The organism is Flavobacterium foetidum (assembly GCF_004634245.1).
In the GTDB taxonomy this organism is placed as follows: Bacteria; Bacteroidota; Bacteroidia; order Flavobacteriales; family Flavobacteriaceae; genus Flavobacterium; species Flavobacterium foetidum.
On the sequence record NZ_SJTF01000016.1, the window covers coordinates 57,672 to 115,342 of the forward strand.

General features: G+C 34.8%; 49 protein-coding genes (2 of these 49 cut by a window edge). 36 read left to right on the forward strand and 13 right to left on the reverse strand.

Features of this window, described 5'->3' with window-relative positions:
* A protein-coding gene (locus E0W73_RS18370; RefSeq protein WP_135223499.1) for a GNAT family N-acetyltransferase crosses the window boundary here: on the reverse strand, window positions 1–228 show its start. Its footprint begins 246 nt before the window's first position; only the first 228 of its 474 coding nucleotides appear in the window; it begins with the start codon at window positions 226–228; its stop codon lies beyond the left edge, outside the window.
* A 169-nt stretch (window positions 229–397) separates the two neighbouring features.
* On the opposite strand from E0W73_RS18370, the gene fbp reads away from it, so the two are divergent.
* Window positions 398–1,402 carry a class 1 fructose-bisphosphatase gene (gene fbp / locus E0W73_RS18375; protein WP_135223500.1) on the forward strand — a complete coding sequence of 335 codons (1,005 nt, stop codon included), beginning with the start codon at window positions 398–400 and terminating at the stop codon, window positions 1,400–1,402.
* Between the two features lie 185 nt (window positions 1,403–1,587).
* Here fbp and E0W73_RS18380 read toward each other — a convergent pair whose 3' ends face one another.
* Complete coding sequence (locus tag E0W73_RS18380; RefSeq protein WP_135223501.1) at window positions 1,588–2,019, reverse strand: TerB family tellurite resistance protein; 432 nt, start codon at window positions 2,017–2,019, stop codon at window positions 1,588–1,590.
* Between the two features lie 169 nt (window positions 2,020–2,188).
* Here E0W73_RS18380 and E0W73_RS18385 point away from each other — a divergent pair, with 169 nt between their 5' ends.
* The 5 genes from E0W73_RS18385 to E0W73_RS18405 all read left to right on the forward strand — a co-directional run bounded on the left by E0W73_RS18385 (window position 2,189) and on the right by E0W73_RS18405 (window position 5,818).
* Entirely contained in the window at window positions 2,189–2,782 is a 594-nt protein-coding gene (locus E0W73_RS18385) for a HupE/UreJ family protein (protein ID WP_135223502.1), read from the forward strand.
* A 5-nt stretch (window positions 2,783–2,787) separates the two neighbouring features.
* A complete protein-coding gene (locus E0W73_RS18390) occupies window positions 2,788–3,219 on the forward strand; it encodes a deoxycytidylate deaminase (protein ID WP_135223503.1) in 432 nt (143 codons plus the stop codon).
* Window positions 3,219–4,796, forward strand: a complete 1,578-nt coding sequence (locus E0W73_RS18395; RefSeq protein WP_135223504.1) for a S41 family peptidase — start codon at window positions 3,219–3,221, stop codon at window positions 4,794–4,796. Before E0W73_RS18390 ends, E0W73_RS18395 begins: the two co-directional genes overlap by 1 nt.
* A 3-nt stretch (window positions 4,797–4,799) precedes the next feature.
* On the forward strand, window positions 4,800–5,165 hold the full coding sequence (locus tag E0W73_RS18400; RefSeq protein ID WP_135223505.1) for a nuclear transport factor 2 family protein: 366 nt from the start codon (window positions 4,800–4,802) through the stop codon (window positions 5,163–5,165).
* Window positions 5,166–5,506: 341 nt separating this feature from the next.
* Window positions 5,507–5,818, forward strand: coding sequence for a hypothetical protein (locus tag E0W73_RS18405; protein WP_135223506.1), 312 nt, complete (start codon window positions 5,507–5,509; stop codon window positions 5,816–5,818).
* 95 nt (window positions 5,819–5,913) lie between these two features.
* Here E0W73_RS18405 and E0W73_RS18410 read toward each other — a convergent pair whose 3' ends face one another.
* The 3 genes from E0W73_RS18410 to E0W73_RS18420 all read right to left on the reverse strand — a co-directional run bounded on the left by E0W73_RS18410 (window position 5,914) and on the right by E0W73_RS18420 (window position 7,406).
* Window positions 5,914–6,519, reverse strand: coding sequence for an FAD-dependent oxidoreductase (locus E0W73_RS18410; RefSeq protein ID WP_135223553.1), 606 nt, complete (start codon window positions 6,517–6,519; stop codon window positions 5,914–5,916).
* 1 nt (window position 6,520) lies between these two features.
* Window positions 6,521–6,724: a hypothetical protein gene (locus tag E0W73_RS18415; protein WP_135223507.1), complete on the reverse strand. Its 204-nt coding sequence runs from the start codon at window positions 6,722–6,724 to the stop codon at window positions 6,521–6,523.
* Between the two features lie 103 nt (window positions 6,725–6,827).
* A complete protein-coding gene (locus tag E0W73_RS18420) occupies window positions 6,828–7,406 on the reverse strand; it encodes a MarC family protein (protein WP_135223508.1) in 579 nt (192 codons plus the stop codon).
* A gap of 296 nt (window positions 7,407–7,702) precedes the next feature.
* Here E0W73_RS18420 and E0W73_RS18425 point away from each other — a divergent pair, with 296 nt between their 5' ends.
* From E0W73_RS18425 to E0W73_RS18535, 23 genes are all read left to right on the forward strand, one after another.
* A complete protein-coding gene (locus E0W73_RS18425) occupies window positions 7,703–8,272 on the forward strand; it encodes a DUF3109 family protein (protein ID WP_135223509.1) in 570 nt (189 codons plus the stop codon).
* A 336-nt stretch (window positions 8,273–8,608) separates the two neighbouring features.
* Window positions 8,609–9,586, forward strand: a complete 978-nt coding sequence (locus E0W73_RS18430) for a ribonucleotide-diphosphate reductase subunit beta (protein WP_135223510.1) — start codon at window positions 8,609–8,611, stop codon at window positions 9,584–9,586.
* A 264-nt stretch (window positions 9,587–9,850) separates the two neighbouring features.
* Window positions 9,851–12,244, forward strand: coding sequence for a ribonucleoside-diphosphate reductase subunit alpha (locus E0W73_RS18435; protein ID WP_135223511.1), 2,394 nt, complete (start codon window positions 9,851–9,853; stop codon window positions 12,242–12,244).
* Window positions 12,245–12,362: 118 nt separating this feature from the next.
* Entirely contained in the window at window positions 12,363–12,755 is a 393-nt protein-coding gene (locus tag E0W73_RS18440) for a type II toxin-antitoxin system RelE/ParE family toxin (protein WP_394345997.1), read from the forward strand.
* Complete coding sequence (locus tag E0W73_RS18445) at window positions 12,739–13,044, forward strand: helix-turn-helix domain-containing protein (protein WP_135223512.1); 306 nt, start codon at window positions 12,739–12,741, stop codon at window positions 13,042–13,044. The genes E0W73_RS18440 and E0W73_RS18445 overlap by 17 nt, the downstream gene beginning before the upstream one ends.
* Before the next feature lie 29 nt (window positions 13,045–13,073).
* Window positions 13,074–13,253 carry a hypothetical protein gene (locus tag E0W73_RS18450; protein WP_135223513.1) on the forward strand — a complete coding sequence of 60 codons (180 nt, stop codon included), beginning with the start codon at window positions 13,074–13,076 and terminating at the stop codon, window positions 13,251–13,253.
* A 389-nt stretch (window positions 13,254–13,642) separates the two neighbouring features.
* Entirely contained in the window at window positions 13,643–15,040 is a 1,398-nt protein-coding gene (locus E0W73_RS18455; protein ID WP_135223514.1) for a DUF1800 domain-containing protein, read from the forward strand.
* An 11-nt stretch (window positions 15,041–15,051) separates the two neighbouring features.
* The gene (locus E0W73_RS18460; protein ID WP_135223515.1) at window positions 15,052–16,218 is read left to right on the forward strand and encodes a DUF1501 domain-containing protein; all 1,167 of its coding nucleotides are present in this window, start codon (window positions 15,052–15,054) and stop codon (window positions 16,216–16,218) included.
* Window positions 16,219–16,815: 597 nt separating this feature from the next.
* Window positions 16,816–17,643, forward strand: a complete 828-nt coding sequence (locus E0W73_RS18465; RefSeq protein WP_135223516.1) for a prephenate dehydratase — start codon at window positions 16,816–16,818, stop codon at window positions 17,641–17,643.
* 86 nt (window positions 17,644–17,729) lie between these two features.
* Window positions 17,730–18,875: a pyridoxal phosphate-dependent aminotransferase gene (locus E0W73_RS18470; RefSeq protein WP_135223517.1), complete on the forward strand. Its 1,146-nt coding sequence runs from the start codon at window positions 17,730–17,732 to the stop codon at window positions 18,873–18,875.
* A 239-nt stretch (window positions 18,876–19,114) separates the two neighbouring features.
* On the forward strand, window positions 19,115–19,975 hold the full coding sequence (locus E0W73_RS18475; RefSeq protein WP_135223518.1) for a prephenate dehydrogenase: 861 nt from the start codon (window positions 19,115–19,117) through the stop codon (window positions 19,973–19,975).
* Window positions 19,976–19,987: 12 nt separating this feature from the next.
* Entirely contained in the window at window positions 19,988–21,070 is a 1,083-nt protein-coding gene (locus tag E0W73_RS18480; RefSeq protein ID WP_091494827.1) for a bifunctional 3-deoxy-7-phosphoheptulonate synthase/chorismate mutase type II, read from the forward strand.
* A gap of 358 nt (window positions 21,071–21,428) precedes the next feature.
* The gene (locus tag E0W73_RS18485) at window positions 21,429–24,833 is read left to right on the forward strand and encodes a VIT domain-containing protein (RefSeq protein WP_135223519.1); all 3,405 of its coding nucleotides are present in this window, start codon (window positions 21,429–21,431) and stop codon (window positions 24,831–24,833) included.
* 138 nt (window positions 24,834–24,971) lie between these two features.
* Window positions 24,972–25,949, forward strand: a complete 978-nt coding sequence (gene rsgA, locus E0W73_RS18490; RefSeq protein ID WP_135223520.1) for a ribosome small subunit-dependent GTPase A — start codon at window positions 24,972–24,974, stop codon at window positions 25,947–25,949.
* 155 nt (window positions 25,950–26,104) lie between these two features.
* On the forward strand, window positions 26,105–26,557 hold the full coding sequence (gene dtd / locus E0W73_RS18495; RefSeq protein WP_135223521.1) for a D-aminoacyl-tRNA deacylase: 453 nt from the start codon (window positions 26,105–26,107) through the stop codon (window positions 26,555–26,557).
* Between the two features lie 62 nt (window positions 26,558–26,619).
* The gene (locus E0W73_RS18500) at window positions 26,620–28,530 is read left to right on the forward strand and encodes a DUF3857 domain-containing protein (RefSeq protein ID WP_135223522.1); all 1,911 of its coding nucleotides are present in this window, start codon (window positions 26,620–26,622) and stop codon (window positions 28,528–28,530) included.
* A gap of 52 nt (window positions 28,531–28,582) precedes the next feature.
* Window positions 28,583–30,586, forward strand: a complete 2,004-nt coding sequence (locus E0W73_RS18505; protein ID WP_135223523.1) for a DUF3857 domain-containing protein — start codon at window positions 28,583–28,585, stop codon at window positions 30,584–30,586.
* A gap of 100 nt (window positions 30,587–30,686) precedes the next feature.
* Window positions 30,687–32,699, forward strand: a complete 2,013-nt coding sequence (locus E0W73_RS18510; RefSeq protein ID WP_135223524.1) for a DUF3857 domain-containing protein — start codon at window positions 30,687–30,689, stop codon at window positions 32,697–32,699.
* Between the two features lie 164 nt (window positions 32,700–32,863).
* Complete coding sequence (locus tag E0W73_RS18515) at window positions 32,864–33,190, forward strand: nucleotide pyrophosphohydrolase (protein WP_007811153.1); 327 nt, start codon at window positions 32,864–32,866, stop codon at window positions 33,188–33,190.
* A gap of 98 nt (window positions 33,191–33,288) precedes the next feature.
* Entirely contained in the window at window positions 33,289–34,518 is a 1,230-nt protein-coding gene (aroA, locus tag E0W73_RS18520; RefSeq protein ID WP_135223525.1) for a 3-phosphoshikimate 1-carboxyvinyltransferase, read from the forward strand.
* Between the two features lie 393 nt (window positions 34,519–34,911).
* Window positions 34,912–35,961 (forward strand): tRNA preQ1(34) S-adenosylmethionine ribosyltransferase-isomerase QueA, encoded by a 1,050-nt coding sequence (gene queA / locus E0W73_RS18525; protein ID WP_135223526.1) that lies wholly within the window; start codon window positions 34,912–34,914, stop codon window positions 35,959–35,961.
* A gap of 321 nt (window positions 35,962–36,282) precedes the next feature.
* Window positions 36,283–37,557, forward strand: a complete 1,275-nt coding sequence (gene kynU, locus E0W73_RS18530) for a kynureninase (protein ID WP_135223527.1) — start codon at window positions 36,283–36,285, stop codon at window positions 37,555–37,557.
* Window positions 37,558–37,987: 430 nt separating this feature from the next.
* Complete coding sequence (locus E0W73_RS18535) at window positions 37,988–38,422, forward strand: YMGG-like glycine zipper-containing protein (RefSeq protein WP_135223528.1); 435 nt, start codon at window positions 37,988–37,990, stop codon at window positions 38,420–38,422.
* A gap of 61 nt (window positions 38,423–38,483) precedes the next feature.
* Here E0W73_RS18535 and E0W73_RS18540 read toward each other — a convergent pair whose 3' ends face one another.
* Complete coding sequence (locus tag E0W73_RS18540) at window positions 38,484–40,292, reverse strand: hypothetical protein (RefSeq protein ID WP_135223529.1); 1,809 nt, start codon at window positions 40,290–40,292, stop codon at window positions 38,484–38,486.
* Between the two features lie 232 nt (window positions 40,293–40,524).
* Complete coding sequence (locus tag E0W73_RS18545; RefSeq protein ID WP_135223530.1) at window positions 40,525–42,081, reverse strand: hypothetical protein; 1,557 nt, start codon at window positions 42,079–42,081, stop codon at window positions 40,525–40,527.
* Between the two features lie 114 nt (window positions 42,082–42,195).
* Here E0W73_RS18545 and E0W73_RS18550 point away from each other — a divergent pair, with 114 nt between their 5' ends.
* Complete coding sequence (locus E0W73_RS18550; RefSeq protein WP_135223531.1) at window positions 42,196–44,583, forward strand: penicillin acylase family protein; 2,388 nt, start codon at window positions 42,196–42,198, stop codon at window positions 44,581–44,583.
* Window positions 44,584–44,636: 53 nt separating this feature from the next.
* Window positions 44,637–46,331, forward strand: a complete 1,695-nt coding sequence (locus E0W73_RS18555; protein WP_135223532.1) for an RDD family protein — start codon at window positions 44,637–44,639, stop codon at window positions 46,329–46,331.
* A 60-nt stretch (window positions 46,332–46,391) separates the two neighbouring features.
* On the opposite strand, the gene E0W73_RS18560 is transcribed toward E0W73_RS18555, so the two are convergent.
* The 5 genes from E0W73_RS18560 to E0W73_RS18580 all read right to left on the reverse strand — a co-directional run bounded on the left by E0W73_RS18560 (window position 46,392) and on the right by E0W73_RS18580 (window position 51,726).
* Window positions 46,392–46,745: a hypothetical protein gene (locus E0W73_RS18560; RefSeq protein WP_244248513.1), complete on the reverse strand. Its 354-nt coding sequence runs from the start codon at window positions 46,743–46,745 to the stop codon at window positions 46,392–46,394.
* Window positions 46,746–46,996: 251 nt separating this feature from the next.
* Window positions 46,997–48,448 (reverse strand): serine hydrolase domain-containing protein, encoded by a 1,452-nt coding sequence (locus E0W73_RS18565; RefSeq protein WP_135223534.1) that lies wholly within the window; start codon window positions 48,446–48,448, stop codon window positions 46,997–46,999.
* 157 nt (window positions 48,449–48,605) lie between these two features.
* The gene (locus tag E0W73_RS18570) at window positions 48,606–50,114 is read right to left on the reverse strand and encodes a serine hydrolase (RefSeq protein ID WP_135223535.1); all 1,509 of its coding nucleotides are present in this window, start codon (window positions 50,112–50,114) and stop codon (window positions 48,606–48,608) included.
* Window positions 50,115–50,341: 227 nt separating this feature from the next.
* Window positions 50,342–51,136, reverse strand: coding sequence for a helix-turn-helix domain-containing protein (locus E0W73_RS18575; protein WP_135223536.1), 795 nt, complete (start codon window positions 51,134–51,136; stop codon window positions 50,342–50,344).
* 8 nt (window positions 51,137–51,144) lie between these two features.
* Window positions 51,145–51,726 (reverse strand): hypothetical protein, encoded by a 582-nt coding sequence (locus tag E0W73_RS18580; RefSeq protein ID WP_135223537.1) that lies wholly within the window; start codon window positions 51,724–51,726, stop codon window positions 51,145–51,147.
* A gap of 319 nt (window positions 51,727–52,045) precedes the next feature.
* Between E0W73_RS18580 and E0W73_RS18585 the strand changes: the two genes are divergently transcribed.
* Window positions 52,046–53,389: an FAD-dependent oxidoreductase gene (locus tag E0W73_RS18585; RefSeq protein ID WP_135223538.1), complete on the forward strand. Its 1,344-nt coding sequence runs from the start codon at window positions 52,046–52,048 to the stop codon at window positions 53,387–53,389.
* Window positions 53,390–53,522: 133 nt separating this feature from the next.
* Here E0W73_RS18585 and E0W73_RS18590 read toward each other — a convergent pair whose 3' ends face one another.
* On the reverse strand, window positions 53,523–55,043 hold the full coding sequence (locus E0W73_RS18590; RefSeq protein ID WP_135223539.1) for a helicase HerA-like domain-containing protein: 1,521 nt from the start codon (window positions 55,041–55,043) through the stop codon (window positions 53,523–53,525).
* A 382-nt stretch (window positions 55,044–55,425) separates the two neighbouring features.
* On the opposite strand from E0W73_RS18590, the gene E0W73_RS18595 reads away from it, so the two are divergent.
* The 4 genes in view from E0W73_RS18595 to E0W73_RS18610 are tightly spaced (at most 42 nt apart) and all read left to right on the forward strand, a layout consistent with a single transcriptional unit that may run on beyond the window.
* Complete coding sequence (locus tag E0W73_RS18595; protein WP_135223540.1) at window positions 55,426–56,250, forward strand: MotA/TolQ/ExbB proton channel family protein; 825 nt, start codon at window positions 55,426–55,428, stop codon at window positions 56,248–56,250.
* 42 nt (window positions 56,251–56,292) lie between these two features.
* Window positions 56,293–56,910, forward strand: coding sequence for an ExbD/TolR family protein (locus tag E0W73_RS18600; RefSeq protein ID WP_135223541.1), 618 nt, complete (start codon window positions 56,293–56,295; stop codon window positions 56,908–56,910).
* Window positions 56,911–56,929: 19 nt separating this feature from the next.
* Window positions 56,930–57,490: an ExbD/TolR family protein gene (locus tag E0W73_RS18605; protein ID WP_135223542.1), complete on the forward strand. Its 561-nt coding sequence runs from the start codon at window positions 56,930–56,932 to the stop codon at window positions 57,488–57,490.
* 36 nt (window positions 57,491–57,526) lie between these two features.
* Window positions 57,527–57,671: the 5' end (the start) of an energy transducer TonB gene (locus E0W73_RS18610; protein ID WP_135223543.1), read on the forward strand. Its footprint extends 656 nt past the window's final position; the window shows 145 of its 801 coding nt (coding positions 1–145); the start codon lies at window positions 57,527–57,529; its stop codon lies beyond the right edge, outside the window.

The window sequence follows — 57,671 nt, forward strand, 5'->3', positions numbered from 1 at the left end:
TTTTCCTTTCCAGGTAGAATAGCGGTAATAGTACAACGCAATGCCAACAATTTCCTCTTCAACCTCTGCAACAAAAACATGAAACAGCGGTTTCTCGCCAAAACCGTCGCGTATTAAATCTTCCTCAGTGATTACTACTGCCTCTGGTTCTTTTTCGAATATGGCCAACTCCTGAATAAGTCCCAACACCGATTTCATGTCTTCAGGATTTCCTTTTCTAATTTTCATATTCTTATTATTAATCGATTCTAAGCTAAAAAAGTATTTTTTTTAGCGGTACTTTCTGCTGTTAATTAGCAAATATACAATAGCAGCAAACTAACAAAATAATTTTTAAATCATTCTCACAAAAAAAACGATATTTGTGACTTAAATTTAAAACTACAACGATTTAGCAATGGAAGAACGCAATAAAACACTGGGAGAGTTTATTATTGAGAACCAGAAAGCATTTCAGTATTCATCGGGAGAGCTCTCCCGAATCATCAACTCTATACGTTTGGCAGCAAAGGTTGTCAACTATAAAGTAAACAAAGCCGGACTGGTCGATATTATCGGCGCAGTCGGAGAACAAAACATTCAGGGCGAAGACCAGCAAAAGCTAGATGTCTATGCCAACGAGGTATTTATCCAGACGTTAATAAACCGTGAGATTGTCTGTGGTATTGCTTCTGAAGAAAACGACGATTTTATTACAGTTCAGGGGAGCGACAACTGTCATAATAACAAGTACGTAATCTTAATGGATCCGCTTGACGGATCTTCAAACATCGATGTAAATGTTTCGGTAGGAACTATTTTTTCTGTTTTCAGAAGAATTACGCCAATTGGCACGCCGGTCACAATTGAAGATTTTCTGCAGCCGGGAACTAGTCAGGTTGCCGCTGGTTATGTAATTTACGGTACGTCGACTATGCTGGTATACACTACCGGTCATGGCGTAAACGGATTTACACTTAATCCTGCGATTGGTACTTTTTATCTTTCACATCCAAATATGAAATTTCCGAAAGACGGTCATATCTATTCGGTAAACGAAGGGAATTATGTTCACTTTCCGCAGGGAGTTAAAAACTACATCAAATACTGTCAGCGAGAAGAAGAGGACAGGCCGTATACTTCAAGATATATCGGAAGTCTGGTGGCCGATTTTCATCGTAATATGATTAAAGGCGGTGTCTATATTTATCCGACAAGCTCAAAAGCGCCAAAAGGAAAACTACGCTTGTTATACGAATGCAACCCAATGGCTTTTATTGCAGAACAAGCAGGAGGAAAAGCAACAGACGGCTTCGGTAGAATTATGGAAATCCAGCCGACAGAACTGCATCAGAGAGTTCCGTTTTTCTGCGGCAGCTATAACATGGTAGAAAAAGCTGAGGAGTTTATGGCAGCTGATTAAAGTGATCAGTATTCAGATTTTTTAGTAAACAGCTTTTTTGTTTCAAGTTTCAGGTTCAAGTTATGTAGCACATTTAACTTGAACAAAAATAAAAACCCGACAAGCCATAAAATTTGTCGGGTTTAAAATGTCGTGTAAGTCTGATTTAGTGCTAACTGAACACTAAAAAAACTGACCACTGAATACTATTTATTCATGTTTTCCATTTCAAATGAAAATGTATCTGCGTCTACTTTTTTGTCTACCAAAGATAAAGCTTTAGAAACAATGTAATCAACGTTTCCAGGAGTAAATCCTAATGCCAATGCCATACGCTTTAGCATTATTTCCTGCTGATCTCCCAAATGATGGTCTATGTGTACCATTCTTGCCAAATCATACAAACGTTCTACACGTTGTGTATATAAATAAGGTGGGTTTATTGGGTGTTTCCATGGATCAGATAAAATTTCTTTATATTCTTCGTCCGAAATTTCTAATCTCGCAGCTAGTTTGTCTAAAAAGGCTTGTTCTTCTTCATTTATCTTTCCGTCAGCAAAAGCTACACGCACAATTGCAGAGAAATGACCCTTGTTTCTTTGTTTGAATTCGTTATCAAATAAATCTGAAAATGACATAATTAATTGGTTTTTATCGAGCAAAGATAAATCTTATTTTAATTTGACAAATTTAATTTTCTCATAAAATTTAACTTATTTTTATTGCACGATTTGACGGGGTTAAATGCCGAATTCTGAAAATTAATTGTAAGTTTACAACCCCTAATTATTTAATTTAAACATACCTATGTCACAATTTTGGATCTATTTTCAAATAGGATTAAAACACGTCTTAGATATTAATGCTTACGACCACGTTCTTTTTTTAATCGCATTAACTGTTCCGTATTTGTTTAAAGATTGGAAACGAATTTTGATATTGGTTTCTGTATTTACTGTCGGACACACCTTGGCTCTGCTTTTGTCTGTTTACGGAATTATTGCGATTAAGGTAAATCTGGTAGAATTCCTAATTCCGATAACCATTTTGATTACGGCAGTATATCATTTATTTACAGCAGGAAAGACTTCCAAAAATGATAGTATAAATCTGGTATTTTTTATAACTTTATTCTTTGGAATTATTCATGGTCTTGGTTTTTCGAACTATTTCAAAATAATTTTAGGAGGTTCGCCATCTTCAAAATTATTACCTTTGGGAGAGTTTGCTTTAGGAATCGAAGCTGCGCAGCTTATAGTAGTTTTTGTGGTTTTGGTAATATCAAGTATCGTTCAGACCGTGTTCCGTTTTTCTAAACGTGACTGGGCTTTGGTTATGTCGGCTTTTGTAATTGGAGTGGTGATTCCGATGATTATTGAAAGCCCAATTTGGAACAGATAATATAAATGGAAGTAAAAAAATTGAATAAATACGATAAGGCTTATCTGCGCATTGCAAAAGAATGGAGTCTGCTTTCTTACTGTCAGCGCAAAAAAGTGGGAGCGATTATCGTAAAAGACAGAATGATCATTTCTGACGGCTATAACGGAACTCCGTCTGGATTTGAAAACTGCTGTGAAGATGAAAACGGATTGACCCGTTGGGATGTACTGCATGCTGAGGCAAATGCAATTTTGAAAGTAGCACGCTCTACACAGTCTTGCGAAGGAGCGACTTTATACATTACGCTTTCGCCTTGTAAAGAATGCAGTAAGTTAATTCACCAGTCTGGAATAAAAAGAGTAGTATATCAAAACGGATATCGTGATGATTCCGGAATTCAGTTTTTAATAAAAGCGGGTGTTGAGGTTGAACATATTCCTGTTTTAGAAGAATAATGAAATTTAATTCGAAATATTTACCAATCGTAATCGGGGCAGCCTTTGGCCTCGGAACTGTACTCGGAAGCGTTATGAATGCTCCCGTAGACGATCAGCTTTTGGCCAAAAATTATTCGAAAACCAAACTCAATAAACTTATTGATTTTATCAATAACGAATATGTCGACGATATCAATACCGACTCTATCGTAAATCTTACAGTCGATAATATTCTGGCAAAACTAGATCCACATTCTGTTTATATTCCGCCGAGCGAACAAGCCGAAGTTGCCGAAAGCATGAAAGGCGATTTTGTTGGAATCGGAATCAATTTCTACATGTATAAAGATTCTGTTGCCATTATTAAACCTATTGAAAATGGTCCTTCAGCGAAAGCTGGATTAAAATCTGGCGACAGAATTTTATTTGCAGGAAAAACAAAATTATTTGGAAGAGGACTTCCGTCTGACAGTCTTTTTTCTAAACTGAAAGGGAAACAGGGCAGCGAAATAGAAGTAACTGTTTTTAGAAAATCGGAACAGAAGAAACTGAAATTTAAAATCAGAAGAGATGTTATTCCGATAAAAAGCGTAGACGCTTCAATCTTAATCGGGAATAAAATCGGTTATATAAAAATCAATCGTTTTGCGGAAACCACTTTTAATGAATTCAAAACTGGACTCGCACGATTGAAACAAAAAGGAATTGAGTCTCTTGTAATTGACCTGCGTGACAATGGCGGCGGTTATATGGAAGAAGCCATAGCGATCGCCGATGAATTCCTGAAAGATAAACAGCTGATTGTTTTTACTAAGAACAAAAATGGATCAACTGAAAAAACATTCGCAACCAAAGCCGGAAGTTTTGAAACTGGAAAAGTCTATGTTTTAATTAATGAAAACAGTGCTTCGGCGAGCGAGATTTTAGCTGGAGCATTGCAAGACAATGATCGGGGAACTATTGTAGGAAGACGTTCGTTTGGTAAAGGCTTGGTGCAGCGCGAAATGGATTTTAATGATGGATCTGCGGTAAGATTGACTGTAGCACGTTATTATACGCCAACCGGAAGATCGATTCAAAAACCGTATAAAAAAGGAAACGAAGAGTATTTTAAAGAATCTGAGGCACGTTTAAAATCGGGAGAACTTTATGCAAAAGACAGTATAAAAGTCGCAGATTCATTGAAGTTTAAAACGCCAAAAGGCAAAATTGTTTATGGTGGCGGCGGTATTGTTCCAGATGTTTTTGTTCCGATTGAAGCGGAGCACGGAAACGAAAATGTTGCTTACTTGCTTCAGACCGGTATTGTCGGACATTTTGTTTTTGAAGAACTGGATAAAAACAGACACGCTTTTGACGGCCTTCATTTTAAGGAGTTTTTGGCTAAAATGCAAAATTCGGATGTGTACTTTAAGAAATTCAAAACGTACATTCTTCAGACAGGCTTGGATTTAAAATTGGATAAAACCAAAGCATTGGTAAATCGTCATATTACAGCAGAATTTGCAAGACAATTATATGGCGAATTGTATTATTATGATGTTATTCTAAAAGAAGACACCATGATTAAAACGGTGCTAAATCAAAAAAAATAGTTTATGGATACAGGATTGGTAGTTAATGCAGAAATCGAACTTTTGACAGCTATTAGAAATGCCGATATTCAGGTTTTGGAAAGTGTTCTTCATGACGATCTTCTTTTTAATCTTCCCGACGGAAATACGATCACTAAGGCACTTGATTTGGAAAGTTACCGATCAGGAAAAATGAAAATAGATTTTCTAGAGGCCTCAGATCAAATTGTAAATATAATCGGCGATACAGCTGTTGTGGCCGTCACAATTTCTCTAAAAGGAAATTTTGACAACAATCCTCTTAACGCGATATTACGATATATTCGTGTCTGGAAACAATTTGGCGAACAACTAAAAGTTATTGCCGGAAGCTGTGTCCCACTGAATTAGACATATCAGCCATTGGGTGTAATTCATATGATTCTTGTGTTTAAAGTAATTTGACCCAACTGGTAAATAATAACTCGTTGGGTGAAATTATTTTAACACATAGAAACATAGTTTAACTAAACTTAAAAAAGGCGTTTCACTAGTGTAAATGCACATAGTTTAGCTATGTGTGGAAACTTGTTTGTTCCATTTTCTTTTTTCGGCACAAAAAACTATGCTTCTATGTGTTAAAATGCTTTTATTTTTTTAATTACACCCAACGAGTAAATAATACTAATTTTTTAAAAGAAAATATAACAAAGTCAGTGTAAATCTTGCGAGATTTGTATTAAAATATTTCTATGAAAAATCTAAAAAAAATAAGCTTTCTGGCAGTTGTAATGGCTTTTGTCTTTTCTTGTGCAAATATGAAAAGCAATAATGCCGTAACCGGAAAGGTTGATTCTATCGAGTCTGGAAAAGATGGGTATACTGCAAAAATTACAACAGATGCAAAAGAAGTCTATTTTGCGACAATCAGCATCGTAAATTTAGGCGGACCTCAGAATTACAAAAAGTTTAAGATTGGTGACGTGGTTTCGGTAAAAGGAGAAAAATGGAAAACCGATGACGAAAATCATATCAAAGTAACAGAAATCGTTTCGGTTAAATAATACTAGAAAAAGATAAACCATATAAGTGATGTAAGTTCATTTCATCTATGCGTAAGGCATATATGAACTTATACAACTTATATGGTTTAAAAATTTTATCGAATACTATCGTGTGCGTGAGTCTGTATGCCGTTATTCCACAAAGTAAGAATGTCGGTTGCAACAGCAGCGCCACTTCCTGCGGCAATAGCCAATTGACTTCGCCAGCCAGCCAAAGTTCCAATTACATAAATGCCGTCAGCAACTTTGTGGTCTTCGTTTTTAAGTTGAATACGCTGTTTTTCAGGTAATGCTTTTTTATGAGGCTCAACAAATTCCGTTAAACCTTCAATGTCGAAAGTATTAGCAGAACCAATTCCCACAACGATATTTTTTGTTTGGTAGGAGTTTTTATTGGTAGTAACAGTAAATTCAGGATAAATTCCTTCCACTTTAACTACTTTTTCATTTGGAATCTGAGCAATATGCGGGTAAGTCGCGGCCAAATCCTGAGTGCTTTCTGTAAGTAGTTCAGAGCCCAACTTTCCTGGACTTATACCATATGCGTTATAAAAAATGGCTTCTTGTAAGGAAGAGCTTTTTTGATGGGTAAAAATTCCGATTTTTTTGTCTGCAGCAAAAGCTTTGTTTTTTGCTGATCCTAAAACCAGTGCGCAAGAAATGCCTGAAACACCTCCGCCGATAATTAAAACGTCAAACATATTATCTGTTGTCATTCATTTTTTCTTCGATTCTTTTTGAAATTCTAAAAATCAAAAGAATCAAAACGGCACAGAAAGAAGCGGCAATTCCAATAAGAGCAACTCCGCTATCTCCTTGCAAAGGATTATTGAAATCGAGCTGCGTAATATTAAAAACAATTAAAGCCAATGCTATAAGCACCAAGATTGAAGTGAAAATTTTCATAAGATTTTATTGTTATCCAAAATAATAAGTATGACTCAGTGGGGGAAAATGCCGCAGAGCTGTATTTTAGAAATTTTATGCGGTAAAAGTATAAAAATTAATTCTAGACGAACAAACCTTTAACATTAGCGGCGAATAATTTAACAGCAATCGCTAAAAGTATCACCCCAAATGTCTTGCGGACAACGCCAAGTCCATTTTCACCAAGCAGATTTTCGATTTTTTTGGAAGACTTCAAAACAATATAAACCAATATTATATTGAGCAGAATTGCAATTATAATATTGATGGTATGAAACTGTGACCTAAGCGAAAGTAAAGTCGTCATGGTTCCTGCTCCGGCAATCAACGGAAACGCTAGAGGAACAATAGAAGCAGATCCGGGTTCTTCGTCTCTGTAAATTCTGATTCCTAAAATCATTTCCAAAGCTAGAAAAAACAAAACAAAGGATCCTGCTACGGCAAATGAATGCACGTCGATGCCGATTAGGTTCAATAAACCTTCTCCGACAAAAAGAAATACAATCATAATGGCGCCTGCCACTATAGAAGCTTTTTCAGATTCAATGTGTCCCACTTTGGCTCTGAGGTTCACAATAATCGGAATTGAGCCGACAATATCAATTACGGCAAAAAGCACCATACTTACAGTTACAATTTCCTTTAGGCTAATTTCTAACATATCGCTTTGGTTTTTAGGGTTTAAAAACGCTGCAAAAGTAAATAATAAAATTAGGTGTTTTTTCGATAGAATGTATTTTTGTTATAAAAATATGTTTTAATAGTTAAAAAAGTGATATTTGTAACAATGTCTGCTTTAACCGCAAAAATCCGCAAAGAATTACGCAAGGTTCGCAAGGATAAAAAAAAACTATAATACTTTGCGAACCCTGCGTAAACCCTTGCGAACTTTGCGGTTAAATTTTAAGAAAGAATATCTGCTTTCTTTGACTATCTTTGCACTCTAAAAATAATATCATGTTTCAGTTAGGTAAAACAATTATTTCAGAGGATATTCTGGAAAAAGAATTTGTATGCAATTTGTCTGCTTGTAAAGGGGCTTGTTGTGTTGATGGAGATGCGGGCGCGCCTTTGAACGAGGCTGAAACTAAAATCTTAGAAGAAATCTATCCAAAAGTAAAACCGTTTTTGCGCAAAGAAGGAATTGAAGCAATAGAAGCGCAAGGAACTTGGTTAAAAGGAACTGATGGTGATCTTGAAACACCGCTTATTGATAATAAAGACTGCGCATACGTAATTTTTGATGGGCAGACCGCTCTTTGCGGCATTGAACAAGCCTATAATCAGGGAATTGTTGACTGGAAAAAACCTGTTTCTTGTCATTTGTATCCAATCCGCGTAAAAGACTTTACAGAATTTGCCGCAGTAAATTATGACCGTTGGGATATTTGCGACGATGCTTGTTCTCTTGGAAAAGAATTGGAGGTTCCGGTTTATAAATTTGTGAAAGAAGCGCTCATTCGTCGGTTTGGAGAAGACTGGTACCTAGAACTCGAAAAGGTAGCTGAAGAACTTAAAAAATCATAAAAACAGAGGCGATTAATTAGTGTTTTTTCTACACCTTTTTTGACTCAAAAAAAATAAATTTTGACTCGAAAAAACTTTCTAAAAAGTATTTAAAATTTCTTGCATTTTATATTAAAAAGTCTATATTTTACAGTCCTCATAACCCTTTTTTTGGATTTTAAAATACTTGTTTTCAGGTATTTAATTGTTGTGTGAAAAATATAGCAATTTTTGAGCGTTGTTAAAAACTCCGATCAATTGTGAATAAGTTTGGCTTTTATTTTTGGCGTGAAATGACAATCTTTGTAATGCCTATTTTAACGGTAAAAAAACACTAAAAAATTAACAAAAACAGTCATGTCACAAATCGAACCGATATTACAAGAAAATAAAAACCGCTTTGTTATTTTTCCGATTAAACATCATGATATTTGGGAATGGTACAAGAAGATGGAAGCGAGTTTTTGGACTGCTGAAGAAATCGATTTGCACCAAGACTTGACGGACTGGAATAATAAATTGAATGACGATGAAAGATATTTCATCAAGCATATTTTAGCATTTTTTGCCGCTTCTGACGGAATCGTTAATGAAAACTTGGCTGAGAACTTTGTAAATGAAGTTCAATATCCAGAAGCGAAGTTTTTTTATGGATTTCAAATCATGATGGAGAATATTCATAGTGAGACTTATTCTTTATTAATTGATACTTATGTAAAAGATGATACTGAAAAAGCGGAATTGTTTAATGCTTTGGAAGTATTTCCTGCAATTGGAAAAAAAGCAGAATGGGCTTTAAAATGGATTGAATCGGATTCGTTTGCTGAGAGGCTTATTGCTTTTGCTGCTGTTGAAGGTATCTTTTTCTCAGGTGCTTTCTGTTCCATTTATTGGTTGAAAAAACGTGGTTTGATGCCAGGTTTAACTTTCTCTAATGAATTGATTTCTCGTGACGAAGGCGTACATTGTGATTTTGCAGTTCACTTGCACAATCACCATTTGGTAAACAAAGTACCAAAAGAAAGAATTAAAGAAATTATTGTTGATGCATTGGATATCGAAAGACAGTTTGTAACTGAGTCTCTTCCGGTAAGTTTGATTGGTATGAATGCTGGTTTAATGACACAGTATTTAGAGTTTGTTGCCGATAGACTTCTTGTAGAATTGGGTTGTGAGCGTGTTTATGGGTCAGCAAATCCATTCGATTTCATGGACATGATTTCTCTTCAAGGAAAAACTAATTTCTTTGAAAAACGTGTTGCAGAGTATCAAAAATCTGGTGTGATGAACACCGACAGCGATGCTCAGAAAATTTCATTCGATGCAGATTTTTAGACAACAAAAATACTTTTAGCGTCTGCTCTTCAAGGGACGCTGAAAAAAGATTACAAAACATTATTTAAGGTTGAATCACTTTCCCCAAGTCGCAGATTCAATAGCAATTTTTGACGCATTTAAATTCGATTTTCGAATTTGAAACGAGTAACTATTGAGAATTTGGTAATTCTCTAAATTTAATTTAAAAACACGCAATGTTTAAGTGCTGGAATTCGTTTTCTAGTTACTTCAATTTTTTCAATAACCATAAAAGGTAAGCTTATGTATGTAGTAAAAAGAGATGGCCACAGAGAGCCCGTAATGTTTGATAAGATTACAGAAAGAATCAAAAAATTGTGCTACGGCTTGAACGAGCTTGTAGATCCGGTAAAGGTAGCGATGAGAGTTATCGAAGGATTGTATGACGGAGTTTCGACTTCTGAATTGGATAATCTTGCAGCAGAAACTGCAGCATCTATGACCATTGCCCATCCAGACTACGCACAATTGGCAGCTCGTGTGGCAATTTCGAATTTACACTCTAATACCAAAAAATCTTTCTCTGAAACGATGAAAGATATGTACAATTACGTAAATCCAAGAAACGGTCAAGACGCGCCATTAATTGCAGATGACGTGTACAAGGTGATTCAGGAAAATGCCGCTTTTTTAGATTCTCATATTATTTATACCAGAGATTTTAATTACGATTATTTTGGGTTCAAGACCTTAGAGCGTTCTTATCTTCTTAAAATAAATGGAAAAATTGTAGAGCGTCCACAACACATGCTGATGCGTGTGTCTGTTGGGATTCACTTAGACGATTTAAAATCGGTTATTGAAACTTACGATTTAATGTCTAAAAAGTTCTTTACGCACGCAACGCCAACGTTGTTCAACGCAGGAACTCCAAAACCGCAAATGTCTTCTTGTTTCCTTTTGGCAATGCAGGATGACAGTATTGACGGTATTTATGATACTTTAAAACAAACCGCAAAAATTTCGCAGTCAGCGGGGGGAATTGGTTTGTCTATTCATAATGTTCGTGCGACTGGATCTTACATTCGCGGTACAAACGGAACTTCAAACGGAATTGTTCCGATGTTGAGAGTGTTCAACGATACAGCTCGTTATGTAGATCAAGGTGGAGGGAAACGTAAAGGAAGTTTTGCGATTTACATCGAAACGTGGCATGCCGATATCTTTGAATTTTTGGATTTAAAGAAAAACACTGGAAAAGAAGAAATGCGTGCGAGAGATTTATTTTTCGCCATGTGGACTTCAGATTTATTCATGAAACGTGTTCAGGAAGATTCAACTTGGACTTTAATGTGTCCTAACGAATGTCCAGGTTTATATGATGTTTACGGAGAAGAATTCGAAGCTTTGTATACTGATTATGAATTTAGAGGAAAAGGAAGAAAAACAATCCGTGCTCGTGAATTATGGGAGAAAATCCTTGAGTCACAAATCGAGACCGGAACGCCATATATGTTGTACAAAGATGCAGCAAACCGTAAATCAAACCACAAGAATTTAGGAACAATTCGTTCTTCAAACTTGTGTACAGAGATTATGGAGTTTACTTCAAAAGATGAAATTGCAGTTTGTAACTTGGCTTCAATCTCGTTGCCAATGTTTATCGAAAACGGAGAATTCAATCACGAATCTCTTTACAATGTTACAAAACATGTAACTCGTAATCTGAACAAAGTAATCGACAGAAACTACTATCCGGTAAAAGAAGCTGAAAATTCAAACATGCGTCACCGTCCGGTTGGATTAGGAGTGCAAGGTTTGGCCGATGCTTTCATCATGTTACGTATGCCGTTTACAAGTGACGAGGCTAAAAAATTAAACCAAGAGATTTTTGAAACATTATACTTTGCAGCTGTAACTGCTTCTATGGAAATGGCAAAAGAAGAAGGGCCGTATTCTACTTTTGCAGGTTCGCCAATGTCGCAAGGAGAATTCCAATACAACATGTGGGGATTAAAAGACGAGGAATTATCGGGTCGTTGGGACTGGGCTTCATTAAGAAAAGAAGTTATGGAGCACGGAGTTCGTAACTCATTATTAGTAGCGCCAATGCCAACTGCTTCTACTTCTCAAATCTTAGGAAACAACGAAGCTTTTGAACCATATACATCAAACATTTACACTCGTCGTGTATTGTCTGGAGAGTTTATCGTAGTAAACAAACATTTACTGGAAGATTTAGTAAAATTAGGTTTATGGAACGAAGATTTGAAACAAGAAATTATGCGTCATAATGGTTCTGTTCAAAACATCAACATCATTCCACAAGACTTAAAAAATCTTTATAAAACAGTTTGGGAAATGTCGATGAAAGATATTATCGATATGTCTCGTCAAAGAGGATATTTTATTGACCAATCTCAATCGTTGAACTTGTTCATGCAGGATGCCAACTATTCTAAACTAACGTCAATGCACTTCTACGCTTGGCAGTCTGGTTTAAAAACAGGAATGTATTACCTAAGAACAAAAGCGGCCGTAGATGCGATTAAATTCACATTAAACAACGATAAAAAACAAGAAACAGCTCCGTCATTAGTTCAAGAAACGGAATCAATCAGTGTTGAAGACTATAAAGCAATGCTTTTAAAAGCACAGTCAGCTGAACCGGAGGATTGTGAAATGTGTGGAAGTTAATTTTAGAGTTTAGATTTTTAAAATACGAAAGCAGTTATTGTAATGATAGCTGCTTTTTTTTGTTGCTATTTGTTTTTGTAAGTTTTTATTTATATTTGTTTTTTTTGAAACTTATGTAATGACAAATGTTTCACTTAAGAACAACTTTTATATATTTGCTAAGATGAATAATGATTCAAAGTTTAGATTTGTTTTTTTCTTTAAAGATTATTTTGAAATTTTTTTTAATAAACAAGAAGAAAAAGTCAAAGCAAAAATAATCTGGACAATACGAGTAATAGAATATGCTGAAAAAATTCCATCTACATATTTAAAATATATTGACAATACCGATGGGCTTTATGAAATTAGAATTCAGTTGGGGAGTAATATATTTAGAATTTTTTGTTTTTTCGACGAAGGAAGATTAATTGTTTTAGCTAATGGATTTCAAAAGAAAACTCAAAAAACACCAAGGAAAGAAATTAAAAAAGCTTTGAAAATTAAAAAGGAATATGAAAACGAAAAATAAAAACTTAACTAGCTTGGAAGATTTTATTGAACAGCATTACGGAAAAGTAGGAACACCAAAACGTGATGAGCTAGAAGCAGGTTATGAAAGCTTTAAAATAGGGGTATTGCTTCAAGAAGCGAGACTTCAAAAAGGAATGACTCAGGAAGAACTTGCGATAAAAGCAGGGACAACAAAATCGTATATTTCAAAGATTGAGAACAATGTAAAAGAAGTTAAGTTTTCGACACTTCAGAAAATTGTAGAACTTGGTTTAGGTGGGCACTTAGAGTTATCAATAAAATTATAAATTTACAAGTGATAGCAAAAAATGGATTATTGGAAAAAGCAGTTCGCAATAAAAAAGAGTTTTATAATCTTGCAACACAATATTTTCAAAATATCGATTCGCAAGAATATGAAGATTTAAAGTTTGATAGTGTTATATCAAAATCCATATCGATTTTAATCGACCATGATTTTATTCCAACTCCATGTATTGAAATTAAATTAAATTAAATTAGAACTTTATAAGAATCAGATAAAGTCAGGTAATTATTTTCTATATCTAAATGAAAATAAAGAATTCGTTGATGAATGTTTATATTAAGAGGAGCCTATGATTCAATGATTATTTGTTGAACATAGCCTGTGGTTTCAACCACGGGAACACAGCGCATCACCCCAATTCGTCTCCCGTGGTTGAAACCACGGCCTATATTTGATAATGGTTGTTCAATTTTGATTATGGTTGTTCAATAATGTGAAAACAATATCTCCGAAAATTCCCCGTTCTAATTATTACCAAAGACTTTCAAAACTTAGCACCTTAGCATCTAAGTAGCTCAGAACCTTCTCTTTTAAACCTTTAAAAGAGAATCGAGTCTTATTGTAATAATTTCTGAACGATGAAAAAAAGCAGTCTTTGGTCCTTACGATTAGGTTTTTCAGGAAAACAAACTTCAAAAATTGAAAAACTCGGCTTAGAAAAATTTCTAAAGCAATCTTATAATTCAAAATTTGATACAGCAATTCCAGGCTTTCTGCAAGATCAGCCTAAAACTACTTTAGAGTTGAAACAAGTTAGGGAAATCATTAAAACTTCAGATCCGGAAACAAAAAAGGAAATTCAGAAAAAAGAAAATCAGGCGACTGCCGAATTCAAAAAATGGTGGATTGCGAAAATGCGTAACGACGAATTTCCGTTACGTGAAAACATGGTTTGTTTCTGGCACAATCATTTTGTTTCGACTTCCCAAAAAGTAAAAATCAATTACTGGATTTACCAGCACAATATGATTTTAAGAGAAAATGCCTTTGGGAATTTTAAAGAATTGACCAAACAGATCCTGAAATCAAATGCCATGGTTCGGTACTTAGACAATGGCGATAATAAGAAAGGAAAAGTAAACGAGAATTTAAGTCGCGAATTACTCGAACTATTTACAATCGGAATTGGGAATTATACCGAAGATGATATTAAAAACGGAGCCAAAGCTTTAGCAGGATTAAATGTTGGTGATGATGGGGCGGTTTATAGAAAAAATATTGAAGACAACAGCGATAAAACCTATTTTGGAAAAACAGGAAACTGGAAAGCAGATGATTTAGTGGATATTATTTTCGAACAGAAAAATATTCCGTATCTCATTACTCGAAAAATTCTGAAATGGTTTATTTATGATAATCCTCCTCAAGATCTGGTTGTTTATTACGGTGATTATTTCCGAAAGCAAAAGTTTGAAATTGAACCTTTATTGACTAAAATTTTTACAGAAGAATTTAAAAAAGAAAATTCTGGGAATAAAATCAAAAATCCGCTGGTTTATATTTTACAACTCTGTGATGAATTGCAGATGGAGAATGTAAATGATGCTGCAATTATGACGTTTATAAAGCAGCAGGGAATGGATTTGTACAATCAGGTGAATGTAAAAGGCTGGGATGGCGGAAATTCATGGCTGACCTCGCAGATTTATCTTCAAAGAAACAATACAGCCGATTTATTGTGCAGTGGAAAAAGTCTGAATAGAAAAGTTCTCAAAACGATGATGAACGGAGTCGAAAAAGAAAAATCGGAATATGAAAAAGTTTCCGTGAAAGTTGCTTTTGATTCGGATGGAAACAACAAAACCATCATTTCTGAATTATCCGAAAGATTATTATTTAATGTCAGCAATTCGGCTCAAAAAGATATGGAAAATCTATTGAAATATGATTTTGATCCGAAAGATCCGCATGCCGATTTTGCTGTCTTGAGACTTTTTAATTACATCACCAAACTTCCAGAATATCAATTAATCTAAAAGTAGTAATCATGAACAGAAGAACTTTTTTAACACTGACTGGGACTTTTACAGGAGGAATGCTGGTGCTTCCTGATTTTTTACATGCTTTTGGTTCGCAGAATAATTTGGTTGTCGGAGAGCAATGTATTGTTTTTGTGCAATTGAATGGCGGAAACGACGGATTGAATACTTTTATTCCGTACGACGATCCGTTATATTATGATTTACGAACGAAGATTGCTTTAAATAAAGATTTAGTTGTCGGAAAAAATAAAGGAATGGCATTTCATCCTTCGCTAAAAGATTTTGCCCAAATGCAGCAAAACGGAGATTTAACGGTAATTCAAAATGTGGGTTATCCGGAACCGATTCGTTCTCATTTTAGAAGTCAGGAAATCTGGCAGACCGCAACAGATTCTAATAAATATATAAACGAAGGCTGGCTCGGAAGATTTCTGGATTTACAATGCAACGGACATCAGGCGACAGCCGGAATCAATTTAGATTCGATTGATAATTTGGCATTAAAAGGAGTTGAACCGAATTTTATAACGGTAAAAGACCCGGATAGATTTAAGGTAAAACCAAAAGAAGAAAATGTGACATTGTCTAAAAATCCGCATTTAGATTTTGTTCGAAAAATTGCCAATTCCGTTACCGAAGGTTCAGATGAAATACAGAAAGCTTTGGCGAAATCAAAAAACGAAATCAGTTATCCGAAAACCGAATTATCTAAAAATTTAGAATGGATTGCGAGATTAATAAAAGGAAATCTAAATTCAAAAGTATATTATACATCTCTAAACGGATTTGATACGCATGATAATCAGCTTGCCATTCACGAACGAAAATTAACCGATTTAAACGATTCGTTATACAGTTTTTATTCCGATTTAAAACAAGCTCAATTATTGCAGAATGTCACAATCGTAGTTTTTTCAGAATTTGGAAGACGCGTAAAAGACAACGGCAGCGGAACCGACCACGGAACTGCCGCGCCAATGTTTGTCATCGGAGGCAATAACAAAGGAACTATTTTAGGAAAGAATCCAAATTTAGCTGATCTCGATAATGGCGATTTAAAGTATGAAATCGATTTTAGAAGTGTCTATGCTTCTCTACTAAAGGAAAAAATGAATTTTGATTATAGTAAAATTGGGATTTTGAATAAACCGGTTTCGGGGTTATTTGGATAATCGCAAATTTTTGTCATTTCGACGAACGAGAAATCTCCACGAGAAGCTCTACAAAGATTGGCTATTTAGATTGCGGAGTTACTTGCGGAGATTTCTCCTTCGAAATGACAAGATTGTGTAGATTGGTTTGCGGAATTTCGAGTGTGATTTCTCCTTTCAGTCGAAATGACAAAAAAAGACCGAGTAATTTGAGAAATTTGAATCAAACAACCACAAAAATTTGCGCTAATTCGTGAATTTGTAGTGAAAAAACTTAGCGCCTTAGCTACTCAGAACCTCAGAACCTCATTTTAATATTCTCATTTTAAGGCAGTTTTTTTACATTATCATACAAAACCTCCTAAATTTGTTAAGAAATCCTTTTTTGTTTCATAAAATGCAATCTTTTTTTTGGTGCACTAAAAATAATTTATACATTCGCAGAGAATTTACAAAATAACACAAACAAAATGGCAACTAACCGTTTTTATTTTAGCAACAATTTTTATTTCTTCTTTAGTAGAAGTCAGGATTGTGCTATGGTTATTTGAGATAAAAATTAAGACAAATAAAACTAATATACAATCCTGATGCAAATCAGGATTTTTTTTTGACTATATGACAACGAAAATTGCAATACAAGGTATTAAAGGATCATTTCATCATCAGGTTGTGAAAGAGTATTTCTCTGAAAATGTGGATATTGATGAATGTTTGTCTTTTGAAGAACTGATCGACAGCCTTATTGCCGGAAAATCTGATCAGGCCGTTATGGCGATTGAAAATTCAATTGCAGGTCCGATTATTCCAAATTATGCATTGATTGACAAGAACAATTTGCACATTATTGGAGAGCATTATTTGAATATTCAGCAAAATTTAATGGCTTTAAAAGGTCAGAAAATTGAAGATATCAGAGAAGTTCATTCGCACCCAATGGCACTTTTGCAATGCATGGATTTCTTGAAACAATATCCAAATATCAAATTGATTGAGGATAAAGATACGGCTGAAACAGCAAGAAGAATTCAGGAAAAACAGTTAACTGGAATTGCGGCAATTGCAAGTGTAACAGCTTCTGAAATGTATGATCTGGATATTATTGCATCATCGATTCAAACAATCAAAAACAATATGACGCGTTTCGTAATCATCAAAAAGCAAAATTCATTTTTGCCGGAAAGTGAAATCAACAGAGCGTCAATCAAATTTGAGTTAGATCATAAAAGAGGAAGTTTGGCGGCGGTTTTAAATGTAATGAGCGACTGTAAACTGAATTTGACAAAAATCCAGTCGCTTCCAAAAATCGAAACGCCTTGGAAATATTCATTCTTCGTAGACGTGACATTCGAGAAATACGAAGATTTTGCAAAAGCTAAAGCATTATTAAACATTATGGCAGAATATTTTAAAGTGCTGGGAGAATATAAGAATACTAGACCTTAAGAAAGTTAAAAGTTATAGGTTAGAAGTTAAAAGTTTTTGACTTTGCTTACGAAATAAAAAACTCTAAAAGAGAATAAATAGAAATCATGATTACAACAGCAAAACGATTAGACACAGTTGAAGAATACTACTTCTCGTCAAAATTAAGAGAAGTTCGTCAGTTGATGTCTGAAGGAAAACCGATCATCAATATGGGAATTGGAAGCCCTGATTTGAGTCCGTCAAAAGCAGTAATTGAAGCAGTCGCTGCGGCAATTCAAGACGAAAATGGGCATGGCTATCAAAGCTATCAGGGATTGCCAGAAATGAGACAGGCGATGGCGGATTTCTATCGTGATCAGTTTGGTGTTGAAGTGAATCCGAATAACGAGATTTTACCTCTTATGGGTTCAAAAGAAGGAATTATGCACATTTCGTTAGCATTTTTAAATGAAGGCGATCACGTTTTGATTCCGAATCCGGGTTATCCAACGTATACTTCGGTAACCAATTTGGTTCAGGCAGTTCCAGTTTATTATGATTTGAAAGAAGAAAATGGCTGGGAACCGGATTTTGAAGCTCTTGAAAAACTGGATCTTTCGAAAGTAAAAATAATGTGGCTGGGTTATCCGCACATGCCGACAGGAGCGAGAGGAAGTTTAGCGTTGTTTGAAAAATTGGTTGCTTTTGCTAAAAAACACAATATCTTATTGATTAATGACAATCCGTATAGTTTTGTTTTAAATGATAATCCGATGAGTTTATTGCAAGTTGAAGGAGCGAAAGAAGTGGCTTTAGAGTTGAATTCGCTAAGTAAAACATTCAACATGGCAGGCTGGAGAGTCGGAATGGTTTTAGGGAATCCTGAAATTATTGATGCAGTCCTAAAAGTAAAAAGCAACATGGACAGCGGTATGTTTTACGGAATTCAGAAAGGCGCTATCGCTGCTTTAAAATGTGATAAATCTTGGTTCGAAGACCAAAACAAAATTTACAGACGCCGCAGAGAATTAACGGAAAAACTAGCAGAAAAGTTAAACTGTAAAGTATATAAGGAAGGAGTAGGATTGTTTGTTTGGGCAAAACTTCCAGAAGGAATCGAATCAGCAGAGAAGTTCATTGACGAAATATTATATGAGAAACATATTTTCATCACGCCGGGAACCATTTTTGGAAGCAACGGCGAAGGATATATCAGATTCTCATTGTGTGTAAAAGAAGAAAAAGTTCAAGAAGCGATTGATCGATTTTAGTATTAAGACTGTAGAATTAAGTATTAAGATTTCCTGCAAGGTTTCCAAAACCTTGTAGGTATAAGACTGAAGGTCTTAATAATATAAACCTACAAGGTTTTGGAAACCTTGCAGGAGACATAAAAGGTCTTGAAAAACGAGAAGCCCTAGCCCTGATAGAAGTGGAAATCCTTTTGCGCTGGGGTTCGGCGGAAAAGATTGAAACGGATAGCAGGAAACAGCTTCAAATAAAAAGAAATATGAAAGTATACGTAATAGGAATAGGATTAATTGGCGGTTCGATGGTGTTAGACATCAAAGGACGTTATCCTGATGCGACTATTTTAGGAATCGATAGCAACGAACAGCATTTGCAGCAGGCAATTGATTTGGGAGTTATTGACGAAGCGGGAAGTTTTGAGGATCTTCAAAAAGCCGATTTTGTAATTGTTTCGGTTCCCGTAGATGTAGCGCTGACGGTTTTACCTAAAGTTTTGGACGCAGTCGGAGATAAAACAATTGTTTTTGAAGTAGGTTCGACGAAAAAGCCAATTTGTGAAGCAGTTGCGAGTCACCCGAAAAGAAGAAATTTTATTGCTACGCACCCAATTGCTGGAACAGAGTTTTCGGGACCATCGGCAGCAATTAGAGGTTTGTTTCAAGGAAAAACAAACATTATCTGCGAAGTCGAAAAGACCGCATTTAAATTACAAGAAAAAGCATTGAATCTTTTCAGTTCAATTGGAATGAGAATTCGATATATGGATCCCGTTTCGCACGACAAACACATTGCTTACGTTTCGCATTTATCGCACATCAGTTCGTTTATGCTTGGGAAAACAGTAATGAATAAAGAAAAAGACGAACAGGATATTTTTGATATGGCGGGAAGTGGATTTGAAAGCACTGTTCGTTTAGCCAAAAGTTCGCCAGCAATGTGGACACCGATTTTTAAGCAGAATAAAGAATACGTTCTAGAAACATTAGAAGCTTATATTGCAAATCTCAGTCGATTTAGAGATTTGCTGAAAGAAGAAGATTATAACGCCATTTTTGAAGAAATGGAAAGCACAAATAAAATAAAAGAAATACTAAACGGATTAACAACAACTAAAAAGTAAATTAGAATAAAGATGGAAAATAAGAAAGAAATGAGAAAGTGGTTAGAAGATTTCAATTTAAATCACCCACTTGTGATAGCTGGACCTTGTAGTGCAGAAACTGAAGATCAAGTTTTGAAAATCGCTCACGAATTAAAAGATTCAAAAGTAAGTGTTTTCAGAGCTGGAATCTGGAAACCAAGAACTCGTCCAGGAGGATTTGAGGGTATTGGAGAAATTGGATTAAAATGGTTACAAAAAGCAAAAGCTGAAACTGGTTTATTAATGGGAACTGAGGTTGCGACTGCAGCGCACTGTAAACTAGCTTTAGAATATGATATCGACGTTTTATGGGTTGGAGCACGTACAACGGCAAACCCTTTCGCAGTTCAGGAAATTGCTGATACTTTAAAAGGAACAGATAAAATTGTTTTGGTTAAAAACCCTGTAAACCCAGATTTAGCTTTATGGTTAGGTGGTGTTGAGCGTTTACATATGGCTGGAATCGAGAAATTAGGAGTTATCCACAGAGGTTTCTCAACTTACGAAAAAACAAAATACAGAAACATTCCAGAGTGGCAGATTGCTATCGAATTACAAAATAAATTCCCTGATTTACCATTAATCATTGATCCATCTCACATAACTGGAGATCGTAAAATGATTTTCGAAGTAACGCAAGAAGCTTTAGATTTGAACTACGATGGTATGATCATCGAGACGCACATCGATCCAGACAATGCTTGGTCTGATGCTGCACAGCAAGTTACTCCAGATGCTTTGAAGCAAATCATTAAAGATTTGACGATCAGAAAAACGGATGATACTACAGACGAGTACAGCCAAAAAATGAAAAAACTAAGAGCTAACATCGATGTTTTGGATGCTAACTTATTAGAATTGTTAGGAAAACGTATGAAAGTGGCTGACGAAATTGGTCAGGTGAAAAAAGACGCTAACGTTGCGATTCTTCAAAACAACCGTTGGAACGAAATCTTAGGAAAAATGATTTTGGAAGGAGAGAAAAAAGGTCTTACTGAAGAATTCGTTTTAAGAATGTTCAAAGCAATTCACCAAGAAAGTATTGGTCACCAAGAGAAAATTTTCAATGCATAATTTTCTTTAAACCATATAAGTGATATAAGATAATTAAGTTTTTGCTAAACTTTGGCCTTGAATTTCTTATAGCATTAATTGAAAATAGATTGTTTTTTTAAAATCCCTATTACTTCGAAAAGAAGTGGTGGGGATTTTTGTTTTAATTATAGCCAAAGGTTTCAACGTTGAGAACGCAATCCATATTCCATTTTTAAGCATTTAATTCTAATCTCTGTTTCAGGTTTAAGCCTTAGGCTATGTTTAACACAGAACTAAAATTTCCTTATATCGTTTATATGGTTATTTTTTTACTCCTTCCCAACCTTTTGAAACTTTTTGTTCTCTATATCATTATACAACTTTAAAAATCTATGCCATGAAACCAAAATTGCTTTCACCAATGACATTATTTTCTCAAACAAGTTTCAAATTACTTCTTTGTTTCATGCTTTCTTTTGGGACTAAGGTTTTTGCTCAAAGTCCCGAACTCACAGTTAAAGGAGATGATGCCGAGAAAGTGCGAGTGAGCCAATTAAAAGTACATGTAAAAGTTGTTGGTAATATAGCTTATACGACGGCAGAAATGCATTTTTTCAATTCTGGAAATCGTCAGATGGAAGCAGAACTAATTTTTCCGTTACCAGAAAATGTTTCGGTTTCAAGATACGCAATTGACATTAACGGCAAATTGAGAGAAGCCGTTCCTGTAAACAAAAACAAAGGGAAACAAGTTTTTGAAGCTATCGAACACCGTCGAGTGGATCCAGGTTTATTGGAAAAAGTAGACGGGAATAATTTTAAAACGAGAATTTATCCGTTAATGCCAAACGGAGAACGAATTGTAGTGATTGGTTATGAAGAAGAGCTTTCGGCATCAGACAAAGATAATTTGGGGTATCAGTTTTTGAGCCGTTATCCTAAAAAGCTGGATAAGTTTGAGATTAATGTTTCGGTTTTGGGAGCGGCTGCACAACCGGCGGTAACTGGAGATTCTGAAAAAGAAATTGTTTTTTCTAAATGGAATCAGTCTTTTGAGGCCTCTATGAAAAAAGAAAATTACCAGCCTTCTGAAAAACTGCTTTTTAAGATTCCGATTCAGCAAAATATTCCGAGTATTGTAATGCAGAATGTTGGCGGACAATATTACTTCTACGGAAATGCTTTTGTGGATGGTGCGAATATGCCAAAGAAAACACCTAACTCAATCGGATTGATTTGGGATAATTCCTTGAGTTGTAAAAATCGGGATTTAAAAAAAGAATTGAACTTGCTTGAAGCTTATTTTCAAAAGATAAAAAACACAAAAGTGACATTGTATTTTCTAAATTATACTTTCGAAAAACAGAAAGAATTTGTGATTTCTAATGGAAACTGGTCTGAGTTAAAAAACGCTTTAGAAAAAACAAAATACGATGGAGGTACTCGTTTTTCACAAATCAATTTTGAAAATCAGAATGAATATTTATTCTTTTCTGACGGATTATCTTCGTTGAGTGAAAATGTCCTCCCAAAAACTAAAAAGCCTGTTTACGCAATTACATCTTCAGTCTCTGCTGATTTTGCTTTTCTGAATTACGCAACAATGCAAACTGGAGGAAATTTAATCAATCTAAATCAGATAAATTCTGAAACGGCTTTAGACAAATTGACGAATGTTAGTTTGAAGTTTTTGGGCATTCAAGAGAATCTTACTGTTACAGATTTGTTTCCGATGGCAGGAACTACAGTTTCAGGAAGTTTTAGTTTTTCTGGAATTTCCTTAAATCCAGAGAATGAAATTACACTGCTTTTTGGGTACGGGAATAAAGCTGTTTTAGAAAGAAAAATAGTTTTAGATGCGACAGTTCAAAACACGGCGGATATTAATGTAGAAAAACTTTGGGCACAAAAAAAGATAGCCAATCTTGAATTGCAGTACACAAAAAATGCAGATGAAATTGAACTTTTAGGAAAAAAATTCGGAATCGTGACCAAAAACACTTCGCTGATTGTTTTGGAAGACATTCGTGATTATATTTCGTATGATATTGTACCGCCGGCCGAACTTCGCGCCGAATTTGACCGCATTAAAAAACAGGAACAAGAGAGCCGACTTGCACAGCAGAAAAACAACTGGCAAAATATTGAGCATTATTTTAATGAATTAGACAGCTGGTGGACACAAAATATAAAATATGTAAAGCCAAAAGCTGTTACATCTAACATTGAAAATTCGAGAAGATCTAATAGTAATGCTACTAGTACAACTTTGCAAAGAAGTACAAATGTGAGAGAAGGTTTTGTTTCGGGAATTGTAGAGGATTCTCAAGGAATTGCTTTGCCTGGAGCTACCGTTGTTGTAAGAGGACAAAGACAAGGAGTTAGTACCGATTTTGATGGGAAATTTACCATTCAGGCTCCTGAAAACAGCGAACTTGTTGTTTCCTTTGTTGGTACAGAACCTGCTCGGTTTAATGTACGTAGAAACAACCTGGTTAGAGTCGTATTACGAGAACAGAATGCGCAGCTTGCAGAAGTGGTTGTTTCGAGTCCAAGAACAAGTAGAGCTGATCCAGATGCGGTTTTAACTGTTGATGAACCCGTTGCTCGCGCAAGAGCTGTTGAAGAAAGAGAGGAGAATAATAAAAGAATGGAAAAATCTTCTAAATTGGAAGAAGTTGTGGTAACGGCCTATGCAGCAACTGTTAAGAGAAAAAGCGTTACTGGTAGCATTCAAACCGTTTCGGCTAAGGATATTTCAGAAAATGAAGATATTTCGCAAGTTTTGGCAAATAAAGTTTCGGGAGTTGCTGTTAATAATGGAGAAGTTGCTAGTAGTGAAATGAGACAAGATACTTTAAATATAACTGAAGGATATGTGAATGATAATATTTCCGAAAACGAAACCAAAACTTGGAATCCGGATCGATTGTATTTAAAAGCTTTGGCATCGGCACCAAAAGAAAAGCAGTATGATTTGTATTTTGAACTTCGAAAATCAAACGAAAGAAATCCTAGTTTCTATTTTGATGTGGCCCATTTTTTCTACAATCAAGGCGATGTTAAAAAAGCATTGCTGATTATCAGTAATATTGCCGATTTAGGTTTAGAGAATCATCAGCTTTATAAAACCTTGACGTATACTTTACGACAATGGAAATCTTATAATGATGCAGTTTTTACAGCAGAACAAGTAGCAAAATGGAGAGCTCATGAACCGCAGAGTTTAAGAGATTATGCTTTGGCGCTTGAAGATGCCCAAAAATATCAGGAGGCATTCGACCAATTGATAAAATCGCTTGAAGTAAATTATTACGGCGAAATGAATGGACAATATCAAGGAGTAGAAGATATTATTCTGATGGATATCAATCGATTAGTTTCGGAACATTCTGAAATAAAAACAACCAAGCTCGATAAAAAATACCTTTCGAAATTGCCTGTTGATGTTAGAATTATCATGAACTGGAATTTAATGGATGTAGATTTAGATTTACATGTTATTGAGCCAACTGGCGAAGAGTGTTACTATGCTCACAAGACAACAGAGGCAGGCGCAAGATTTTCAAAAGATTTTACGCAAGGTTACGGACCAGAGCAATATTTAATTCGAAATGCTAGAAAAGGTAAATATCAAATCAAGACCAATTATTTTGGCGAAAGCGAATTGACAGAAAACGGCCCAGCAACAGTAATGGTTGAAATTTATACTACAAAAGCAGGAAAAGTTTCGAGAACTCTAAGAACAATTCAGTTAGGAAAAGTAAAAGAGAATGAAATTTTAGCCGAAATAACCTGGTAAAGTCTGTAAAGTAAAGATACTGTTTTCAAATTTAAAAGGCGAAATTGCGTTGTTCAATTCAAAAAACGTAATTTTGCCTTTTAAAATTTTTAGTTTTAAGAGCAATCTGAAATCTAAAATCAACAATCTAAAATTTGAATGACAGGAACCGTTTATAAATCTACAGGAAGCTGGTACACCGTAAAATCTGAAAACGGAGATTTTGTGGAATGCCGTATGAAGGGAAAATTCAGAATAAAAGGTATCAAAAGTACCAATCCTATTGCTGTAGGCGATATTGTAGATTATGAATTGGAGCAGACTTCTGATACTGTTACCGGAATGATTCATAACATTCACGAAAGAAAAAACTATATTGTTCGTAAATCGGTTAACTTGTCTAAGCAGATTCATATTATTGCTTCGAATATTGATCAGGTTTTTTTGTTGATTACAATAGATAATCCGCCAACTACTACCAGTTTTATAGACCGTTTTTTGGTTACTGCCGAAGCTTACGGAATTGAAGCTGTTCTGGTTTTTAATAAGATTGATACTTTAAATGATCAGACTTTAGACGATCAGCTTTATCTACAACACATTTACTCTGAAATTGGGTATAAATGTCTTCGAATTTCATCAACAGAAAATAAAGGAATTGACAAGTTAAAGGAAATGATGATTGGTAAAGTCAGTATGTTTTCTGGACACTCGGGTGTTGGAAAATCAACTTTAGTAAATGCGTTAGAGCCCAGCCTTCATTTAAAAACTTCGGTGATTTCAGAACAAAGCAAACAAGGGCAACATACTACTACTTTTGCCGAAATGTACGATTTGTCTTTTGATGCGCGAATTATTGATACGCCTGGAATCAAAGGTTTCGGAATCGTCGATATGGAACCATCAGAAATCAGTCATTATTTTCCGGAATTTTTCAGACTTCAGGATCAGTGCAAGTTTAATAATTGCTTGCATAAGGAAGAGCCGCATTGCGCCATTAAAGCCGCTTTAGAAAAAGACGAAATCGCTTGGTCTCGTTACAACAGTTACCTTAAAATCCTCGAAGGTGATGACGAGCATTACCGTACTGACATTTATGGTGAAGATCGTGCGGCGAGTGATGAAACGAGAAAGTAAAAAAATCCAATTTGAAAAATCCAAATTCCAAGTGAAAAATGGAACGTTTTATTTGTAGAGATGAACTGCAGTGCATCTAACAAAAAGAATTTAAATCTGTTTAATCCTTGTAATCTGTGGCTAATTAATTATGCTGCATTTAGATCAAAATAAAAATGAAAGTAGTTATCCAAAGAGTTTCAGAAGCATCTGTAACAGTTGAAGGCCAAAAAACAGCCGACATTAAAAAAGGTTTATTGGTTTTAGTTGGAATTGAAGATGCCGATACTCAGGAAGATATTGATTGGCTCGTCGGTAAAATCATTAAGATGAGAATTTTTGGAGACGAAAACGATGTTATGAACTGCTCGGTTCAAGATGTAGATGGCGATATAATTGTAGTAAGTCAGTTTACACTCCACGCTTCGACTAAAAAAGGAAACCGTCCTTCTTACATAAAAGCGGCCAAACCTGATTTTGCCATTCCGATGTATGAGAACTTTGTAAAGACGCTGGAAAATGAATTTCAGAAGAAAGTACAGACCGGAATTTTTGGTGCCGATATGAAAGTCAGCCTATTAAACGACGGTCCTGTAACGATTCTGATAGACAGCAAAAATAAAGAGTAAATAAAATAAACATTTGTTAAGAATTTCTAAAAATAATATATATTTGGAGAAATTACTTACTAATGAAAAGCCTTTATTACACACTTGTTTTTTTATTTTTTGTGCTATTTTCATATGCTCAGAAGAATAATTATACCATTTTAACCATTGCTGACAGTCTAAAAGAAAATGCGGATGCAGTAGTCCGTTTAGATCAGATGGATATTACGATTGCTTCTCAGCGAAGCATGAATTTGAAAATCCAAAGAGTGGTTACTGTTTTAAACGAAAAAGGGCAGAATCATATAGATGCGTACCAGCATTATGATAAATCAACTTCAATTAAAAATATAGAAGCCATAGTTTATGATGCTTTTGGTAACGAAATCAAGAAAATTAAGAAAAAAGATTTTAGAGACCAAAGTGCTGTAAGCGGCAGTACTCTTTTTTCAGATAACCGCGTTCTTTTTCTCGATTATACTCCAACTACCTATCCTTTTACTATTGTTTATACTAGTGAAGTCGAAACATCGAACACTGCTTTTATGCCAAGATGGACTTTTTTAGGAGGTTATTATGTGAGCGTCGAAAAATGTGTTTTGAATGTAAGTTTTCTCCATAATTTAGGATTCAAAAAGAAAGAATTTCAGTTTTCAGGTTTTAATATCCAAAAAACAGAAGATTCAGATACAAAACTTAGTTACACAGCTGCAAATATTGTTGCGCAAAAAAGAGAAGATTACAGTCCGTCATCAATCGATTTGTTTCCGTATGTAATGATGGGATTAGAGAAATTTCATCTTGAAGGTGTTGACGGAAATGCCACAACATGGGAAGCATTTGGAAAATGGTATAGCGATAAAATCTTAAACGGAACTACGACTCTGCCAGATGAGACAATAGCTAAAATAAAAGAGCTGGTAGGAACTGAAAAAGACCCGATTAAGAAAGCGAAAATTATTTATGATTTTGTGCAAAAGAAATCAAGATATGTTAGCATTCAGGTTGGAATCGGGGGCTGGAAACCTATGCTGGCATCAGATGTCGATCGTTTGGGATATGGAGATTGTAAAGCGTTAAGCAATTATACCAAGGCGCTTTTACAAGTTGTAGATGTGCCTTCGTACAACACAATTTTATATGGAGACTCTTATGATAAGTTGAGCATACAATCTGACTTTGTTTCGATGCAAGGAAATCATATGATTTTGGCTGTTCCGAACGGAAATGATTATGTATGGCTCGAATGCACCAGTCAAGATGATCCTTTTGGTTACCAAGGAACTTTTACGGATGATCGAAATGTTTTGGTAATAAAACCAGAGGGCGGCGAAATTGTAAGAACCAAAATTTATGAGGACAAAGGAAATATTCAAAAAGACAAAGGTGTATACACGCTAGACGAAAACGGTAATTTTTCAGGATCTCTTTCTATTATTTCAGAGGGGTCACAATATAGCCATAGAACGAGAGTAGAACATTTGCAGCCTACCGAAAAAGAAAAGCATTATAAAAATTACTGGGAGAACATTAATAACCTAAAACTGGGAAAAATCAGTTTGACAAATGACAAAGAAAACATTCGTTTTACAGAAGATTTGCTGTTGAGTGCCACTGGTTATGGCGCAATTTCTGGAAACAAGATGATTTTTGTGCTTAATTCATTTAACCAGACCAAAGGGAATGTAAAAAGAATCAGAAACAGAAAAAATCCTTTTGAAATTCAAAGAGGATATTTAGATACAGATGAAATCGAGGTAAATCTTCCTGCTGGTTATGCAGTAGAATTTCTTCCTTCGAATTATGAATTAAAAGGAAAGTTCGGCGAATATAAAACGGAAGTCATTAAAAATGCAGATAACAAAATAACGTATAAGAGGTCAATGTTTATTGCCAAAGGAAGATATTCAAATAAAGAATATGATGAGTATCGTTTGTTTATGGAACAGATTTCGAAGAATGATAATGCAAAGGTCATATTAACCAAGATATAACCAAAAGACCAGAAGTAAACCAAAAAAATAAACCAACCAAACCAAAATCAAAATGAAAACCGTTAAACTATTCAGCTTGACAGTTCTTGTGCTGATTATTTCTAAAGTACATGCGCAGGAATTTAAACTAGGAAAAGTATCAATTGCAGAGCTTGAGCAAAAAAATCATCCGAAAGATTCTTCAGCGGCAGCAGCTATTCTCTATAATAAAGGAATATGTAGACTCGAATTTGATCAAAACGAAGGTTTTTGCATGGTGACAGATGTAGAAACTCGTATTAAAATTTATAAAAAAGAGGGGTATGATTGGGCTAATCAAAAGGTTTGGTACTACAATAATACGTTAAATGAAAAAGTACTTTTTTCAGATGCCGTTACTTACAATTTGGTGAATAACAAAATAGAAAAGACGAAGCTGAAAACTGATGGGGTTTTTGACGAAGTACTTTCAAAATATAGAGCTCAAAAAAAGATTACAATGCCAAATGTCAAAGAAGGTTCTGTAATCGAATTTCGATATACAATAAAGTCCTCTACTAATTTTATGATTCGAGAATGGGATTTTCAGACTTCTATTCCTGTAAATTATTCGGAGTTTAAAGTTTTGTATCCAGAATATTACGTTTTTAAGCCAAGACAAAAAGGATTTGTATTTCCAAAAATTGCAACGACAACAAGAACAAAATCTATTGTTGTTACAAGTACAATAGTTGGATTTATGAATCAAACTGAAACTCGAAAGGAAGAAGTAAATTATATAGAAACAGAGACAACTTATACAGCACACGACTTTCCAGCATTAAAAGATGAGAACTATGTTAATAATATTAATAACTATCGTGCAAGTATAGAACATGAATTGTCATTTGTTCAGTTTCCAAACAAGCCAATCAAAGAATATTCGACAGACTGGAATTCGGTTGTGAGAAGAATTTATGAATATGAAGATTTTGGGCTAGAATTAAACAAGACAGGATATTTCGAAGAAGATCTCAATAAAATATTAGCTGCAACCAAAACAACAGACGAAAGAATGCTAGCTATTCTAAATCATGTAAAGTCGAATGTGAAATGGAATGGAGTTAACGGATACGGCTGCGATAATGGAGTTAAGAAAGCTTATAAAGAAAAATCAGGAAATGTTGCAGATATTAACTTAATGCTGATCGCAATGCTCCGTTATTCTGGATTGACTGCAAACCCCGTGTTAGTAAGTACACGTTCCAATGGAGTTGCTTTTTTTCCAAGCATAAATGCTTTTAATTATGTTATAGTAGCTGTAGAAACCCCAGATGGAGATGTTTTGCTAGATGCGACAGATAAATATTCAATTCCTAATGTGCTTCCTATGAGAACTTTGAACTGGGTGGGGAGATTAATAAGAAATGATGGGACTTCTAGAGAGATTGATTTAATGCCAAAAAGAACATCCAGCGATATTGTCTTTATAAATTATACTATAGATTCTGAAGGGAAAATAGCGGGACAAACAAGAAGACAATGTTCGGATTATAATGCAATGATATCACGAGAAAATTTCGAAAAATTAAAAGAAGACGAATATTTAGAAAAACTTGAAAACAATAGCGGAAAAATTGAAGTAAGTGAGTACTCAAGAATGAATGAAAAAGATTTATTAGCTCCTATTATTGAGACATATTCATTTAAAGGAGATAATCTGTGTGAAGTAATGGGGGGTAAAATTTATATAAATCCTATGTTGTTTTTTACACAGCATAAAAATCCGTTTAAGCAAGAAGTTAGACAATATCCGGTAGATTTTGGCTTCCCATTTTTAAATAAATATAATATAACGATTAAAATTCCGGACGGATTTACAATAGATACACTTCCAAAAGCAACAGTTTACAATATGCAGAACAATACTGGGAGTTTCAAGTTTAATATTGTTGCAGAGGAAAATATTTTACAATTAAGTATAGTACATCAAATTAACAAGGCTATTGTTAGTAGCGATGAATATGAAATGTTAAAAGACTATTACAAAGGAATGATTGCAAAACAAACAGAGAAGATAGTTCTAAAAAGGATCTAGTATGTTTGGCAGATTTCTCTTGAGCAGTCTAAACAAACACAAACGTAGAATAACCTAGATATATCAACCAAAAAATAAACCAACCAAACCAAAATCAAAAATGAAAACCGTTAAACTATTCAGCTTGACAGTTCTTGTGCTGATTATTTCTAAAGTACATGCGCAGGAATTTAAACTAGGGAAAGTATCAATTGCAGAGCTCGAGCAAAAAATGCATCCGAAAGATTCTTCAGCGGCAGCAGCAATCCTGTACAAAAAAGGATATTCCAAAATCGAGTACAACGAAACAGATGGATTCGTACTCAATACAGAAGTAGAAACAAGAATCAAGATTTATAAGAATGACGGTTATGAATATGCTAATCAAGTTGTTCCGTATTATTTTGACGGGAATGTTCGAGAAACAGTTAGTTTTTCAGATGCTTACACCTACAATATCGTTAATGGAAAAGTTGAAAAGGTAAAAGTAAAAAGTGACGGTGTTTTTGATGAAACAGTAAACAAATACCGAGGACGAAAAAAACTGACTTTTCCGAATGTAAAAGAAGGGTCTATATTAGAATACAAATATAATGTTCGAACAAAAAATATCAGCTGGATGCCCGATTGGGAATTTCAAGAGGAGGTACCCGTAAATTATTCTCAGTTTACAACACATGTTCCTGAATATTATGTTTTTAACATAAGACAGAAAGGCTATATTTTTCCAAAATCTACTGTAGAGAAAATCAATAAAAGTATAACATTTACAGAAAAAGAAAGGTCAAATGGCGGTGTTACACAGACTTCATACAACACCAGCAAAGTCGATTATATCGAGACTAGAACGACGTATCTTCTAGAAAATATACCTGCTATGAAATCAGAAGATTTTGTAAATAATATCAATAATTACAGATCGAGTCTTGAGCAGGAATTATCGGTAATCAAATATCCAAATGCTCCTGTCAAAGTGCTTTCGCATGATTGGGAGTCGGTTGCCAAAACAATTTACGATTACGACAGTTTTGGTGCTGAACTAAATAAATCGGGTTATTTTGAAGATGAATTGAAACCATTGTTAGCGAATGCAAAATCAGATGATGAAAAAATTCTGGTTGTCTTAAATTTTGCAAAATCAAAAGTAAAATGGAATGATTTTATGGGCTACAGTTGCGAAAAAGGAGTTAAGAAAGCTTATAAAGAAAAATCAGGAAATATTGGAGATATCAATTTGATGCTGACCGCCATGCTTCGTTTTGCAGGATTAAATGCAAGTCCGGTATTGGTAAGTACACGTTCTAACGGAATTTCGATTTTTCCGAACAGAACTGCTTTTAATTATGTTATCGCAGCTGCCGATACGCCAAACGGGAGAGTTCTTTTGGATGCTTCCGACAAATTTTCGGCGCCAAACATTCTTCCGTTCAGAACATTAAACTGGCACGGGAGATTGATAAGAAAAGATGGATCTTCTGAGGATATCGATTTGATTCCGAAAAAGAATTCGAACGAAATTGTTTTCATGACTTACGACATCGCACCAGAAGGAAAAGTTACAGGCAAAATCAGAAGACAATGTACAGATTACAGAGCTTTTAGCGCAAGAGCCACCGTAGACGGAGTAAAGGAAGAAGATTATCTTGAAAAACTAGAAAATAAAAACAGCAAAATAGAAATCAGCGAATACAAACTTACGAATGATAAAGATATTCTGCTGCCAACAATAGAATCATATTCTTTTACAGGAAATGATTTATGCGATGTCATCGGTGGGAAAATTTACATTAACCCGATGCTGTTTTTTGCCAACGAAAAAAATCCTTTCAAACAAGATGCACGAGAATATCCGGTTGATTTTGGTTTTCCATTCATGGATAAATTCAATATCACAATAAAGATTCCTGAAGGCTATGCTGTAGAGAGTCTTCCATCATCTTCTGCAATGAATATGCAAAACAATGTAGGCAGTTTTAAATTTCATCTAGGCGCAACAGACAATGTGTTGCAATTAAATGTGGTAAACCAGATTAACGAAGCCATCATTACCACAGAGCAATACGAAATGCTAAAGAATTACTATAAAGGAATTGTTGATAAGGAAACTGAAAAGATAGTTTTGAAGAAAATTTAAGCATTAGAACTTAATATTTAGCATCGGAACAAAATTCAATTTAACGGCCTAAAGGAAATTAATAATAGTATTTTTGCAGCAGAGGATTATCGAAGGTCTTGAAGATGTTTTTCAAAAGATAAATGATAGTCCAAATCAGAAAAATAGTTTTAAAAGCTTAGAAAATGAATTTGAAAAATGCACAACTAGACGTTGATACTTGGATTAAAGAACACGGAGTTCGTTACTTTAACGAATTGACCAATATGGCACAACTTACAGAAGAAGTAGGCGAAGTTGCCCGAATTATTGCCCGTCGTTACGGAGAACAATCTGAAAAAGAAAGTGATAAAAACAAAGATTTGGGAGAAGAATTGGCCGATGTTGTTTTCGTGGTTTTATGTTTGGCCAATCAAACGGGTATCGATTTACAGGCGGCTTTTGACAAAAAAATGGATTTAAAATCGGTTAGAGATAAAGATCGTCACAAAAACAATGATAAATTGAAATAATTGTGAAATTTCAGTCCGAATTTTGATTTACGGACGAGGAGTGGTAAATTGCACGCTTGGATTATCTTACTCATAATTCGCAACTCATAACTAATATCATGAATTTAAAATTAACGACGAATTCACCATTCACCATTGATGATTCGCAACTCAATATTACAGGTTCTAAAAGCGAAACCAACCGTTTATTATTACTAAAAGCCTTATTTCCAAACATTACTTTAGCCAATACTTCAAACTCAGATGATAGCGAAGTAATGCAGAAAGCTTTGGCTGGAAACGACGAAATTGTTGACATTCACCACGCCGGAACTGCAATGCGTTTTCTTACGGCTTATTTTTCGGTTAACGAAGGAAGAGAAGTTGTTCTAACTGGTTCTAGCAGAATGCAGGAGCGTCCGATTAAAATTTTGGTTGAAGCCTTGGCGCAATTAGGTGTAGAGATTTCATATGAAAAAAATGAAGGTTATCCGCCAATCCGAATTAAAGGGAAAAAAGTTACCGCTTCAAAAGTAAAGCTGGCGGCAAATGTAAGCAGTCAGTATATTTCAGCACTTTTGTTAGTAGCTTCTAAATTAGATAATGGTTTAGAACTAACTTTAGAAGGAGAAATCACTTCGATTCCGTACATCAAAATGACTTTGTCTTTACTGAATGATTTAGATATCAAGACAAGTTTTGAAGGAAACGTAATCAAAGTTTTTCCTAAAGAATCAGTTGATTCAAAAGAAATGGTTGTAGAATCAGACTGGAGCTCGGCTTCTTATTTCTTTAGTTTAGTTGCTTTATCAGAATCTGCAAAAATTACTTTGAGCAGTTATAAAGAAAACAGCCTTCAGGGAGATTCTGAATTAGTTTCTCTTTATGAAAAAATGGGCGTAAAAACGACTTTCCAAAACAATAAAATGACTTTGGAAAAAGTAACTGGGTTTAATTATCAGGATGTAAATTTTGAACTGAACAATACTCCGGATATCGCACAAACCATTGTTGTAACTTGCTTAGGTTTAGGAATAGGATGTCACTTAACCGGTCTTCATACCTTAAAAATCAAAGAAACCGATAGATTAGAAGCTTTAAGAATTGAGCTGACAAAATTAGGAGCGAATATTTCTGTAACCAATGACAGTCTGACTTTAGAGCGTTCGGGAGCTATTAACCATGATGTGCATATTGCAACCTACAACGATCACCGTATGGCAATGGCGTTTGCACCTTTGGCAATCAAAGTTCCAATTATTATTGATGATGCAGAAGTAGTTTCTAAATCATACCCAGATTTCTGGAATGATTTAAAAGCGTTAAACTTTCAAATTTCAGAATTGTAAAATTTTTTGAACCATATAAGTTATTTAAGTTACTTTAGACGAGGAACTTAATAGAATATAGTTACAAGCCTCTGGTTTCTGTCAGAGGTTTTTTTATGCGTATTCAAAAGTAAACTCGACAGTTTTTTTAAAACCTGTCGAGTTTTGGCAACTGATAGATATCAAAACCTTTATCACTTTGCAACTTTGTCACTTTTTAAATGAACTTAAATAACTTATATGGTTCAAAAAAAACATTTTTAATGGTTCTGAAAACCTCACAAAATCAAGGACTTTTGAAAATAAACGTCAAAACACTTGACAACGCCTATCTCACAATCGTATATTTGCATCCGATTAAAAATTTTGGATAATTAAGTCTAAAATAGATATTTAAAAATCTACAATTCAAATATGAAATTATCACACTTCAATTTCAATTTACCAAAAGAACTTTTAGCTGAATTTCCGGCAGAGAACAGAGACGAATCTCGCTTAATGGTAATTGACCGTCAAAAAAACACTATCGAACACAAAATGTTTAAAGACGTTATCAACTATTTTGATGACGGAGACGTTTTGATTCTTAATAATACAAAAGTTTTCCCTGCACGTTTGTACGGAAACAAAGAAAAAACGGGTGCTAGAATTGAAGTTTTCTTGTTAAGAGAATTAAACTCTGAGCAAAGACTTTGGGATGTTTTAGTAGATCCTGCTAGAAAAATCCGTATTGGTAACAAACTTTATTTTGGTGACGACGATTCGCTTGTTGCTGAGGTAATCGACAACACAACTTCTCGTGGAAGAACTTTACGTTTCTTATACGATGGGTCTTACGAAGAATTCAGAAACAAATTGACAGAACTTGGAGAAACTCCAATTCCGAAATACATCAACAGAGATGTTACTCCTGAAGATGCAGAAAGATACCAAACTATTTATGCAAAAGAAGAAGGAGCTGTAGCAGCCCCAACTGCTGGTCTACACTTTTCGAAACACCTTTTGAAAAAATTAGAAATCAAAGGAGTAAACTTTGCTGAGGTGACTCTGCACGTAGGTTTAGGAACTTTTAACCCAGTTGAGGTGGAAGATTTATCTAAACACAAAATGGATTCTGAGGAATTGATTATTACTCAAGCTGCTTGTGATATCGTAAACGAAGGAAAAGCAAAGAAAAAACGTATTTGTGCTGTAGGAACAACTTCTATGCGTGCAATTGAAAGTTCTGTTTCTTCTGCAAACACATTAAATCCTTACGAAGGATGGACAAATAAATTTATTTTCCCTCCTCACGATTTCAGTATTGCAAACTGTATGATTACAAACTTCCACACACCAAAATCAACATTATTGATGATGATTTCTGCTTTCTGTGGACACGATCTAATGAAAAAAGCATACGAAGAAGCAATCAAAGAAGGATACAAATTCTATTCTTACGGAGATGCGATGTTAATTCTTTAATTAGAATTTATAATATAAAAAAGACCCGACGAGTTTTTGTAGACTTGTCGGGTCTTTTGTTTTTAATGGTTTCAGGTTTCAAGTTTGATTCTCAGTGCGAAATTTAACCAAAAAGTTCGCAAGGTTTTTTTCCACTTTTGTGTTTACCAAATGTAAAAAAGAACGCAAAGCTTTGCGAATTTTGCGTTTGTAAATGTTAACTAAATAAAAAAACTTTGCGAACCTTGCGGTTAAAATCACACAAAGTATTTCAACTTGAAACTTTAAACTTGAAACAAAACAAACAAAAATTGTTATTTTAGCAGGCAAAACAATAGCACAATGACTTTTCAAAATACACGCGAATTTGCACGAGAGCTAGATTCAAAAGACACATTAAGCCATTATCAGGAACAATTTATTTTTCCAAAAGTAAATGATAAACGAGTTATCTATTTTACAGGAAATTCTTTAGGATTACAGCCAAAACGCACCAAAGCTTATATAGACGAAGTAATAAATGATTGGGCAGAATTGGCTGTTGAAGGTCATTTTTACGCCGAAAAACCTTGGTGGGATTATCAAGAAAGATTTTCGGAGCCATTGAGCAAAATTGTAGGTGCTCTCCCGTCTGAAGTTACGGTCATGAATACTTTGACGGTAAATCTTCATTTGTTAATGGTTTCCTTTTATCAGCCAACTAAAACACGATATAAAATTATCTGCGAAGAAAAAGCCTTTCCATCCGATCAATATATGTTTCAGAGTCAGGTAAATTTTCATGGTTACAAACCTGAAGATGCGATTGTAGAAATTAAACGTCGCGAAGGCGAGCATAATATCCGCTTAGAAGATGTTTTAGCTAAAATTGAAGAAGTGGGAGACGAGCTAGCGTTAGTTTTAATCGGTGGTGTAAACTACTATACGGGACAGGTATTCGATATAAAAGCCATAACGGCAGCGGGGCAAAAAGCTGGAGCAAAAGTAGGTTGGGATTTAGCACATGCAGCAGGAAATATCAAATTAGAACTTCACGACTGGAATGTAGATTTTGCCGCCTGGTGCAGTTATAAATATATGAACTCAGGTCCTGGAAATGCATCGGGCTGTTTTGTTCACGAAAGACATCACAATTCCAATCTGCCAAGATTTGCAGGATGGTGGGGACACAATAAAGAACGACGTTTTAAAATGGAACCAAATTTTGATCCAGTTCACGGAGCAGATGGATGGCAGATTAGTAATCTTCCTGTTCTTTCTCTAGCACCTTACTTGGCTTCGGTAGAAATGTTTGCAGAGGTCGGAATGGATGCACTTATTAAAAAACGAGATCATATTACTTCTTATCTAGAATTTATTCTTCATGAAATCGACAAAGAAGTTTCGGGCAATTTTGAAGTAATTACTCCTTCAAATCCAGAAGAAAGAGCTTCGCAATTATCTGTTTTTCTTCATGGAGAAGGAAGAAGTCTTTTTGATTATTTAATGAAAAACGGAGTGATTACAGATTGGCGTGAACCGAATGTAATTCGTCTGGCACCCGTTCCTTTATATTGCTCTTATGAAGATATGTACGATTTTGGACAGATTTTGAAAAAAGGAATTTTAGGGAAGTAAATTATTTAAAGCAGATTTTGCAGATTCTAGCAGATTTAAAATGATTTCTATAAATAATCTGCGAACATCTGCTTAAATCTTTTTAAATCTGCGTGAAAAAATCTTTAACCATAAAATTTGTCATTTCGAGGAACGAGACTCGAGCGATAGCGAATAGGCGAAGCAAATCACACTAGAAACTCCACAAAGTAAAACCCAATCTGTGTCGAATCCCGCGTGTGATTTCTCCTTTCAGTCGAAATGACAAACTGTGTGGAAACTTTGCATCTTAGCGTCTTTGAGTGATTAATTTCATTCAGCTTGGTAAATAAAATTTAGCACGAAACAAACAAAAACCTCCTAATCTTATAAACTTTAAAAAAAATTCTGTAATAACTAATATAGCAGATATTCTGTAATTTGTAGTGTATAATTTTTAAATATTACGATCATGAAAGGCTTCTATATTTTATTCGCAGCTATAATTTTTGCTTCTTGTCAAAACCAGAGCAAAGAGGATATTAACAAAGCCAAACAAGCCAGTATTGATTCTATGAAAGTTGAGATTAACAAACAACGTGTTATCGATTCGATGAAGACTGAAATGGCGAAGATGAAAGAAGAACAGCAAGTTGAATCTCAAAAAGAAAAAGTTGTTGTCGTGCATCAGCAGGCCGCAAACGGCAATACTGCTACAACAACTACCAAAAAGAAAGGATGGAGTGCAACTGCTAAAGGTGCTGTAATTGGAGCTGGAGTTGGTGCCGCTACTGGAGCAATCGTCAGTAAAAGAAAGGGCGAGGGAGCCGTTATTGGTGGTTTAGCCGGAGCTGCTTTAGGAACTGGAACAGGTGCTGTTATCGACAGCAAAAAGAAAAAAGAATAGAAATTAATAACACGATCTATAAAAGAACCCCGATTCGGAATTTCCAAATCGGGGTTTTGTGTTAAGCCATTTCCATTGTTGGAATTTTAATGGAATTCAGTTCTGATTGATACTTATCAAATTGCATTTTTATTTTTTCTTTTTCAGTTTCGAAATAAGAAGTTGACGAAAGTAAGTTTTGATAGTACTCGATTCCTTCTAAAATATTGGTTTTAAAAGAATTCCACTTTTTAAGCTGGTTATTCGTTATTTCTCCAGAAATAGTTTCAATTTCATTCCTGAAATAATCCACATACATTTTTAATTCCTTTACGAATAAATTCGGACGTTCGGTTCTTAAAACCGATTTTCCCTGATAAATATGCTGGATCATGTCTTTTAAAGAAACTTCCTGATCAAAATAAGCTAAGTTTGGTCCTGGGCAAATTACTACGCCTTGAGCCTGACCTTTTATTTTGATGTCGTTTTCAAGATAAGAAGCATTGGCTAAACCAACACACAAACAAGATTTCTCTGTTATTTTGATTTTGCTTTTTTCAAATTCTTCTGCCGATAAAGTGTCTTTGCTGCTTTCTAATGCTGCAAGTTTAATATCTTGATATTTTTTTGATGCGGTGCAGATGCCGTGCGGATCGTATTCTTTGCTCAAAGCCAAAAACTTCTTCGGACAAGAGCTTCCGGCTTTGTTTTCCTGAATTCTTTTTTGTTTTAAAAACTCGTTTGATGTGCCTTTCAATGTATTAAACGGAACTCCCAATGGTGAAATATTGCTCAAATAAAAATCGTCTTCTTTGGCTTTCATTAATAAATTACGAGTTTCTTGGTCTACAGAGGTAGCTTCTGGAACTAGTAAAAAAGGAGACCCCCAGCCAACCGAATCCACTTTGTATTCGTCTAAAAGAAATTCATGTTCTTCGGCAGTTCCAACACCGCCCTGAACCGTGATTTTCAAGTCTAATGGTTTTTCAGGAAAGATTTGATTTTTTAGCTGTAACGCTTTAATCATTAAATCATGTGCCGATTGCACTAATTGTTCTTTTTTCTGTTTGAATTCTTCTAAAATAGTGCCTAAAAGAAGTCCGTCAGTAGCAAAAGCGTGCCCACCGCAGTTTAATCCTGATTCGATTCGGTATTCTGACACCCAAAGTCCTTTTTTTGCTAAAAAGTTGCCTTGAATCATGGCCGATCTAAAATCGCTTACTTTTAGAATAATTTTCTTTTTGAGTTCGTTTTTCTCATTCGGAAAAAAGGCAGCAAAATTTTCAAAGTAACCAAACAATCTCGGATTCATTCCGGCTGAAAGTACAACAGATGATTCTAGATTGCTATTAGCAAAACCTCTCAAAGCGGCATGAGCATCATTAAATTCAGTAGGAAGTTGTTCGTTTTTTACGAAATTATCTTTGTCCAATTTTGTCATGATGTTCACATCGATTTCTCCAGGAAAAAGATGTGATTCGATGTACTGCTGGATATTTTCTTTGAAAGAAATTCCGTCATCCAATAAGTTCTGAAAACCTTTTTTTATGTCAGAAGTGTTTGGAAGCATTGACATAAAATTTTCTAGTGCAGTTTTGCTCTCAGCTAATTCGGTTTTAAAATTTTCGAATTTTTCTTTTACAATTTTGTCAACTAAATTTAGATAAGAAGTAATCCTTTCGGCGCGGTAATCGTGAAATTTCTGTGTGATTTCTTCGTAAGGGATATTGAATTTAGTGCTATAAAAATTACGCATCTTTTCAATCAAATCGTCATCGGCTAGAGCGATAACAGACGAAATCCCGTATTGCGCCACCCGAATCGGACTGTCTATCGTGTACGCAAGACCCATTACCGGAATATGAAAAGTGTGTAAAGGTGTTTTTGTCATTTGTCTTTCAATTAAAATAAAGACAAATATTGAAAAAAGGATTTTTCTAAAACCTGACAATTGTCAGGTTTTTTAGATTGGTTGCCACGAATTGCGCAAATTTTCACGAATTAAATATTTTTTTGCCACAGATTATTAGCGATTAAAATGATTTAATCCATATAATCATTTCAATCTGTGGCAACTTAAAAGAAATTAGTGAAAATTAGTGTAATTCGTGGCGAGTAAAAAATCATATCAAAATCTTCTTCAAAGATTCCGCTATACTTCGCCATAAAAAGTTGTAAAAAGATTTTTCTTCGATTCTTTCGACTTCGACATCAGCGGTTTTGGCTTTGTCTTTCGAATCGTTTTTTACCAGTAAATTTGCAATTGCGCTTTTAAGTTTAGCTTCTTTTTCAGGTTTTTTCTTTTTGAATAATTTCACTTTCAGGTCGTCATAATCTAAAGAAGCATTTCCTTTTGAAATATTATCATTTCCATAAAAGTTAAAACGGTATTTATGGAAAACGCCTGTAAACGAAGCATTCATATAAGGTTTGCTGAATCTTTGCATTGCCCGTACATCAAAATTTGAAATCACGCCCTGGATATGAAAACTGTCGTTTTTGTCCAAAACATTAAAACTCCAGTCAACATTAAGAGGTGAAGTTTTCATGAAAATGGTGTTTATTTTGATTTTTACATCATCAGTTTTTTTGAGGCCAAAACCACTTCGCAGATTGGTTGCCTGCAAGTTGAATTTATCAAAAGTTAAAACTCCCGGCCCTTTAGAAAAATCAATCTCTTCTTCGTAGACCAATTTTGATTTTAGAACCTGTAAAGTGTCAATCTGCAACGGAAATTTGATGTTGCGTAATAAATGATTGTAAAGGTATTTTTTGCTCAAATCGTCTTTTGGCATTTTTCCTCGATAGATGTTCGCATCGAAATGATTTAGGACAATCGAATTTGTCTTAAAGAAAAAACGATCGTTCTTAAAACCCCAGTCCATTTTCTGTATACTGGCAGAATCGACTTTTAGAGTGTAAATGTCTTTTTCCTTGTCTAAACGACGAATAAATTCGGGTCTGTTGAATTGAGGTAAATAAGCAAAATTATTCACCTTCAAAAAATTATTTTCAGTACTTATTTTGCCAATAGTCAAATGATAGAATGGGCTAGTACGATAAAACAAGCTATCAATCACCAAAGCATATTTTTCGTATCGAATCGGAATTTTTTCTTTTAAGGTGGCGTCGGTAATTAGGATTCCTTCCAGTTTCAAAATGATTTTTTTAGCACTTAGAATCGGTTTTTCACTGTCCAAAGAAACGACATCGACAGTTCCTTCGTTGAGATAAATATTTGAAACTGCAATTATTTTTCTAAAAGGTTCTATAATTTCTGTCTTGATACTTTTGCTGTTATTCAGAAGTTTTTCGCCTTTTTTATATAGAATCACACGAGGTTTGTTTATAATGATGCTTTCTGCTTGAATAACATCTCTAAAAGCCAAGTCCCAGATATTAAAATGCCTTATTGTTACTGATTCAATTTTTGCAAACAATCCGTTTTTGCTGTCCTTCGGCTGATTTTTTGGATGCACCAGTAAGGTCTGGGCGTAGATGTTTTGCGAGAAAAGAGAAACCTCAATTTTTTCGTAATTGATGTTATATGCTGTATTGTTTTTTTCGTGTATAATGATTGGTAATTGTTTTTTTATCCAATAATTGAGTCCTGCATTAATCAGAATCAAAAAAGTGAAGACGGAAATTATGACAATCGCTATTTTTTTGTATACAGACATTTAGGGTATTAATTATAATTACATAAATTTAGACTTTTTAAGAAAGCTGTCTCTTACAAGATTTTATCGTAAAGTTACATTTTCTTATAATCTGTTTAATTTGTCTGTTTGAATATGAGAATTGTAAAAAAGATTTTCTTCGCTTTATTAGTTTTTATAATTGTAATTGCCATTGGTTTATGGGCTTATATTTTTCACTTAAAACCAAAATATGAAGGTGAAATAGAATTACATCATTTAGAAAAAGAAACTACGGTTTATTTTGATGATTTCGGCGTTCCGCATATTTATGCCGATTCTGAAAAAGATGCCATGACTGCATTGGGTTATGTTCATGCACAGGAAAGATTATGGCAGATGGAACTTCTACGAAGAATTGCTCCGGGACGTCTATCAGAGATTTTTGGAACTGTAGCATTAGAAAACGATAAATTCTTTGCAGGAATTGGTATTGAGGAAGCTTCAGCAAAAGCGATTGCCGAACTCGACAAAAACAGTGAAAGCTATAAAATGACCCAAGCCTATCTGGACGGAATCAATCAGTATCTCGAAGAAGGACCAACGCCGGTGGAGTTTACTTTGGTCGGTGTAAAAAAACAAAAATTTACGATAGAAGATGTGTATAATATTTTTGGATATATGTCTTTTAGTTTTGCAATGGCGCAGAAAACCGATCCGCTTCTGACAGATATCAAGAACAAATATGGAACAGCTTATTTGAAAGATTTAGGAATCGAAGGGGAATTTAATACTACTAGAATAAAAATTTCAAAAGAAAAGACGGAAACCTATTCAGAAATCTCAAAGTCGGTTGCTGCTTTGCTGGATCAATCTCCCATGCCGCCTTTCGTAGGGAGCAACAGCTGGGTAGTTGGGCCTAAAAAATCTAAAACCGGAAAAGTTATTTTTGCCAATGATCCTCATATTGGGTTTTCACAGCCAGGAACTTGGTACGAAGCGCATATTGTAACTCCAAAACACGAATTGTATGGATGCTATCTCGCTGGTACACCATTTCCGCTATTAGCGCATAATCGTAATTATGCTTACGGACTGACAATGTTTGAAAATGATGATATCGATTTTTATCAAGAACGAACTTTAGGAGGCGATCCAAACCAATACGAAACTCCGACAGGTTTTGGTAAATACGAAATCAGGAAAAAAACGATAAAAGTAAAAGATACTGCCGATGTGGTACTGACAGTAAAATCAACACGTCACGGACCAATCATGAACGATTTTATGGAACGTCTAGACAAGAAAAATCCAATTGCAATGTCTTGGACCTATACAAGAGAGCCAATTCGTATTCTAGATGCGGCTTATGGTCTTTCGCATGCAAAAAACAAAGATGATTTTAGAGAGGCCGTAAAACTTATTGCTGCGCCAGGGCTTAATGTAATGTACGGCGATGCCTTAGGAAACACGGCTTGGTGGGCAAGCGGCAAATTGTACAAATTTAATAAAGGCGTAAATCCGCATTTGATTTTAGACGGAACAAAAGGAAATGATGATATAATCGAATATTTGGATTTCGATAAAAATCCGTCAGCCGAAAATCCAGAATGGGGTTACGTTTATTCTGCCAATAATCAGCCTGAAGCAATTGATGGTTATTTGTATCCGGGGTATTATCTCCCAGAAGACCGAGCCAAAAGAATTTCTAATCTCCTAGATGCAAAATCTGATTGGGATAAAGAAGCAATCGGAAAAATGATTTATGATAATACTTCTGATGTTGCCGTTGAGACCGTTCGCAATTTGATTGCTATTTTAGATCAAAAAAATCTTTCTCCAGAGGAAAAAGAGGCAGTCGCTGTTTTAAAGTCATGGAAAGGAACTTCAAACCTAGAAGACAGCGCGCCAACAATTTACAATAAATGGATTTATCTATATCTCAAAAATACTTTTGAAGACGAAATGGGCAAGGATAATTTTAATTTGTTTATAGGGATTTCTCTAGGCAAACAAGTAATTGCCAATCAGGTTAAAAATGAAAATTCGGTTTGGTGGGATAACATTAAAACCAAAAACGTGAAGGAAACCCGCAAAGACATCGTTTCAAAATCTTTTCATGATGCGATTGCAGCATTAAAAAATCAACTCGGAAATCAGATTGAAGATTGGAAATGGGGCACCGTGCATACGGTCGAGCATGAGCATCCGCTAGGAAAAGTAAAGGTACTCAGAGGCATATTCAATGTTGGGCCTTTCGAATCTGCAGGTTCTAACGAGGTAATCAATAATTTATTTTTCGGATTTAATGATGATGGAAAATACTATGTAAAAGGCGGTCCTTCTACCAGAAGAATTGTTGATTTTGCCGATATCGAGAACAGCTGGAGCATACTGCCGACAGGACAATCTGGAAATCCGTTCAGCAAACATTATGACGATCAGGCCGAAATGTACAATGCTGGTAAATTCAGGAAAATGAAATTGAATAAAGAGGAGATTGTAAAAACCTCTACAAAACTAATTTTGAAGCCTAAAAAGTAATTAACAATTGTTAAGATTAATTCTATATTTTTGAGGCCTAAAACCCCAAATCTATGTATAAAAAAATTACTTTTTTTTCTTTATTTCTTTCTTTTGTCGGCTTGTTTTTTGGTTTAATAACAAGCTTTGGTTCAGTTATTTCTTTGATTCTGGGGCCCTTTAATGTAAATTTCTCTGCAGGAATTGATCTTTTTAGGGTTAATGCTCAGTCATGGGGAGTTTTTACCAGCATCATTCTGCTGATTGGGACATTGGCTTTTTATTTCACAAAGGAAAAAGAAACCAGAATACTGCGTTTTATGTTTTCGGTTTTTTTTATACAGTATTCGATTTTTGCCGTTGTCAATCTGTATTATTTTTTTGTTTACACATTTACATCAGGCGATTTTAAAGCCTATTTGTTCTTTTTCTGGTCATTTTCTGTACGCTTATTTATACTGTTCTTTTTTTACAAAAGCATGGTCTATCTAAACAAATTGAAAACATTAGATTACGAAACATTTGAGTATACCGAATCAACAGAAATCTCATATTTTGAAGCGAATAATTGGGTTCGTTTGTTTCATCTGATATTTGATAGTTTGATCTATTTTCTTATTGCGTATCAGTTATTGTATTTTCTAGCTCGCGCTCCTCATTTTCAGCCTTGGTTTCAACAAATTGAAGGGCGTTATAGTATTCGCACCATAATTTTTGTTTTGTCTCTTATTTTCAGAACGCTTTTTTATTTTTCCTTTGAAGGTTTGTTTAGCGGCAGTCCCGCAAAATTTTTTACAGAAACAAGGGTTGTAGATTATGAAGGTGATAAACTGGAAAATGACGCTATACTAAAACGAAGCTTGTTGAGAAGTGTTCCTTTTAATGCAACTTCTTTTTTGTTCAACGGAAATTGGCATGATCATTATTCCGGTACACGAGTTTACAACGAAAAAAGAACCGGAATTGCAGGAGGATGGTATTTTATGCTAATTCCGTTATTTTTTGCATCCGTATTCGGATTGAGGTATGTTGATCAAATGAGAGAGAGCAGAATGATGTATGAATTTCAAGAAAAAAGATTTAATGAAGAGCAGCAAAAAATAAATGACGGATTAGAAGGACTTGACCAGAATTCGGTTTTAGAATTAAGCCATACCGATTATACTTCAAACACCATGTTTTTGAAAGTCGAAAACATTGCAAATACGACAATAGAATTTTCTCTTTTGGAACTAGAACTTGCAACCTTCTATAAAAACCATGCGATTGAGAAAGCTTATGAAGCATCAAAGGATAGTTTGCAACGAATAAAAATTTCTAGAAGCGACCTGAAAAAAATGGTGCTGCAATCCTTACAACAGGATCCAGCCTATCACGATGATGATAAAGAAGAATTCAGAGGGCTAGACGATAATCCAAAGATTGAGAGAAGATTTATTAAGAAAGTTTACGAAATCTACTCTCCAGATGTAAGTGTGCTTTCTGTTAGCAAAGATTCTGAATCACTTCATTTACAATTGCAGAACGAGGGTTCTCGGGCAGAAGTAATTGCAGTAGAAACGCTACAAGGAGAAATTGGCTGGAAGAAACACAATACTTTTCCGCAACCATTTTCAGAAGCAGGATTTGCGGTTTTGCAAGGCGATGGAAATAATTTTGAAAAGTATGAGTTGAAAGTGACTGTTAAAGATAGCCTGAACAAAAAGTTTGTCTATAAAATTTCCAGTACCGACGATCCGAATACAGTTTATCTAAAACTGCTTAAATAAAAAAAGCTTTGCCAAAGTTGTTAGACGCTGGCAAAGCTTTTTAAAATCTTAGATTGCAGATTATTTAGCGATGTATTTTCCTCTTACGATATCATTGGCAAATATTTCCAGATTGTAACCCAAGGCGTCGTTTACGACCATTACATTGGCAATCTGATACGCTTTGTCTTGCTCATAGTTTTTTAGAATTGCTTCCAGTTCTAGTTCGTTATAATAAGCAAACATGTTGTATACTGCATCTCTGAAATTCTTAAAATTGATGCTTTCGGTGATTTTGAGTGCTTTTTGCTCGTTCCACTTTTCTTTTTGAGAGGCTTCATTAATCGTAGTCAAGCAGAAATCAACGACATAGTTTTTGTAATTGGCAGCCTCGATAATCTTGTCAATTATGATTTTGTTTTGCTGCGAAGGCATTTTTACTGTGTTTGAAGTATTTTGCGAAAAGCAGATTGTAGCACATAACAAACAACAGCACAAGATCCAAAAGGATTGTCTTTTTAGATTTTTCATAGGTTAAATTTGTTTTTTGGGTGAGGCTAAAATAATAATTTTTATAATAATCCGTCAAGCGAAAAAAGGTTAAAAAACAAAAAACTCCGATAATTCAAATTATGCATCTGAATTATCGGAGTTTATAAAAAAGCTAAATAAGATTTTCGGATTTCTTATTTTGAAGTTATTTCTTTTAATATTTTCTTCCCGCCTTCATTTGTGGGATCCAGTTCAACCGACTTTTTATAGTTGGCGATTGCCATTTTTTTGTCGCCGTCAGCCAAATAAGCTTCGCCTAGACTATCGTAAACATTTCCAGATTTTGGGAAAGTCTCCACGTTAATTTTAAAAATTTCGATTGCTTCCTTCTTTTTTCCGTCTTGTAGCAATTGATATCCAACACGATTCATATCGTTTTCCTTAATATTGTAAGTGGGATCGTTTTTTAGTTTGTTGTAAGATTCCATTCCGGCCTTTGTGCCTTTGGTTGAAAACGCTTCTAACAACTCAAAAGCCAAGGATTTTTTTGGCTGTTCAAATTTTTGATTGTACAGAATAGCGCAAACGGCGTTGTTCATTTCTCCCAAAACAGTTCCGCCAGTATTGTTCAATAAAACAATTAAATTTTTGTCGGCAGGATATCTCGAGATAATCGTATTAAAACCATTAATGCCGCCTCCATGTCCAACCGTTTTCAGTTTTCCCTTATCACCATTATCTACTTCGTCAATAAACCAGCCATAACCATAAGCAGGTCTTCCTAAATGAATGTAAGGTTTAAATAAAGACTCCATCGATTTTGCAGAAAGAAGTTTGTTGGTGTACAGTGCTTGGTCCCAAAGGTATAAATCTTCGACAGTAGAATATAGAGATCCCGCTGCGTAAGGGATGCTCATGTCGACGTAAGCGGCGTTGGTGATTAATTTTCCCTTTCGTTCATAACCAGATGCCCTGTTTTTTAAAATTACATCGCTGTGATCGTAACCAGAATTAACCATTTTTAAAGGAATAAAAATCGTTTCCTGTAAATATTGCTCGTAAGTTTTGCCGGTAATTTTTTCAATGATATAGCCTAATAAAAAATATCCTGAATTGCTGTAGCTGAATTTCTCGCCAGGTGTAAAATCAAGTGGCAAATTAGAAAAAGTTTTTACAAACTGTTCTGGAGTGTAAGAGTTTCGCGCTTTGTCTTTAAAGAAATTTGGAGCGTCTGTGTAATTTGGAATCCCAGAAGTATGAGTCAATAATTGATGAATTGTAATTTTATCTCCATTTTCTTTTGGATAATCAGCAAGATAAGCTGTAATCGGAACATCTAATTTTAGTTTTCCCTGTTCGGCCAATTTTACAATCAATAGCGCTGTAAATTGTTTAGAAATAGAGCCTAACCTAAATTTAGTGTCAGGCTGGTTGGGAATATTCCATTCCATGTTGGCAGACCCAAAACCTTTTTTAAAGATGACTTTTCCGTTTTCGGCCACCAGAGCCGAACCATTAAATTGTCCATATTCGTTGTACTTGCTTAAAAGCTGTTCAATTTGTTGTGCTTTGTCTTGTGCAGAAATACTCCAATTAGAGAGCAGAAAAACAATAAAGAGCGCAATGAGTTTGATTGATTTTTTCATAATGATTGATGATTACGGTTTTGGATTACTAAATGATTCGTTTTTTTGATTGATGATTGAAATTTCGTAATAAAAAGATATTCAGTTATTTAAATCGAAATTACGATTTTTTGCCGAATAGCAATCAGCTTCTTTAAAATCTTAGACGACTCATTTTTCATTTGGTTTCGATCTCAATCAATTTTTTTCCATTTTCTCCTAAATAATGTGTTATGACCTTTTCATAAATTTTATAACCATCGTCGACATTTGTAAAAATGAGCAGTCCTTCTTTTGTTTTCGGAAGTATAAAAGCTAGTGTCTGCACGCCTGTGTCTGCACCTCCATGAGATAAAGCATATTCGCCATTTCCGAAATCATAAATTTCAAAACCCAACCCAAAATATTTGTCTTTTTTAGTCTGAATCTGATGCGTATTCAGTTCCTGAATAATTTTTGGACTTAAGCCATCGCCATTCATTAAACTGCATAAGAAAGTTCCATAATCTGAAAGTGTCGTAGTCAGATCATCGGCTGCATTGGCGGTTTTATTTTTGGTAGGCTCGTATTCATTTCCTTTGGCATCATAACCAATTGCAAATCTCGAAAAATCGATTTTATCATTCCATACTAGTTGCGAATCAGTCATTTTTAAAGGCTTAAAAACCAATTCATCTGCTAGTTGTTCTAGTTTTTTATTGAATTTCTTTTCGAGCGCTTTTCTCAAATATTCAAAACCTTCGCCAGAATATTGATATTTGGTTCCGGGTTTAAACTTGAAATCCAGTTTTCCAGATTCGTTCATGTATCTCCAATTCGGAAAACCTGTCTGATGGCTTAAAATAATTCTTGTCGTTAATAATTTATGATTCGCATCATTTGCAATGTCAGGATCAGTCCAGTATTTATGTAAAGGTTCGTCTAAATCCCATTTTCCTTGACTAACTAATTTTAAGGTAACATAAGCGGTGATTGGTTTTGTTAATGATGCTACATTCCAAATCGTATTGTAAGGTGCCGATGTTCCTTTTTTTGTTTCACCAAAAACCTTTATCTGTTTAAGTTTTCCTTCAGAAATAATTCCGATTCCCAATGCGGGAATATTATTTTTTTGGAGCCATTTTTCCGTTTCAGAATCACTATCCAAAACTCCTGTTTGTTTTCCAGGCGTATTTACGGTCTGATGATCATAGCTAAGTGCTCGTGATAATTTCCAGATTTTGTTTTTTAAAAGCCAAACGTGGGTGAATTTAGCGGTGCTGGCAAATTGCTCCGATTTTCCTTTTGAGGTTTCATAAAAACGATGAACTCCAGTTTGTATGGCGCCGTACAACACTCCTTTTTTGTAAAGAGGGTATATTTCGGAGCTTCCTTCTACCAATTCTCTTCGGGATTGGTAAGTTTCTGGCGAAGCGCATAACCCTTTTTTAAATGTTTCAAGAAATCTTTTTTTGTCTGAAATACTGTCTTTGTCGTGAAAAAACTCAAAATCGTCAGAAGTCAAGTCTTCAAATTGTTTGATGTTGCAAGTGTTAAAACTGATATTAAACAACAAACTGTCTTGCAACATGATGGTTTTGTACAATTCTGATTGTTTGTTTTCTTGCGAAAAACCGTTTTGAGTTTGAAAGAGAAGTACTGCTGCAAGTACAATCCTGATTTTTAAAACTAGATTGATGAATTTCATTTTGTGATTGATTGATTGATTGATTTTATGATTGATTGAATTTTTAAATGTAATTAATTAACACATAGAAACGTAGCGTGAAATGTAACACGACTGCATAGATTTCGTAATAGGAGGTACACTTTAAAGAGTGTTCAAAAATCTTGTTTCTATGTGTTAAAAACTAAATTAAACGTATGGCAAAAATACTGTAGGCTGTATTGTAAAAATTGTACAAAAGCGAAATTTCACCTTTTCTTCGAAAGAAAATAGGAATCGGGATTGAATGTTTTGGGAGTCGTCTTAGTCACATCTTTGAATTTTCTGATAAAATGTGACTGGTCAAAGTATTTATTGTAGAGTGCAATTTCGGTTAGACTTCTTTTTTCGGTATCGGTATCTATCATTTGATCGATAGATTTTCTGAATTGCAAGATCTGAATGTACTTTTTTATAGTAAGTCCGGTTGCCGATTTAAATTTGATTTGAATCAGTCGCTGCGAGGAATTTAATGTTTTTACGATTTCAGAAACTGCCATTTCATCCTCGCTTAACCTGATTATTTCGCAGACTTTTTCGATAGTATTTGGGGCCGGATTTAAATTGGCTATTTCCTCAAAATAAACATTTATAGTTTTTAAAATCGTTTCAACAGAATCTTTGTGACTGATTTTTAACGGTAATTGTGAAGCATCAATTTTAAGAATAGAATCGGTAAAATTGCTCAAATCGTATTGAGGAAAAATCGAAAGCGTCCAAGCGTGGAGCTGAATTATGGTAACTTTTGTTTGAGGCCCAATGTTAACCAAAACCTTGTTGGTCATTTGCGAACAAAAATAAAAACCTTCATTCATTTCGTACTTCTTTTTGCTGGTATGCACTTCAATAGCATTACCACGAACAATTGCGAGATTAAAACAGCCGTTTGGCAAAACCAGTTTGTTTTCGATAAGATCTTCGCCCAAGCTGTTATCCAGACACCAAATCTTACTGACAAATCTTTCAGATTTTGGCGATACATAATGTTCTGAATAAAGGTTCATATATACAATTAAAGGTTTTCGGTTTCTTCTTTAGTGTTATTCTCTCTACAAAGAACAGCAATACTTATTATAATTAAGCTAAGATAAATGGAAATAGAAAAACCAATTCCCAATTCATGCAGGATTATGTCATCGAGAAACTTTGAAAGAACAATAAAAATTAGTGCCGTAATTATAGGCATTAAAGTTATGGTCCAAAAAGCTGTTTTATTGTCGGAAAAAGAGACTAATAGCCTAATAGTGTAAAATATAAGAAATCCTGTTGCTACTGAGGGAAGCACAATTGCAAACCAGCCTATAAAAATAGAAAGCATTAAAGAAAGCATAAAAGTTATAAGTACAATAAAGCAGGAAACAAATAAGGCAATAAATAATGTAAAAAAATCAGTAATCTTATTATTAGAAAAAAAAGTGACCAAAATAAAAGAGAAAATACAGCAGTATCCAAAAGATGTCAATAAACCTCGGTCATGTTCTCGGTCTATTTTTATGCAAAGCAGCATCCACGAAACAATAAGCAGTAGAGAGAAAACGATGAAAAGGATATTTTTTTTGTTTGATAAATACTTTATTTCTGTACTTAGTTTCATAAGGTTTTGGGCTGGTTAATTTACAAGCTAAAGTACTTAATATTCATAAAATGTGGTGATAATTTGTGCGCTGGTATTTAATTATATAAAAATGATCCTTGTGCTGAAAACGAGTCTGCATGAGGGATAGGAGCGGTATCCTTTTGTGCCGGGGTTCGGCACAAAAGATATAGCAAATAGCCCGACCCCGCTCCCGAGGCTTCGGGAAGCGGGGACATGCCCTGATAAATCTGACGAAAAGAGGCAAATATTTCCTTTATTTTTAAGGTCTTGTGGTTTTATTACTTATTTTTACAATCTTATTATTATATTTTCGTTGATGCAGACTTCATTAAAAATTGCCGTTGTCGGTTCTGGATTAGTTGGATCGCTTTTGGCAATTTATCTTAAAAAAGCAGGCCATACCGTTCATGTTTATGATCGTAGTCCTGATATTCGTAAAATAAATTTTTCAGGACGTTCTATTAATTTAGCGATGTCAAACCGTGGCTGGAAGGCGCTTGACGGAGTTGGCGTAGGTGATGCTGTACGCGAAATCGCTATTCCGATGGACAAACGCGCTATTCATTTAGTGGATAAACTCAATTTTCAGAATTACGGTCAGGAGGGAGAGTCTATCTACTCAATTTCCAGAGGAACACTCAACCGAAAAATGATAGATTTGGCCGAAAATGCTGGAGCTGAGTTTTATTTTGAGCAAAAAATCTGGGACGTAACACTGAGTGATGCTACCTTACACATCGGCGAAACCGAAAGAGGAGAGTGGGAAGAACTGAAATACGATATGGTTTTTGGTGCCGATGGAGCTTTTTCGAGAATCCGCCACAGAATGCAGCGCCAGAGCATGTTTAATTATTCACAGGAATTTTTAAATATGGGTTACAAAGAGTTGAATATTCCAGCAAATGCAGACGGAAGCCATAAATTAGATAAAAATTCTTTCCATATCTGGCCAAGGGGCGAATATATGCTTATTGCCCTTCCAAATCTTGACGGAAGTTTTACCTGTACTTTGTTTATGCCTTTTGAAGGAGAAAACTCTTTTGAATCGTTGACGGACCGAAAAATGGTTGAAAATTTCTTCGAGAAAAATTTCCCAGATTCAATTGAGGTAATTCCGGAATTGGCAAACGATTTCTTTAAAAATCCAACCAGTACGCTGGTTACCATGAAATGTTTCCCGTGGACATACGAAAACAAGATTGCTCTTATCGGAGATGCTTGCCACGCAATTGTACCTTTTTACGGTCAAGGAATGAATGCTGGTTTTGAGGATATTACGGTTTTGAACGAAATGATTCAAAAATACGGAGACGACTGGAAAAAAATCTTTACAGAATATCAGATTTCACGCAAACCCAATGCCGACGCAATTGCAGAACTATCGTATCGAAATTTTATGGAAATGAGCACCAAAACTGCAGATGAAAAATTCTTATTGCAAAAGAAAATAGAAAAAGTATTCTCTGATAAGCATCCAGACAAATGGATTCCGCTTTACAGCCGCGTTACTTTCAGCGACCGTCCGTATGCAGAAGCTTTGGCGATTGGAGATTATCAGAACGGAATCATGGAAGAAGTCCTTCGAATGGAAAATATTGAAAATATCTGGAATGGCCCAGAAGTTGAAAACAAAATTCTAGCATTGTTGCAACAAGCTTAATTTTTTTCTGAACCCTATAAGTAAACATAAAACTTTTGTATAATAACAAACCCGACAGTTTCAAATCTGCCGGGTCTGTTTAGTAATAGATAGGTAGGATTAAATGAACTTATCTCATTTATGTGGTTTGTTTTTATTTGCTTTTCATAAATTTTGACAAAACCCCAAAAACTCCTCTTATAAAGGTAGCGCTCGTTACCACTTTTAAAACCGATTTGGTAACTACTTCTGTGGTGCTTGGTTCGGCTTTAGATGATCTGGTTGGTGCTTGTTGTTCTTGTTCTGCCGCGGTTTGAGTCGCTTCATCAATTTTTTTGGTAAGTATTTCATAAGCGCTTTCTCGATCGATTTCTTCGCTGTATTTTTTTACCAGTTTAGATTTGCTGTTTATTTCTTCGATTTCAGAATCAGTCAAAATATCCATTCTGCTCTGAGGAGCACGCATCATTGTAGCCACAAGAGGAGTTGGCACGCCTTTTTCGTTAAGAGCAGTTACGAGAGCTTCACCAATTCCTAGGCTTGTTAGCAATTCATCTGTTTTATAATATTCAGAAGTTGGATAGTTGTCGGCTGTTTTCTTAATTGCCTGACGGTCATTTGCCGTAAAGGCTCTTAAAGCATGTTGTATTTTTAATCCCAATTGAGCCAGAACACCACTCGGAACGTCCATTGGGTTTTGTGTCACAAAATAAACACCCACGCCTTTAGAACGTATCAGTTTTACAATCGTTTCAATTTGTTCTAACAAAGCTTTGCTGGCTTCATTAAAAATCAAATGAGCTTCGTCTATAAAAATCACTAATTCAGGTTGAGCTGCATCTCCTTTTTCAGGCATCTTTTGGTAGATTTCCGCCAAAAGGCTTAACATAAAAGTAGAGAACAATTTTGGCTTATCTTGAATATCCGTCAAGCGGATGATATTGACGTAACCTTTGCCGTTTTCGTCAATTCGCATTAAATCGTCGGTTTCAAAAGACAATTCGCCAAAAAACAAATCACCGCCCTGTTGTTCAAGCTCAATGATTTTTCGCAAAATAGTGCCGGTTGTCGAAGTTGATATTTTACCGTAATTGGCCGTAATTTCTTCTTTGCCCTCTTCGGTAATATAGTTGATAACTTTTTTGATGTCTTTCAAATCCAGAAGGGGCATCTGTTTGTCATCACAATACTTAAAGATTACAGCAACAACGCCAGCCTGCGTGTCATTAAGGTCTAGAATTCTTGAAAACAGAACCGGTCCAAATTCCGAAACAGTAGCGCGGAGGCGCACTCCGTTTTGTTTTGACAAAGACATAAGCTCGACCGGAAAAGAAGATACATTATAAGGTATGTTTATTTTAGCATGGCGCTCAGTAATAAAACCCTCCTCTTTTCCTTTTTTTGCAATACCGCTAAAATCTCCTTTTATGTCCATCATCAGTACGGGAATTCCGGCATTAGACAATTGCTCAGAAAACACCTGAATTGTTTTTGTTTTTCCCGTTCCGGTTGCTCCCGCAATAAGCCCGTGACGGTTGAGCGTTTTTAGCGGAATCCTTACAGGGGCTTGTGTCACGGCCTCACCATCTAAAATTGCACCGCCCAGGGTTATAGTATCGCCTTTGGCTGTATATCCATTGTTTATGTGCTCGATAAAATTATCTTTTTTATTCATTTTTTTATTTGTAATTTAGATGATTATAAGATTATTGCTTGATTTTAGTGGTGTTTTTATGTGGTTTTTTTTAGTAAGAAAAAGCCTTTTTTGATTGAAAAATTAATAAAAAAAAAATTCTCAGCTTTTTAAGAAGATATCAATGGAATCTTTGAATATTTACTAAAACGTTGTAATTTTTCTAATTATCGTCCTTTTTTTTGTTTTATCTAAAAAATGATGTCGGCAATTTAATGAGATATTTTTTAAATTGAAGTTAAATTTCGGTCAATTAAATTAAAAAAAGTTTTTTTATTTAAACTAAACGTATAAATTTGCTCCTCTACAAGTTAAATATAACTAAAAAATAAAAATTATTTAAAACTATTAAAATTTAAAAAAAATGGCAAACGTTAAAGTTAAAAAAGAGAGCACTTCAAATGGGGGAGGAATGATTACAGGGATCATTATTGTAGCGTGTATCTTAGTTGGGTTTATAATTTGGAAATTCGTGATGGGTTCTCCTGCTAACTTTGAAGGTGGGAATCCGGAAACAGGTCACCCAATCAATACTTTAGGGATGGTATATAAAGGAGGTTTCATTGTACCAGCATTATTAGGTATGTTTTTAATGGTTGTTGTTTTTTCTATCGAAAGATTTATCGTTATCTCTAAAGCTGCTGGAAAAGCAAATTTAGATACATTCATGAAAAATGTTCAAGGAAGCATTAAAGAAGGAAACATCGAAGCTGCTATCGCTTCTTGCGACAAACAACAAGGTTCTGTTGCAAATGCAATTAAATCTGCTTTAATTAAATATCAGGATGTTAAAAAAGAAGGATTCAATAGTGAAGAAGCTTCTGAAGTAATCCACAAAGAAATCGAAGAGGCAACTTCATTAGAAATGCCAATGTTAGAGAAAAACATGACTATTATCTCTACTTTAGTATCTTTAGGTACATTAGGAGGATTATTAGGAACTGTATCAGGTATGATTAAAGCGTTTGGTGCGTTAGCTTCTGCTGGTACTCCAGACCAAGCTGCTCTTGCAACAGGTATCTCTGAGGCGCTTATCAACACTGCAACAGGTATCTCTACTTCTGTATTAGCGATTATCTCTTACAACTTCTTTACTGCTAAAATTGACGATTTAACTTACTCTATCGATGAGGCTGGTACTACTATCGTTAATACTTACAGAAAATTCAGAGGAAGCTTAAGACAATAATTAATTTTTGATAGTACTATCAAAAAAATAAAATAAAAGATAATGGCTAAAATAAAAATGAAAAAAAAGTCTACATCGACAGATATGACTGCGATGTGTGATGTTGCATTCCTTTTGCTAACGTTCTTTATTTTGACCGCTACTGCTAAAGTGCCAGAGGCACTTCCTGTAGACACGCCATCATCTACTGTACAAAGTAAATTACCAGATTCTGATTTGGCAATTATTACAGTAGGTAAAGGAAAAGTGTTTTTTGACATCAAAGGTAGAGAGACTCGTAAAAAGACTCTTGAAGGTATGGGTGCTAAATACGGTCTGACTTTTACTGAGGACGAACAAAACAAATTTGCATTAATGGATGATTTTGGTGTGCCGATTACAGGTTTAAAGTCAATCATTGAAATGAAAGCAGCGGACAGAACCAAAGCAAATCAAGGTGGAATTCCAATCGATTCATTAGATAACCAATTAAAAGATTGGCTTCTTATTTCGAGAAGAGCAACTATTGACCTGAGCGGAGGAACAAAAGAATTGCAGATTGCAATTAAAGGAGACGCTAAAGAAGAATATCCAAGAATTAAAAAAATTATGGATATTTTGCAAGATCAAAAAATCAATTCCTTTAACTTAGTTACAGGTATGAGAGGAAAAGACTTTTAACTAAAAAATATACACTAAAATGGCTGAATTAAATACCGGCGACGGTGGTGGTGGCAAAAACGGTGGTAAAGTAAGAAGTAAAAAGCAAAGCTCTAAAGTCGATTTAACGGCAATGGTGGATTTGGCTTTCTTATTGATCACGTTCTTTATGTTGACTACTTCGCTGTCAAAGCCTCAATCGATGGATTTGTCTTTGCCTGATAAGAATCCTGACGAGACAAAAAAAGATGAAACGAAGGTAGATGAGAATCGTACAATGACGGTAATGCTTAAAGCTGACAATAAAATGACATATTATATGGGATTGTTGGAAGCTCCAAAAGTAGGACCTAAAGATATTGCTTATGGTAAAGACGGTATCCGTAGAGAATTGTTAAAACAAAAACAAAATGTTTTGGCTTATTCTGCAGCTAAAGGCAATCCAGGAAAAGGAATAATCGTAATTATCAAACCAACAAAAAAATCAAATTATCGTAATTTGGTAGACATTTTGGATGAAATGGCGATTACTGGAGTAGATACTTATGCGATTGTTCCTGAATTTACACCAGAGGAAACAAAATTGGCGGAGAAAAACTAAGAGTAGTCTTAATTTGCCAACTAAAAATCAAGAGATATGAAATTAGATATTATAAAAAATCAGTGGCTTGATATCGTATTCGAAGGACGTAATAAGATATATGGTGCATATGAACTGAGAAAGTCAAACGGAAAAACTACTGTGAAAGCATTAGTTATCGGTTCGATTATCTTTAGCTTTG

What these genes read in the sequence shown, in the direction of transcription:
- fbp (WP_135223500.1), top strand. Translation starts at nt 398, where the DNA reads ATGGAAGAACGCAATAAAACACTGGGAGAGTTTATTATTGAGAACCAG.
- E0W73_RS18380 (WP_135223501.1), bottom strand. Translation starts at nt 2,019, where the DNA reads ATGTCATTTTCAGATTTATTTGATAACGAATTCAAACAAAGAAACAAG.
- E0W73_RS18385 (WP_135223502.1), top strand. Translation starts at nt 2,189, where the DNA reads ATGTCACAATTTTGGATCTATTTTCAAATAGGATTAAAACACGTCTTA.
- E0W73_RS18390 (WP_135223503.1), top strand. Translation starts at nt 2,788, where the DNA reads ATGGAAGTAAAAAAATTGAATAAATACGATAAGGCTTATCTGCGCATT.
- E0W73_RS18395 (WP_135223504.1), top strand. Translation starts at nt 3,219, where the DNA reads ATGAAATTTAATTCGAAATATTTACCAATCGTAATCGGGGCAGCCTTT.
- E0W73_RS18400 (WP_135223505.1), top strand. Translation starts at nt 4,800, where the DNA reads ATGGATACAGGATTGGTAGTTAATGCAGAAATCGAACTTTTGACAGCT.
- E0W73_RS18405 (WP_135223506.1), top strand. Translation starts at nt 5,507, where the DNA reads ATGAAAAATCTAAAAAAAATAAGCTTTCTGGCAGTTGTAATGGCTTTT.
- E0W73_RS18410 (WP_135223553.1), bottom strand. Translation starts at nt 6,519, where the DNA reads ATGTTTGACGTTTTAATTATCGGCGGAGGTGTTTCAGGCATTTCTTGC.
- E0W73_RS18415 (WP_135223507.1), bottom strand. Translation starts at nt 6,724, where the DNA reads ATGAAAATTTTCACTTCAATCTTGGTGCTTATAGCATTGGCTTTAATT.
- E0W73_RS18420 (WP_135223508.1), bottom strand. Translation starts at nt 7,406, where the DNA reads ATGTTAGAAATTAGCCTAAAGGAAATTGTAACTGTAAGTATGGTGCTT.
- E0W73_RS18425 (WP_135223509.1), top strand. Translation starts at nt 7,703, where the DNA reads ATGTTTCAGTTAGGTAAAACAATTATTTCAGAGGATATTCTGGAAAAA.
- E0W73_RS18430 (WP_135223510.1), top strand. Translation starts at nt 8,609, where the DNA reads ATGTCACAAATCGAACCGATATTACAAGAAAATAAAAACCGCTTTGTT.
- E0W73_RS18435 (WP_135223511.1), top strand. Translation starts at nt 9,851, where the DNA reads ATGTATGTAGTAAAAAGAGATGGCCACAGAGAGCCCGTAATGTTTGAT.
- E0W73_RS18440 (WP_394345997.1), top strand. Translation starts at nt 12,363, where the DNA reads ATGACAAATGTTTCACTTAAGAACAACTTTTATATATTTGCTAAGATG.
- E0W73_RS18445 (WP_135223512.1), top strand. Translation starts at nt 12,739, where the DNA reads ATGAAAACGAAAAATAAAAACTTAACTAGCTTGGAAGATTTTATTGAA.
- E0W73_RS18455 (WP_135223514.1), top strand. Translation starts at nt 13,643, where the DNA reads ATGAAAAAAAGCAGTCTTTGGTCCTTACGATTAGGTTTTTCAGGAAAA.
- E0W73_RS18460 (WP_135223515.1), top strand. Translation starts at nt 15,052, where the DNA reads ATGAACAGAAGAACTTTTTTAACACTGACTGGGACTTTTACAGGAGGA.
- E0W73_RS18465 (WP_135223516.1), top strand. Translation starts at nt 16,816, where the DNA reads ATGACAACGAAAATTGCAATACAAGGTATTAAAGGATCATTTCATCAT.
- E0W73_RS18470 (WP_135223517.1), top strand. Translation starts at nt 17,730, where the DNA reads ATGATTACAACAGCAAAACGATTAGACACAGTTGAAGAATACTACTTC.
- E0W73_RS18475 (WP_135223518.1), top strand. Translation starts at nt 19,115, where the DNA reads ATGAAAGTATACGTAATAGGAATAGGATTAATTGGCGGTTCGATGGTG.
- E0W73_RS18480 (WP_091494827.1), top strand. Translation starts at nt 19,988, where the DNA reads ATGGAAAATAAGAAAGAAATGAGAAAGTGGTTAGAAGATTTCAATTTA.
- E0W73_RS18485 (WP_135223519.1), top strand. Translation starts at nt 21,429, where the DNA reads ATGAAACCAAAATTGCTTTCACCAATGACATTATTTTCTCAAACAAGT.
- rsgA (WP_135223520.1), top strand. Translation starts at nt 24,972, where the DNA reads ATGACAGGAACCGTTTATAAATCTACAGGAAGCTGGTACACCGTAAAA.
- dtd (WP_135223521.1), top strand. Translation starts at nt 26,105, where the DNA reads ATGAAAGTAGTTATCCAAAGAGTTTCAGAAGCATCTGTAACAGTTGAA.
- E0W73_RS18500 (WP_135223522.1), top strand. Translation starts at nt 26,620, where the DNA reads ATGAAAAGCCTTTATTACACACTTGTTTTTTTATTTTTTGTGCTATTT.
- E0W73_RS18505 (WP_135223523.1), top strand. Translation starts at nt 28,583, where the DNA reads ATGAAAACCGTTAAACTATTCAGCTTGACAGTTCTTGTGCTGATTATT.
- E0W73_RS18510 (WP_135223524.1), top strand. Translation starts at nt 30,687, where the DNA reads ATGAAAACCGTTAAACTATTCAGCTTGACAGTTCTTGTGCTGATTATT.
- E0W73_RS18515 (WP_007811153.1), top strand. Translation starts at nt 32,864, where the DNA reads ATGAATTTGAAAAATGCACAACTAGACGTTGATACTTGGATTAAAGAA.
- aroA (WP_135223525.1), top strand. Translation starts at nt 33,289, where the DNA reads ATGAATTTAAAATTAACGACGAATTCACCATTCACCATTGATGATTCG.
- queA (WP_135223526.1), top strand. Translation starts at nt 34,912, where the DNA reads ATGAAATTATCACACTTCAATTTCAATTTACCAAAAGAACTTTTAGCT.
- kynU (WP_135223527.1), top strand. Translation starts at nt 36,283, where the DNA reads ATGACTTTTCAAAATACACGCGAATTTGCACGAGAGCTAGATTCAAAA.
- E0W73_RS18535 (WP_135223528.1), top strand. Translation starts at nt 37,988, where the DNA reads ATGAAAGGCTTCTATATTTTATTCGCAGCTATAATTTTTGCTTCTTGT.
- E0W73_RS18540 (WP_135223529.1), bottom strand. Translation starts at nt 40,292, where the DNA reads ATGACAAAAACACCTTTACACACTTTTCATATTCCGGTAATGGGTCTT.
- E0W73_RS18545 (WP_135223530.1), bottom strand. Translation starts at nt 42,081, where the DNA reads ATGTCTGTATACAAAAAAATAGCGATTGTCATAATTTCCGTCTTCACT.
- E0W73_RS18550 (WP_135223531.1), top strand. Translation starts at nt 42,196, where the DNA reads ATGAGAATTGTAAAAAAGATTTTCTTCGCTTTATTAGTTTTTATAATT.
- E0W73_RS18555 (WP_135223532.1), top strand. Translation starts at nt 44,637, where the DNA reads ATGTATAAAAAAATTACTTTTTTTTCTTTATTTCTTTCTTTTGTCGGC.
- E0W73_RS18560 (WP_244248513.1), bottom strand. Translation starts at nt 46,745, where the DNA reads ATGCCTTCGCAGCAAAACAAAATCATAATTGACAAGATTATCGAGGCT.
- E0W73_RS18565 (WP_135223534.1), bottom strand. Translation starts at nt 48,448, where the DNA reads ATGAAAAAATCAATCAAACTCATTGCGCTCTTTATTGTTTTTCTGCTC.
- E0W73_RS18570 (WP_135223535.1), bottom strand. Translation starts at nt 50,114, where the DNA reads ATGAAATTCATCAATCTAGTTTTAAAAATCAGGATTGTACTTGCAGCA.
- E0W73_RS18575 (WP_135223536.1), bottom strand. Translation starts at nt 51,136, where the DNA reads ATGAACCTTTATTCAGAACATTATGTATCGCCAAAATCTGAAAGATTT.
- E0W73_RS18580 (WP_135223537.1), bottom strand. Translation starts at nt 51,726, where the DNA reads ATGAAACTAAGTACAGAAATAAAGTATTTATCAAACAAAAAAAATATC.
- E0W73_RS18585 (WP_135223538.1), top strand. Translation starts at nt 52,046, where the DNA reads ATGCAGACTTCATTAAAAATTGCCGTTGTCGGTTCTGGATTAGTTGGA.
- E0W73_RS18590 (WP_135223539.1), bottom strand. Translation starts at nt 55,043, where the DNA reads ATGAATAAAAAAGATAATTTTATCGAGCACATAAACAATGGATATACA.
- E0W73_RS18595 (WP_135223540.1), top strand. Translation starts at nt 55,426, where the DNA reads ATGGCAAACGTTAAAGTTAAAAAAGAGAGCACTTCAAATGGGGGAGGA.
- E0W73_RS18600 (WP_135223541.1), top strand. Translation starts at nt 56,293, where the DNA reads ATGGCTAAAATAAAAATGAAAAAAAAGTCTACATCGACAGATATGACT.
- E0W73_RS18605 (WP_135223542.1), top strand. Translation starts at nt 56,930, where the DNA reads ATGGCTGAATTAAATACCGGCGACGGTGGTGGTGGCAAAAACGGTGGT.